Here is a 57,671-nt window from a genome sequence, read left to right as displayed (position 1 = left end):
GCTTGCTGGCCCGGGGGGGCCGGGAAATCCTCTCCGAGCTGTATGGGCGCCCCATTTAACTTCAAAATTGATCTTGACTTTCTTCGATAAATGTGTAAATTAATTATACGTAAAAGATGTTTGTTCATGAAGTTGGGGGAGTCCAGCAATGCAGGCGAAATGGGGGTTAGCCTGGCTGGCGACAGTCTTTTGGCTGTTGGCGGCAACGTGCGTTCCGGCCTTGGCGTCCGGAGATTATTCTTATAGATCTCTCCCTATCCTTCCCATCCAAGCCCAGAGCTCCCTGGAAACCCAGATGCTGGGCGAAAAACCTCAAACGCCCGCGACCTCTCATTATCCCGGCATCCAAACTGCTCCATCGCTTAAGCTCCATTCCGATGGTGACGCCAGCCTAAATCTGCCCCGCAAACTAGAGTTCAATATCTCCATCCGGTACAACCGGGAACCGTCTCCCACCGAACCGTCGCGGCTCAACAACACGCCGCTCTATATGAAATATGCCGTGGACTATCGGGTGCTGTCTAATTTGCGCGTGGGATTGAATAGTTATCTGTACCGTCCTTCCGAAGAAGGCTTTCCGTTTCAGCGCCCCTTGGCCAATCAGCTCCTGGGCGTCGGTCCTGAACTCAAATACGACCTGGGACGGTGGAGCTTCCTCTTAAAGAGCCAGGTGGAGGCCGGGAATCGAACCCAAGGTCAAGGTCAAGACAAAGACCTGCAAAACTGGTTCCGGGTCTGGTACGCCTTTTAGCAGCTTTCTGCACCCTCAGCTTCCCTCATAATACCGACTCTGCCTATTTAAAATGAAGTTTAAGACCCCGACAATAAATTTCTTCCCAATTGTTCCCCTGCCCTCGTGCGTTTTTCTGCACCCCTGATTTCAGCCCGTTTCCTGGAGCGCCGCCAACGGTTCCTGGCCCTGGTGGAGTTGCCCGGCCGCGAGCGCGTCTGGGTGCATGTGCCCAATTCCGGGGCTCTCACCGGCTGCGCCTACCCCGGCCAGGAGATTTTGCTGACCCGCGATGCCCGCCCAGGACGCAAGACCGACTACACCTGGCGCTTTGTCCGGGGCGCGGCGGGATGGATCTGCATCGATACCCTGGTCCCCAACCGGCTGGTGGCCGAGGCCCTGGCCGCAGGCTCCCTCCCGGGCTTGCCTGCCCCCGGCCAAGTCCGGGCCGAAGTGACCATCCCCCAGGGCAGCCGTCTGGATTTTGTTTTGGAGGTGGAAGGTAAGCTGCTGTTTCTGGAGATCAAAAGCGTCACCTGGGTGGAAGACGGGGTGGCCTTCTTTCCGGACGGCGTGACCAGCCGGGGGCGCCGCCACCTTTCGCACCTTCAGCAGTTGGCGGCCCAGGGCCACCAGGCCTGGAACGTCTTTGTGGTCCAGCGCGAGGACGCGAAAATCTTGCGGCCCGCCGCGGCCATTGATCCGGCCTATGCGAAGGCCTTGACTGCCGTGGCCAAAAGCGGCGTTAATATCATGGTGCTCCAAGAAAAAATTGAGCCCCCGGAAATTACCCTTGCGTCGCCCCTCCCCTTTGATTTAACATAAATTGCTTGAAACAAATTTCTCACAGAATACTCATGAGGCCTTAATCGAGACGATCTATGAATGCCGCGCTCAATAACAATATCCGGATCTTCACGGGCAATTCTTCCCCCGAATTAGCACACAAAATCTGTGACCACCTCTCCCTGCCCCTGGGGCAGGCCATGGTCAGCACCTTCAGCGACGGCGAGATTCGGGTGGAGATTGCCGATAATGTCCGTGGCCGGGATGTCTTCCTGATTCAGTCCACCTGCCCGCCCACCAACCACAACCTGATGGAGCTCCTGATCATGATTGACGCGGTGAAGCGGGCCTCGGCCCGGCGCATCACCGCAGTCATCCCCTACTTCGGCTACGCCCGCCAGGACCGCAAAGTAGCCCCCCGGGTGCCTATTACCGCCAAGCTGGTGGCCGATCTCCTGTCCACCGCCGGGGCCCAACGTATTCTCACTATGGACCTGCACGTGGGCCAGATCCAGGGCTTTTTCAATATCCCCGTGGACAACCTCTATGCCTCGCCCATCATGATTCCCTATATCCGCGAAAATTTTCAGAACGATCTGGCCATCGTCTCGCCGGACGCCGGCGGGGTGGCCCGGGCCCGGGCTTACGCCAAGCGCCTGGAAGCCACCTTGGGCCTCATCGACAAGCGCCGGGACGCCCCCGGCAAAGCTAAAGCCATGAATCTCATCGGGGAGGTTATGGGGAAGGACGTGGTGATTTTAGACGATATTATCGACACCGGCGGCACCTTGAGTGAAGCCTCCGGGGTTATCGTCAATAATGGCGCCCGCAACGTCAGCGCTTGCTGCACCCATGCCGTGCTCTCGGGGCCGGCCGTAGACCGGATCGCCAATTCGCCGATGCACCGACTGGTGGTCACCGACACCATTCCTCTGAGCCAGGCGGCCAGAAACTGCCCCAAAATCGTACAACTGTCGGTAGCGCCGCTGCTAGCCCAAACCATCGTCCGGATCCACCAGGAAGACTCCGTCAGCTCGCTGTTTGAAATTCAATTCTAAGCGGAATTTTTGGCAGCACAGGCTTTCCAGCCTGTGCCGGTGGCCTATGCAGTTTTGACGTAGGGTGCGTTCCACGCACCATTTCTGCCTCTAAAAAAATAAAGGGCGGCCCGCGAGCCGCCCCCCATCTACTCATCTCATTTTCGTTTAATCCTACATCACCACAATCTCTTCCAAACCGTCCCGCCAGCCATCCCAAAGATAATCGTCCAGGCGGCCCTGGGCGATAACCCTGAACGCATATTGAGCCTGGGCGGTGTAGAAATCGCACAGCGGCGCCGGCGCAGAAAGCTTCCCGTTGATGGCGTAGACCTCGGCGGGGCAGGGCGCACCGCAGAAGTGCCGCACCGCACAGCGGTTGCAGGGCGCAAAGCCCTCCGCCACCCGCGTGGTGACGTCCATGAAAGGCTTGGTCTTGAGCAACTCCGGCAGCGGCGTCTCCCAGAGGTTGCCGCCGTGGAACTCCGGCAGGCCCAGGAATTCGCTGCATGGGGCCACTTCGCCCTTGGCGCCCACCGCAAAGAAGCAGCGCCCGCCGCCGCAGGGGCTGATGTCGCACATGAGCCGCCGGGCTCCGGGGGCCACCAGCCCCAAGAGCAGGTTGGCGAAGTTGCCGATCACCAGCTTCTTCCCCGTCTCCTGGCCTAGCTCATAGGCCCGGTCCAGAGCCTTAAAAAAGTAGTGAGCCAATTCCGCCTGGTCCGGCATCAAATTCCGGCCCCCCAACTGGGTGCCCCGCACCGGGTTTAAAAGCGCATTGCCCACGCCCTTAGCATGGAAAAACTCCACCAACTCCGGCAGATCCCGCACGTTTTCCCGGGTCACCGTGGTGATGACGTTAAGGCCGGGGTAATCCACCAGCTCTTCCAACACCTTCACGGTCTCGGCGAAGACGCTGGCGCCGCCCCAGGTGTGCCGGGTGCGATCCGCCACTTCAGGCCGCGGCCCGTCCAGGCTCAGCCCGATACCGACGTTGTGGGCCACCAGGAAATCTTTGGCCTCTTTATCCAGCAGGGTGGCGTTGGTCTGCACCCCGAACCGGAAGTAGTCGCCGTAAGCCTCGATCCCGGCAAAGACCGCGTCTTTGGCCAAAAGCGGTTCGCTGCCGTGGAACACTAACTGGGGCCGCGCCCCCTCCGGCAGGGTGGACACGAAGAAATCCTTCAGCAGCTTGAGCGATTCCATCAGCCGCGCCGGGTCCATATGCTCCCCGCTTCTCCGGGCCTCCTGGGGCAGGTAGCAGTAGCCGCAGTTCATATTGCAGCGCTCGGTAGGGTTGAAATAGACCGCGGACGGCAAGAGCCCGAAGCGCACGTTGTTCAGGTCCTTGGCCAGGCTGGTTTCTTTTTCCAGAAAAACCTGGGGCAATTCGGTCCCCAACAGATACTCCAGGGCCTGGTCCCGGGGCGCCAGCACCCAGAAGGCGGTGTCCGCGTTGATCAGGGCCACGAAATCCTCATGGCCGATCTCCAAAACGTCGAAATGGGGCCCGGCCCCGGCATTCACCGGGACTCCCGCCGGACCCCACAGAGGTGAAACTTCCTGGGCCATACCTACTTAGCCTTTTTAGCGTCGGCCATCAGGTAATGGGACAGGCCCACCTGGTCCCCGTTGGGTGCGCAGGTATAACGGATGCTGATGGGTTTCACCTTACTACTCTCTGATTTTGCCATAATATATTGTCCTCCTTCCTCGTGTGGTTTGCCGGCCGGGCCGGATTGCTCGACGGCCGCCGGGGTGAAAGCTGGTTGGTGGCACAGGCGTCCCGCCTGTGCTCTGTTCTGTATGCGGTCCCAGGTGTCCGCCTTCCTCATTCCCCCCCTTTTCTAAAGGGGGGTTAGGGGGGATTAAATGGAACCCCGAGCCCAAAATAAAAAAAGAGTCCCATCCCTTCGGATGGAACTCCCTTTACCATCAGGAGTAGCCTCAATTTACTTATCCACCAGGCAGGTCTTCTGGCTCTCGGATCAGCCGGAGAACGTCAGCCTTCCCACCGGAAGTTATTATAAGTCTCCGACAGTGGCCGGCAATTGCCTTAACGTCTTCCGTCCCCGATTACAGCGGCGGGACCGCCCCGGATTCACACCGGGTTCCGGATTGCCTGGGAACTTCTTTTCTTGCAGATAAAATTAACCCGCGGCTTATTCTGTGTCAACTTATTTCCGGTAAATCTCCCTGCGGTGGCCCACCTTCACTACTAATATGACTCCACTCGATTTCTGAATTTCAAAAAAAATGCGGTGGTCTCCAGCGCGAAACCGGTAAAGGCTTTCGTATTCCACCAGTTTGGTCACCCCCTGAAAGCGCGGATTTTCCGTCAATGCCTCGAGGTGTGGCTGGAGTAACTTCTGAACCTGCAGGGGGAGAGTTTTAAATTGTCGCGCGGCCTTGGCTGAAAATTCCAGCCGATAAGATGACCCAGCCATTACAGGCCCAGTTCGGCCTTGAGCCTTTCCCAGGGAATCGGGCGTTCGGGGTCAGCTTTGGCTTCTGCCAAAGCGGCCCGGGCTTCTTCCAAGTCCAAGCGATCTTCCAGTTCTTCGAGAAATCTCATATCTTCCATGGGGACCAGGGCTGCCAATTCCTTGCCCCGGCGGGTAAGGATGATTCTCTCTTTGTCGACTGCGGCCTTGTCAATAATCTGGCCCAATTTTTCTCTGGCTTCCGCAGTAGAAAACTTTACCATGGCATTAGCCCTCTGCTTAATTTTTTAACACGGATTGATATAAGGGAAAAGTTTAATTTATCAGCCGATCGATCATTTGAGGCGGATTTGCCGTGCACCGCACTGCGCCCTCTTCCCCTAAATCACCTTGACAGCCCAGCCTCCTAAAGGTTATTTTTATTCTTTTAAGGGTTTTTCAAGGATAATCGGCCATGATCAAAGCAATTCGCGGCATGCGGGACATCCTGCCGCCGGACACCGTCCGGTGGCAGTGGGTTGAATCCGTAGCTCGCGAGGTCTTCGACCTCTACGGCTACCGCGAGATCCGTCTGCCGCTGCTGGAGCGCACCGAGCTTTTCTCCCGCTCCATCGGGGAAGAAACCGACATCGTGGCCAAGGAAATGTACACCTTCCCGGACCGCAAGGGCGATTCCCTGACGCTCCGTCCCGAAGCCACCGCCTCGGTGCTCCGGGCGGTGCTGGAAAATCGCCTGGAAAAGGACGCCGGGGTCAAGAAGCTTTATACCATGGGGCCGATGTTTCGCTACGAACGGCCTCAAAAAGGCCGCTTCCGCCAGTTTTACCAGATCAACTGCGAGGCCTACGGCGTGGACGCGCCTGAGCTGGACGTGGAAGTCATCCTGCTCCTGCTCCATATCCTCAAGCGCCTGCTCTTAGGCGAGATGCGCCTGCTCATCAATTCCCTGGGCTGCCCCGAATGCCAGGTCAAGTTCAAGGCGGCCCTGGGGCTGTTCTTGATCAACCGGGAAGGCCTCTGCGATGACTGCCTGCGCCGCCGCACCACTAACCCTTTGCGGGTGCTGGACTGCAAGAGCGTTCACTGCCAGGAGATTTTACACAACGCCCCGGTGATCAAAGATTATCTTTGCCCCGACTGCGCCGCCCACTTTGCCCGGGTGCAGGAGTTGCTGGACCGGTTCAACGTGGCCTATGAGGTCCAGCCCAGGCTGGTCCGGGGCCTGGACTACTACACCCGCACCGCCTTTGAAGTGGTGGCCTTAGGGTTGGGGGCCCAGGACGCGGTGGCCGGCGGCGGGCGCTACAACGGCCTGGCCAAGGAATTGGGCGGCCCCGACCTCCCCGCCATCGGCTTTGCCATCGGCCAGGACCGCCTCTTGGAAGTGCTGCCCCAGGATTTGGGCGCCGACCAACAAAATCGCGTCTTTGTCGCGGCCCTGGGAGAGCTCGCCCGGGATCGGGCCTTCACCCTGGTCGAAGAGTTGCGCCGGAAAAACCTGGCCGGGGAAATGGATTTCGATGGCCGGTCGCTGAAGGCCCAGATGACTCTGGCCGATCGCTTAAACGCAACTTACGTGGTCATCCTGGGAGACAAAGAACTGGAAACGGGCGCGGCCCAGGTCCGCCCCATGCGCAAAATTGCCGCCCAAGGCGGCGGCCGGTCCCCGGCCGAGCAGGAGCAAGTCCCCTTTGAGGGCCTGGTCGAATATTTGCTTAAAAAAATCAACTCCGACGCAAGTAATCTTTAAGTAATTCGGCGTGCACGGCACGCCCTATATGACCTTGAAGTCTGGGAAAAGAGGGAACCCAACGTGTTTGATTCGCTCGAAGGGCTAAAACGCACTCATTCCTGCAACGCGCTCACTGCCGCGGACAACGGCGTGGAAGTGGTGCTCATGGGCTGGGTGCAGCGTCGGCGGGACCACGGCGGCCTCATCTTCGTGGACTTGAGGGACCGGGAAGGACTGACCCAGGTGGTCTTTAGTCCTGAGGTCAATCCCGATACCCACATCAAGGCCGGGGTGCTCCGGGATGAGTACGTCATCGCAGTGCGGGGCCTGGTGAACCTCAGGCCCGCGGACATGATCAACCCCAATCTGCTTACCGGAGAGATCGAGGTCCTGGTTGAAGAGTTACGCATCTTAAACTCCTCCAAGACCCCACCCTTCGAGCTGGAAGACTACCGGGTCGACATCTCTGAGGCCCTGCGGCTGAAGTACCGCTACCTGGACCTCAGGCGCCCCAGCGTCATGAAGAACATCCTCTTCCGGCACCGGGCCGCTCAGGTCACCCGCCAGTTTCTCAACGGCCAGGGCTTCATCGAGGTGGAGACCCCGATCCTCACCAAAAGCACCCCGGAGGGAGCCCGGGATTACCTGGTGCCCAGCCGGGTGCAGCCGGGACAGTTCTTCGCCCTGCCCCAGTCGCCCCAGCTCTTCAAGCAGCTTCTGATGATGGCCGGGCTCGACCGCTATTATCAGTTGTGCCGGTGTTTCCGGGATGAAGACTTGCGGGCCGACCGCCAGCCCGAGTTCACCCAGATCGACGTGGAGATGGCCTTCATCACCGAAGCGGACATCATGCACGTGGTGGAAGGGCTCATGGTGGCCCTGTTCCGGGAACTCAAAGGCCTGGACCTGGCGCCGCCCTTTCCCCGCCTGACCTACCAGGAATGCCTGGACCGCTTTGGGCTGGATCGTCCGGACACGCGCTTTGGGCTGGAGCTCAAGGATATCACCGACTTGGTTATGGATTCGGAGTTCCGCCAGTTCCGGGAGGTGGTGGACCAGGGCGGCATCGTCAAGGCCTTAAACGGCCCGGGGCTAAGTAAACTTTCCCGCAAGGACCTGGACGGACTCATCGACCTCGCCGGCGTCTACGGGGCCCGGGGCCTGGCCTGGGTAAAAATCCAGAGTGATGGGGCCTGGCAGTCGCCTCTGTCTAAATTTTTCCCCGCAGGGGCCAGGGCGGCCATCAACGGGCGCCTGGAAGCCCAGGAGGGCGACCTGCTCCTCTTTGTGGCGGACGTCCCACTGGTGGCTTCAACCGCCATGGGTCAGGTGCGGCTCCATCTGGCGGAGAAAGAAAGTCTCATCCCCGAAGATACCTTCAACCTGGTGTGGGTCACCGACTTCCCCATGCTGGAGTACGACAACGAGGCGGGGCGCTTTTCGGCCATGCACCACCCCTTTACGGCCCCCAAGGAAGAAGACCTGGCCCTGCTTGAGACCGACCCGGGGCAGGTCCGCGCCCGGGCCTACGACCTGGTGCTCAACGGCACTGAGATCGGCGGCGGCAGCATCCGCATCAACCGCCGGGATATCCAGCAACAGGTCTTTCAGGCACTGAAAATCGGCGTTGATGAAGCCGAGGAAAAATTTGGCTTTCTTCTGGAGGCCCTGGAATACGGCGCGCCGCCCCACGGAGGCGTGGCCTTCGGCTTCGACCGCCTGGTGGCTATCCTCTGCGGCGCCAAATCCATCCGGGAAGTCATCGCCTTTCCCAAAACCCAGAAAGCCGCCTGCCTGGTGACCAAGGCCCCGTCCCCGGTGGCCCTGGAACAACTGCTGGAGCTAGGTCTGAGAGTAGAAAAATAGCCTGTAGGGGCGGGTTTCAAACCCGCCCCAGGTAAAATTGCAAAATTAAATTAATGGCATCAAGCTGACGGCTGATAGCCGAAAGCTGAAAGCTAATACAAACGGATGGCACATTATGTCTCGCTGGAACAAAGATCGCCGGTTATTGGACCATGAGCACACCACCTTTTGGCACCACAAATTGCAGGAGGTGGAAGAGCCCAACCTGATGCGGAACATCTTCCCGTATACCGAAGTAGCCCGCATCGACTTCGATTACAAATTCGTCGTGCCCGCGCCCCCGAAACAGATGTTGCTCACCGACACCACCTTCCGGGATGGGCAGCAGGCCCGGCCTCCCTACACGGTGCGCCAGATCGTCGATATCTTCGACCTGCTCCACCGCTTGTCGGGCCCCAAGGGCATCGTGCGCCAGAGCGAGTTTTTCCTCTACAGCGCCAAAGACAAAGAGGCCGTGCAGAAATGCCGGGAGCGGGGCTACGAGTTCCCCGAGATCACCGGCTGGATTCGGGCCAACGCCTCGGACCTGGCCCTGGTCCAGGAGATGGGTTTGATCGAGACCGGCATCCTCACCTCGGTGTCCGATTACCACATCTTCCTGAAGCTCAAATGGGACCGGAAAAAGGCCATGGAGGACTACCTGGCCATCGTCAAAGCCGCCCTGGATATGGGTATTAAGCCTCGGTGCCACATGGAAGATGTTACCCGGGCCGACATCTATGGTTTCTGCGTGCCCTTTGCCATCGAATTGATGAAACTCCGGCAAGAGTCCGGCATCGATATCAAGCTCCGCCTCTGCGACACCATGGGCTACGGCGTGCCTTACAGCGGCGCCGCTTTGCCCCGGAGCGTGTCCCGGCTGGTGCGGGCCATGATTGAAGACGCAGGGGTGCCGGGCCATCTCCTGGAGTGGCATGGCCACAACGACTTCCACAAAGTCCTGGTCAACAGCGTCACCGCCTGGCTCTACGGCTGCGGCGCGGTGAACGGCGCCCTGCTGGGGTTCGGCGAACGCACCGGCAACGCCCCCATCGAGGGCATGCTCATGGAGTATATCTCTCTGAGGGGCACCACCGACGGTATTGAAACCACCGTGATCTCGGAAATCGCCGAGTATTTCGAGCGGGAGCTGCATTATCCCATTCCGGCAAGTTATCCCTTTGTGGGGAAAAATTTCAACAACACCAGTGCCGGGATCCATGCCGACGGGCTCCTCAAAAACGAAGAAATCTACAATGCCTTCGACACCGGCAAGATCCTGAACCGTCCCATCCGGATCACCATTACCGACAAATCCGGTAAGGCCGGCATCGTCCACTGGCTCAACACCCGGCTCAAGCTGGAAGGAGAACGGGCGGTAGACAAGAACCACCCCGGAGTGGCCAAGATCTTTAAGAAGATCATGGAAATGTATGAATTCGGCCGCTGCACTTCCATCTCCGACGATGAGATGGAGAATATGGCCCGCCGCTACCTCTCCGAGCTTTTTGTCTCCGAGTTCGACGAACTCAAACAAAAGACTTACAAGCTGGCGGCCCACCTGGCGGCCGATCTGGCGGTGTCCGACGACATCCGGTCCATGGACCCGGCCCGCATGGAGCCCATCCTCCAGAAGGCCCTGGACAATTTCCCCTTCATTCAGTTCATGTACGTGGTCAACCTGGACGGTCGCAAGATTACCAAAAATATCACCCACATCGTCGACCGGGCCAAGTACGCCGAAATGAAGCTGGACGAGGATCTATCCAACCGCTCTTGGTTTATTGAACCCATCAAGACCGGCAAAAGCTTCGTCTCGGACTTCTATACTTCCCGGTTTACCGGCGCCCTGTGCATCACTGTGAGCGTGCCGGTGCGCAACGACAATGATGAAATCCAGGGCATCCTGGGCATGGACATCCGCTTCGAGGCCTTGGCCAAAATGGAGCAAGAAGGCGAGATTTAGAAACCGTTTTTGGTTTTTCGTTTTTGGTTTTTGGTATAAATAATTAGGGCGCCGTTGTTGGGCGCCCTTTGTCCCTCTGAAGATACTGCCTGACAGCCGCCATGCCACATTTGGTTTGTCAGAAAATTTATGACAAGAGATTCAGGAAATCTCTGATATTCGAGAGTTCGGGCATCCGGTATGTTAATCTGGGATGGGTGTCTAGAACCATTAATAGCATTTCCCTTTTAAGAAATTTGACTATAAGGTAAGGTTTCACCGCTTAATTCCGCGGTTACTTGCAAGTGAAACAGATAGCAACTTGCTGAAGTTAATAGTATTTTTAACCAAAAACGAAAAACCAAAAACCAAAAACGGTTTTTTCAGGGAGGACAGTGCATGTCTGATAAAGAACAGTTGGAACGCATTAAAGAAGCCAAGGCCAAGTATGATGAAAAGGTGGCCAAGGCGCTGCAGAAAATGCCGGAACGCAAAGCGGATTTTCTCAACACTTCGGGCATCCCCGTGGGTAGGGTTTATACTCCCCTGGATATGGCAGAGTTCGATTATCTGAAGCAATTGGGTCTGCCCGGCCAGTACCCTTACACCCGCGCAGTGCAGCCTACCGCTTATCGCGGCCGCTTCTGGACCATGCGCCAGTATGCCGGGTTTGCCACCGCCGAGGAAACCAACGAACGCTACCACTTCCTCTTGAAATCCGGTCAGACCGGGCTGTCGGTGGCCTTCGATCTCCCCACCCAGATCGGCTATGATTCCGATCACGCTCTGGCCCAGGGCGAAGTGGGCAAGGTCGGGGTTTGTATCGACTCCTTGTGGGACATGGAGCGCCTCTTCCAGGGCATCCCTCTGGACCAGGTGTCAACCTCCATGACCATCAATTCCCCTTGCGCCGTCATTATGGCCATGTACCTGGCCGTGGCGGAAAAGCAAGGTGTCCCTTTCAATAAACTGCGGGGCACCGTGCAAAACGATATCTTGAAGGAATACCCGGCCCGGGGCACCTATATCTTTGCCCCCCGGCCTTCCATGCGCCTCATCACCGATATCTTCGCCTACTGCACCCAGGAAGTGCCCCAGTGGAACACCATCAGCATCAGCGGTTACCACATCCGGGAGGCCGGCTCCACTGCGGTTCAGGAAATCGCCTTCACTCTGGCCAACGGCATCGCTTACGTCGAGGCCGCCATTGCCGCGGGCATGAAGGTGGATGAGTTCGGGCCCCGGCTCTCTTTCTTCTTCAACGCCCATTCCGACTTCCTGGAGGAGGTGGCCAAATACCGGGCCGCCCGCCGCTTGTGGGCCAAGATCATGAAGGAGCGCTTCAACGCCGCCGACCCCCGCTCCCTGATGCTCCGCTTCCATACCCAGACCGCCGGCTGCTCCCTCACCGCCCAGCAGCCCCTCAACAACATCATGCGGGTGGCCTTCCAGGCCATGAGCGCCGTGTTGGGCGGCACCCAGTCCCTGCACACCAACTCCTTTGACGAGGCCCTGGCCTTGCCCTCTGAGCTGGCGGTCCAGGTGGCCCTGCGCACCCAGCAGGTGGTGGCCTACGAGACCAACGTCTGCGATACTATCGATCCGCTGGCGGGCTCTTATTATCTGGAAAACCTCACTGATGCCGTGGAGGCCCGGGCCCAGGAATACATCGACCAGATCGACCGCATGGGCGGCGCGGTCGCGGCCATCGAAAAAGGCTTCATCCAGAGAGAGATTGCGGCCAGCGCCTATAAATTCCAGCGGGAGATCGAAAAGAGCGAGCGCATCGTCGTGGGCCTGAACCGCTTCCAAACCCACGAAGAAAAACAAACGGGCCTCCTCAAGGTCGACCCGGAAGTCGGCGCAAAACAGATAGCTCGCCTCCAGGAACTGAAAAACACCCGGGACAACGCCGCCGTCGCGACAGCCCTGGCCGAGCTCAAGACTGCGGCCCAAGGCACCGACGCACTCATGCCGCCCATCCTCAACGCGGTCAGGAACCTGGCCACCCTGGGCGAAGTCTGCGACACCTTGCGAGGCGTCTTCGGCGAATACGAAGCCCCGGCGCTGCTGTGAAAGAGCTTTCAGCGGTCAGCTTTCAGCTTTCAGCAAAGGCACGGAAGCGGTGAAGCGGGGAAGACTATCTATTTAATGAGAGCGTTAAAGAGATTCAGCTTTGTCCCCTCTCCCCCGGTGGGGGAGAGGGTTAGGGTGAGGGGGAAGTAATTTGATGGCACGGCGTCTCGCCTGGGCTCGAAAAATCTGGTTGTGAGGTTCAGGTTGGTAGGGCGGGCGTCCCCGCCCGCCCCTATAAAATGTGGGGCAGGCATTGCCCGCCGTATGGTGTGGGTAAACTCGTCATTCTGAGCGTAGCGAAGAATCTCTATCCACTGCGCCTTGCATAACTTGCATAAGGAGAAAGACAATGCCGGAAGAAAGAAAAATCAGGGTCTTGGCCGCCAAGCCCGGATTGGACGGACATGATCGCGGCATCAAGGTCATCTGTGCGGCCTTGCGGGATGCCGGCATGGAAGTAATATACACCGGCCTCAGGCAGACCCCGGAGCAGATCGTCGCAGCAGCCCTCCAGGAAGATGCGGACGTCATCGCCATGAGCGTGCTCTCCGGGGCCCACAATTACCTGTTCCCTAAGGTTTTGGACCTGGTGAAGGAAAAGGGCATCAGCGATGTCCTGGTCATGGGCGGCGGCATCATCCCCGATGAAGACATTCCGCCCTTGAAAACCGCCGGCATCGCTGCCATCTTCGGCCCCGGCACCGACACCGGCGATATCATCGGCTTCATCAAAGAACACGTCCGCCAGCGCTAAGCAGGACAAAAACTGAAGGGTGCGCCCGCCGCACCCTTATTATTGGTAGTCGCAGGCTTTAGCCTGCGCCGTTTGATTCGGTTTAAGCATAGAGGGCACAGGCATCCGGCCTGCGTTCATCAGTATTTTGTAGGGGCGGACCTGTGTGTCCGCCCTTTTTAGTGGTAAAGTTCTACTATCCTCCCCCATAATTTTCCCTCATCAGAAACGCTCTCTTCTTCTTGCCAGGACATTAAACTAGTTCCTTTGAATATGTTCACCATAATTGTAATTGTGGGCTTTTTATCAATTAACCAACAATTCTTGCCGCGATTCTCCTCGTATAACATCTGAAAGTTATTAACCTCTTATTGTTCTTTGATAGTTGTTCAAAGTTAGGCTGCGATCTTATACAAGTCAACGTTGCTTCGCTTGACTTGAACAGGAAGTTGGTTCAAGGGGAAGACAGGCGAGAAAGACAACTATTCAGAATTGTTATGGTTTTATGATGTGATTTATCCCCAGTCCTATAAACGGGAAAACCCGGAATGGCGGAAGCAGTTAAGGAATACAATTTGCAATGATATTTAATCAACCCCCCTGAGGTTCGATGAGCAAGGAGTTCGAGGGGCAATGGCAAGCTTTATGCACATATTCTATCCTGAGAAGGCATGGTGGACCGATTGAAAGAATCTTTGAACATTACGTTTCGATTCCTTGACATTCTTACCTTGTTTGCCGGAGTCCAAGACCAATCCATGGCCTTTGACTGTGACCTCCCCCGGCTGGCATTAACCAGCCTTTCCTGATTGGTGAGCTAGATGCTCAAACTTCTGGGCGTGCCCCTTTCTATATGGCCTCTCACTTTATTGACCGGTGACCTGGTCATGTTTGGCCTGTCAGTGCCTATCGGCTATTGCTTGAGCCGCAGGACCCTCGAGATCCCCTGGTTTTTCTTGGATGTATTTATAACTCCCTTAATCCTGATGGGGTTGACCTATGCCTTAGTGCTCTACGTGGCCAATCTGTATGATCATTACCTTGATTTTCGGCGGCTTGAAAATATCAGCACGATCATTTTGTCGTCTCTCATAGGCACCCTGTTAGTGGTGATCATGTTCACGTTGCCCCCACGTCATGTGCTTGGCCGTGGCTTTGTCGAATGGCAGGGGGTGATCTTCGTTTGGCTTTTGGTTTTGTGGCGCTTCTCCTTTTCGGCTATCGCTCTCCCAATGCGCCTGCAAAGAAAGGTTTTGATTATCGGCGCCGGCAAGGCTGGGCAAGAAATCCACACAATTATCAAGGGTCGCACGAATAGCGGTTTGGTAGTTGCGGGGTTTCTGGATGATAACCCGCAAAAAATAGGTCTCAGCATTGATGGCACCCCTGTCCTGGGAAACTGCAGCCAATTAGGCGAGGTGATTACCTCCCATAGGATTGGCATGCTGGTGATGGCCATAACTCATAGCAACCCTACAGGCTTGTTAAACAACCTGGTCCGTTTCTCACTTATGGGGGTCCAGTTAATTGACATGCCCAGCCTCTACGAGTTTTTGGCAGGGAAGATCCCCACCAGTCACATTTCGGATGTATGGCTTCTGATCCACAGCTTGAACAGTAATAAAGTCTACTATCGCCACTTCAAAAGGATCACGGACTTGGTCTTGGCCTCATTGGGATTGGCCCTGACCTGGCCCCTTTGGGTCCTCATTGCCCTGGCCGTGAAACTGGATAGCACTGGGCCGGTCTTTTTCGGCCAGGAACGCTTGGGAAAAGACGGCAAACCTTTCCGTATCTTAAAGTTCCGCACGATGGTCAATGATGCCGAGAAGTGTGGACCGCAGTTTGCTTGCCACCGCGACCCGCGCATTACCCGGGTGGGGCGTTTGTTGCGTCTGACCCGGTTGGATGAACTTCCTCAACTCTACAATATCTTGAAAGGCGATATGAGCTTTATCGGCCCCCGCCCCGAACGCGAAGTGTTTATCCGGGAATTCCAGCAGGCGGTCCCGGAGTTGCGGGAGGGACGCCGTGCTTCCGACCCTCACGCCTGCCAGGTGCTCTGCGGTTATAAAGAGCGAATCCCCTACTACAGTTATCGGCTCCTGGTAAAACCAGGCATAACTGGCTGGGCCCAGGTTATGCACTCTTATGCCGCAACCCTGGAAGAGACCAAAGAAAAGCTGCAATACGATCTCTACTATATTAAGAACATGAGCTTGTTATTGGATCTGGCGATCCTACTCAAGACTATCCGCATCGTGCTTTTTGGTTCGGGCCGATAAGGTCCCGATCGCAACTATACCAAGTGAGGTAATGACTATGGATTATAAAGAAGCCTATCGGGGAAAGACTATTTTGGTTACCGGCGGGGCCGGGGCCATCGGCAGCAATTTAACTCGGGCTTTGGGGGAGCTGGGCGCCAAATCGGTAGTGGTGGTGGATGACCTGTCATCTGCATCCCGCTGGAACGTGCCGGCCCTGCCGAACGTCTTGTTTGTGGAAGGCAGCATCCTGGACGAAGTTGAACTCAAGCGGGTTTTCTTTGAAGGGCCGGATGTGGTCTTTCACCTGGCCGCGTTGTTCGCCAACCAGAATTCCATCGACCATCCTGAAACCGACCTGCTGGTCAATGGCCTGGGCACTTTAAAACTCTTGCAATATGCCCATCTTGCCGGAGTCAAACGTTTTGTTTACGCCTCCTCCGGCTGTTCGATCTATGGGAGCAGCGCCCCTCTGCCCCTTACTGAAGAGTTTATGTCCCTGCATCTGAGCTCTCCTTATCAGATTACCAAGATGGTCGGAGAACTTTACTGCAACTTTTTCCAACACCATTACGGTGTGCCGGAAGTCAAGGCCAGGTTTTTTAACTCGTACGGCCCCGGCGAAGTACCTGGGCAATACCGCAACGTGATTCCCAACTTCATCTATCTGGCCATGCAGGGGCTGCCGCTGCCCATCACCGGGACCGGAGAAGAGACCCGGGACTTTACCTTTGTGGGCGATATCGTGGACGGGCTCCTGCGGGCCGGCTACTTTGACGCCGCGGTGGGCCAGGAATTCAATCTGGCCTCAGGCTATGAGACCCGCATAATCGACCTGGCCGAGATGATTAACAGCCAGGTGGGCAACAAAGCCGGCATCACTTTCACTGCCCGGCGCAAATGGGATACCAAGCCCCGGTTGTTAGCCTCAGTGGACCGGGCCAAGAGCCTGATCGGCTACCAACCCAATACCCCGTTTGATGCAGGCCTGAAGCACACCATTGCCTGGTTTCAAGACAATTGGGACCTGATTGCCGCGGCGGCCCGGTTTGGCCCCGGCATGTCCTCGGCAAACCGCCAAATTGTGTCCAAGGGCTAAAGGTCGCAAATATCGCCGTGAAAAAAATCCTCCTCATTTTCGGCACCCGGCCTGAGGCCATCAAGATGGCCCCGGTGTACTTGCGCTTAAAGGCCGCGGCCTCTTTTCAGGTTAAAGTCGCGGTGACGGCCCAACACCGGCACATGTTGGACCAGGTTTTGGATATCTTTGGGATTCAGCCGGACTTTGATCTGGATATCATGTCGCCCGACCAGGACCTGTTTGACATCACCAGCCGGGCCTTGATTGGCTTAAAAGAGGTCCTGCGCCGGGAACAACCGGACCTGGTGCTGGTCCACGGTGATACCACCACCACCTTTGTGGCGGCCCTGGCGGCCTTCTACCTGAAAATACCCGTGGGGCATGTGGAGGCTGGTCTCCGCACCAAGGATAAGCACCGGCCTTTTCCGGAAGAAATCAACCGGCAATTGGCGGGGGTTTTGACCGACTACCACTTTGCCCCCACCCCCTGGGCCCGTGACAACCTCCTGGCCGAAGGCGTAGCTCCGGAGCGCATCTGGGTCACCGGCAATACCGTCATCGATGCCCTCAAGATTATTGCCGGCCGGGTTGACCAACAAAAAGAGACTTGGGCAGGGTATTTTGCCCGGGAGTTTCAGTTGTCGCTCAATGGTAAACGCCTGATCCTGGTCACCGGCCATCGCCGGGAAAATTTTGGGCCCGGGTTCGAAAGCATTTGCTGGGCCTTGCGGGATGTGGTGGAGTCCTTTGCCGATGCCGTGGTGGTTTATCCGGTGCACCTCAATCCCAATGTGCAGCGCCCGGTAAAGCAGATCCTGGCCCCGGTCAGTGGGGCTGCCGGGGAAGGGCCGGGTGGCCGCCTCTTCCTGTTACCCCCCTTGGATTATGCCCCCTTCGTGTATCTGCTCAGTCAAAGCTATGTGGTCTTAACCGATTCCGGCGGCATCCAGGAAGAGGCTCCCGCCCTGGGGAAGCCGGTGCTGGTCATGAGAGACGTTACCGAGCGCCCCGAGGGGGTCTGGGCCAAAACAGTTAAACTGGTAGGCACGGATAGAGCCACGATTTTTCATGAAATTAAAGAACTTATGGAGGTCCCGGTCAGCTATCAAACCATGGCCCAGGCCCGCAACCCCTATGGCGACGGCCAGGCGGCCCAACGCATCGAAGAGATCATCGGGGGTCTGATTGGTTGAACGCGAGTCCTGCCGGAGATGAGGTGCGTTAGACTTCCCCCGCCCAGGGGCTGCGGAGAAACCAATCATACGTCTTTTGCAGGCCCTCTTTGAGGGGTGTTTGGGCCTGCCAGCCCAAGGCGGTAAGTCTACTGACGTCCAAAAGTTTCTGCGGGGTGCCATCAGGGTAGCTTAAGTCCTGCACAATCCGCCCTTGATAGCCGACGACCTCTCCCACCAGCCGGGCTAACTCCAGGATCTGCAGATCTTGCCCTACCCCGATATTAATAATTTCCCCCTCCTGATAGCGTTCCATCAAGAAAAGACAGGCGTCGGCCAGGTCATGCACGTAAAGAAATTCCCGCCGGGGAGCCCCGGTGCCCCAGACCTTCACTTCCGGCGCCCCGCCCACCTTGCCCTGGTGAAACTTTCGGATGAGCGCAGGAATGACATGGGAGTCCAGCAGGTCAAAATTGTCCCCGGGGCCATAGAGATTGGTGGGCATCACCGAGATAAAGCAGGTGCCGTACTGCCGGTTATAGGCCTGGCAGAGCTTGATGCCGGCGATTTTCGCCACCGCGTAGGGTTCATTGGTGGGTTCCAGCTTGCCGTCCAGGAGAGATTCTTCGTGCATGGGCTGGGGACAAAGCTTGGGGTAGATACAGGAACTGCCCAGGAACAAGAGCTTCTTGACCTCGTGCCGGTAGGCCTGGTGCACAAGGTTGGTCTCAATCATCAGGTTGTCGTAAATAAACTCCGCCGGAAAAGTGGAGTTGGCCCTGATCCCCCCCACCCGGGCGGCCGCCAAAAAAACATACTCCGGGCGTTCCTGGTCGAAAAACGCGGCCACTGCGGCCTGGTCCCGCAGGTCCAGTTCCTGTAAGCTGCGTCCCACCAGATTACGAAACCCGGCAGCCTGCAGGCGCTGCCAGATGGCGCCGCCCACCAGGCCCTGATGCCCGGCTACATAGATTTTGGCGTCCAATTCCATTATATTGTTCCTTGAATCCCCGGCTAGCGAGGAGCACTACCGCGGCCTAAAGGATCGAGGTGATTTTCCTGCCGCAGGCGCTCAATCACATCCTGACACTGACGCATATCCATCAGAGCTTGGAGATCGGCGTCCACCATGATGCGCACCAACTCTTGAAAACTGACCCGGGGCTGCCAGCCCAGGATTTTCTTGGCCTTGCCGGCATCTCCCCATAAGAAGTCCACTTCCGTGGGCCGGAAGTACTTGGGGTCGATCTCGACATAGTCCCGCCAGTCCAGGTTGACATGGGCGAAGGCTCCTTCCAAAAACTCCCGGACCGAATGGGCCTCGCCGGTGGCAATCACAAAATCTTCCGGGGTGTCCTGCTGCAGCATGAGCCACATGGCTTCTACGAAGTCCGGCGCATAACCCCAATCCCGCTTGGCGTCCAGGTTGCCCAGGTAAAGTTTTTTCTGCAAGCCAAACTTGATCCGGGCCACAGCCCGAGTGATCTTGCGGGTCACAAACGTCTCGCCTCGCCGGGGCGATTCATGGTTGAAGAGGATGCCGTTGGTGGCAAACAGGCCGTAAGCTTCCCGATAGTTCCGCACCATCCAGTAGCCATAAAGCTTGGCCGCGGCGTACGGGCTCCGGGGGCGCAAGGGCGTCGCTTCGTTCTGGGGCGCCGGGGAGTCGCCGAACAGTTCACTGGACGAGGCCTGGTAAAACCGCGTCTTGATGCCGCTGCGGCGAATAGCCTCCAGGAGCCGGGTGACCCCCAGGCCCGTCACATCCCCGGTGTATTCGGGCATGTCAAAGCTCACCCGCACGTGGCTCTGGGCGGCCAGGTGGTAGATCTCCTCAGGTTGCAGATTATAGATCAAATGGCTGAGTTGCCCGGAGTCGCTCAGATCCCCATAATGGAGAAAAAACCGGGCTCCCGTTTCATGCGGGTCCACATAGAGATGGTCAATGCGCCGGGTGTTAAAGGTGCTGGACCGCCGCACCAGGCCGTGCACTTCATAACCCTTGGACAAAAGCAACTCTGCCAGATAGCTGCCATCCTGCCCGGTTATCCCCGTCACCAGGGCCTTTTTTCCCTGCCCCATTATTTCAACCTCTTCTTCCTTAAATTTCTCGCCTCATCATAGTCCGCGGCATTATCCAACGCAATCTCTGCCCGCCGGTTTTCTTTTCAGGCTTTGTCGGGGTGCCAATAATCATCTTCCAGGCGCATGATATCGTCCTCTTCCAGGTAATCCCCCGTCTGCACCTCGACAATCTGCAAGGGCTCGATGGTGGGATTTTCCAGCCGATGCGGAGTCTTTTGAGGAATATACACACTCTGATTACTGGACACCAACCTGAGTTCCTGCCCTAGGGTGACCTGGGCCGTCCCGTCAACCACCACCCAGTGTTCCGCCCGGCGCTGATGCACCTGGAGACTGAGTTTTTTACCCGCATCCACCACGATCCGCTTAACTTTAAAACCTGGGCCTTCGTCGGTGACCGTATAGCGGCCCCAAGGACGCTCCACCGTGGTGTGGTGCACCGACTCCACCAGTTGCTGCCGGTGCAGCTCCGTCACCAGCTCTTTGACTTCCTGGGCCCGATCCCGGTGGCAGACCAGGGTGGCATCCGGGGTGTCCACCACGATGGTGTTGGTTAAGCCGATGGTGGCCACCAGCCGGTTTTGCGCCCAAAAAACGCACTGTTGGCTATCCTGGTCCAGGACCCGGCCTTCCCTGACGTTCCCGCGCTCATCTTTGGGGAAGAGTTCGTGCAGGGCTTCCCAGGTCCCCACATCGTTCCAGCCCATCTCCACTGGCACCACCACTACGTTGTCAGCTTTCTCCATAATGCCGTGATCAAAAGAGATGCTGGGGAGGCGCGGGTAGATTTCTTCCAGAGAGGCCAGGTTCTCCGGATTCCGTAACCGGACCAGTTCACGGTACAGGTCCGGCAAATACCGGGAATAGGCTTCTAAGACGACATCCGGGCGAAACAGAAAGATACCGCTATTCCAGAGGTATCTCCCATCGGCCAGAAACTCCTGAGCCTGAGCTAGAGGGGGCTTCTCGATAAAGCGGTCGACCCGGGAGGCCCGCCCCTGGTCATCTAACGGCGCCCCTTGCTTGATGTAGCCGTAGCCCGTCTCTGCACGGGTTGGGGGAATGCCGAACGTTACCAGGTAGCCGGCCTGAGCCCAGCCGGCTCCCAGATCCAAACCCTTAAGCAGGCTGGCCTGGTCCCGGATGAAATGATCGGCCGGGAACACGGCCATAACCCCGTCTTCAGCCTCATCCGCCAGGGAAACCGCGGCCAGCGCCACCGCGGCAGCGGTATTGCGGCCCTCGGGTTCAATCCAAATCCGCACCTCATCCCAGCCCTTACGCTGCAATTCCTGGTGAATGAGCCCGGCCTGGGAGGCATTGGTCACCACCGCCAGCCGCGCAGCCGGAATCCGCGGGATCAGGCGCTCAACGGTAGATTGCAGCATGGATTCGGAGCCCAACAGGCGCAGCACCTGCTTGGGATACTGCGACCGGCTCAAGGGCCAAAAGCGCGTCCCCCAGCCCCCGGCCAGGATCACTCCGTAGATGGGAATGTTTGAGGCATTCATGGTAGTTTCCTTTTTTGAAAAGGGCACATTAAAACATCATAGCTCACTAATTTTTTTTCAGAAACTCCTGATTGAGGGAAACCGCGATTTTAAAGAACAGAGAACCACTTTCTCCAGGCCCATGACCTGGCCGGCGGTGGTTAGCGCCGGCCAGGGGGCCAAGATGTGCCCTGCCTGCTGCCTGAATCTGCTACTTCCCTCCTGCCGGCAAACTTTCCAGCAGCTTTTGGGCTTCCTCCCGCTCCGGGAATTTACTTTTGCTGTCCACGGCCTTCTGCAGATTTTCCCGGGCCGCGGCTGCCTCGCCCAGCTTGGCTTCACACCAGGCCAAATGGTAGAGGATGGACGACTGGTTGGGGACCTTTTCTACGGCCTTTTCCAGGTAAGTCTTGGCCTCAACATAATTTCCCTGTTTACACAGAACCCAGCCCATGGTGTCCAAGAAGCTGGGTTCTTCGGGGTAGTCCTCCAGGTTTTGCGAAATCAGTTTTTGGGCCCGGGCCAAGTTGTCCGGCGTGGCATCGTGTTCGGCAATCAAAAAAGCCTGGTTGTTGCGGGCCAGAGGGGTAAAAAGGTTGCGGGCCAACAGACTGTTATAGAGATTAATCGCCTTATCATACTTCTTATCCTGCTCATAGACTGATCCCAACACCAGAGCGAAGATCGGGGAAGCCTTGGGGTCGGCTACCTTTGCTTCCAGTTGCTGCACGGCCTTAGCCGGGTCCGGCATCTGGTGGTACGCCAGGGCGAGCAGCTGCAGAGAGGTCACTTGCCGCGGATTCAAGGTCAGGGCTTCTTCCAGAGGAGCAATGGCAGCCTCGGGCTGTTTCTGGACCAGCAGCAGTTCACCCAACATCTGGTGAAGTTGCGGATTTTTAGGACTGCGCTCTATGGCTTGACGCACCATCGCCAAGGCCTTATCCAACTGCTTTTGATCCTGATAGATCCCAGCCATGAGCTGCAAGGCCGGGATAAAATTGGGGTCTTGCTGCAACGCTTTTTCGGCATACTTGAGGGCTTCGGGGATTTTCTTGGTCCTTAAACTCAGAATTGCCAGTTGAAAGTTGCCTTGGGGATTCTTGGGCTCCAAGGTTATGATTTTCTGAAAGGTTGCCTTGGCCTGGGCCTCATCACCTTTGAGAGTATAGACATTCCCCAAAGCTACGAGATTGGCAATATCTTTCTCATTGGCGCGCAGATACCCTTGGATAGTATTGATGGCCCCATCATAATCCTTGTCCTGGAGATACATGCCATACAGGAATTTCCTGGCATCCTGAAAATCCGGTTTGATCTGTAACGCCTTCTTGGCGTTTTCCTTAGCCTGTTCATTTTCCTTATTCACCAGGTGGGCCCGGGCTAGAAGCAGCCAGGTCCGGGCGTCTTGGGGCCGATCCTGGCTCAGGATACGGAAACTATTCACCGCGGTCAGGCCATCCTTTTTATTCAGGGCGATGATTCCCCGGATTTCGGTGGCGGTCATATCCTTGGGGTTATCTTTCAAGATTTCATTGGCCAGCGTTTCGGCCTCCTCGGTCTGCCCCTGGGAGAGCTTCAGGCGCGCCTGTTCACCCTTGGCTTTTAATCCCTTCGGTCCATTGGGGTCCTTTTGGATAATTTCTTTCAGGACGCTTTCAGCCTCCCCCGGCCTCCGCAGGGCAACATAAAATTCGGCCAGGGCAAAACGCCCCGCATAATTATCCGGATGCTCCTTGATGAAATCCTTGAGGGCCTTATCCGCCTCCTGGCGTCGCCCTTGGCTGAGCAGGAAGCGCGCCAGCAAGATGACCGGCTTTTCGCTCTCCGGTTCCAGGGTGATGGTCTGGCGGATCGCCTCCTCGGCTTTATCTTTTTGACCGGCCGCAGTATAGTGACGCACTAATTGATTATAAAGAGAGGCATTCTTGGGTTCCTGGGCGACGGCTTTCAGCAGAAACGTCTCTCCCACCGCGAAATCCTTTTCCTTATCGGCCAGACTGGCTCTGGCTACATAGAGGGCCATCGCTTTCTGATTGGCGTCAATCCCCTGCTCCAAGATAGCTGCGGCTTTGTCCGGCTTCTTATCCTGGACGAAGATGGCGGCCCCCATCAGGTAGGCAGAGATCTTAGTAGGGTCCAGCCGTCGCACTTCTGCTAAGGTATCCAAGGCCTTTTGCGGTTGCCCTTGCGTTGCGGCTAAGGAAGCGGACAAGAGTAAAGCTTCGGTATTTTTGGGTTCCTGCTTTAAAGCCATCTCCGCTTTTTGCTGGGCCTTGTCCGGTTGCTTGGCCAACATGAAAATATCCCCCAGAAGGATTTGGGCCTCCGTGAGGCTGGGGTCCAGTTCCGCCGCTTGATTCAAGGCCCCATAAGCCCCCCGGGGATTTTTCAATTTGAGTTCCGTTTTGCCCAACCACAAGAAGCCTTGGGCGAACTTGGGGTCAATCTGCAGGGCGTTCTGAAACTCCAGGCGGGCACTGATATAGTCTTCCTTCGCATATAATTCTTTTCCGGAAGCTAAGAACTGATCCCGCTTCTCCTCCATGCTGCTGCAAGCACAGATCGAGAGGGCCACCAGAAGGGCCGCCATCCAAGCCACGGCATTCCACAGAGAAAATTGTTTTTTCATCATAATGAATAAGACCTTTAAAGTTTTATTTTGCCTGAGCACAAAGCTAGGGATGCACTTGAGCCCCAAAGACCTCCTGTCTCAGAAAGGACGCACGGTCACTTTCCAGTGGGGCGAGCCAAGCTTACATTGCGGTGTGGCAATTCTCCAATTGGGTAAGGGAATTCTCCAGGGTAATCCCTTGAGCGGTGCGGCGGCCGCGGCCAGTTCTTCTCCCACAACATAATTTACACGGGAGAGTTTCCAGTCCTCTCGAATCGGTTCCCCCGCATAGGCCGCCAGGATGCTCGCCACATAATTCCGCGTCTCGGCAAAAGGCGGGCACCCCTGATATTTGACGACATTTCCAGGCCCGGCGTTGTAGGCGGCCAGAGCCAGGGGCACATCCTGATTAAATTGATTGAGGCACTGTTCCAAATATTTAACGCCCCCGGCAACGTTTTGCTCCACATCAAAGGGATCGGATACTCCCAGCAGAGCGGCGGTCCCCGGCATCAGCTGCATAAGTCCCATGGCGCCTTTAGGGGATACAGCTCCGGCGTTGAATCCGGATTCCTGGCGAATGACGGCCCACACCAGATCCTCATCGACGCCATACTGCCGAGCATATTTTACTACCACTTCTTCCAGATTTTTGCATTTTATCAGATTGGCAATCTGGACCGGCGCCCGGAAAGCCGATCCACCTCCCTTCTTGGCCGTTCCGGACAACCCCTCCCCGAAGCCGTTAAGCTCAGAACCCGGCTGCACCGGTTTGGCCTGGGGAAAGGGGTTGGGACTTTCACCCCTGGGAATTGTGGCGGGGCCTACCATAGCTTGCTCGACCTGCCCGACGCGGTCGCCGGCCAATCTATGAGTGGGTTCTCCGCTAGGACCAGAAAAGAGAACCACGCTCAACCATATTAAAGTAAGCACCAATATGATTTGCACGCCACGCCTTGCCATTAATCCAAGTTCATTGTACTTTATCTTAGAACATAATACCGCTTTCGTCACCCGTCCACTCCTTTGGCCGATTAACCTCTGAAGAAACTCCTAAAATTCCAGCCTCATGAAATCCAAGAGATGGCGAAAACTATCGAGATTGCCAAAAGTTCTTTCCTTTTATTCCCTTCTCCCCTTATAAGAGAGGGTCAGGGGAGAAGAAGAAAAAACTCTTGGCAACGCCTATAACCTCTGCCGTTGGGTTCTTGCAATTTTTGGGCCTTGCTTGCCGCAACACCGCACTCTGCATCAACGGCTCCGCACTCGCTTGATAAAACCATGTTTCACACCTTGGACCATGTTCAAGTAAATGCTAATCCGGCAACCTGCATGTACAAATTTTGAAACATCTGAGTTCGTCCTTTCTGGCACCCTCGCCTGGTGAAACCGGCATCGGAGTCCGTAAGGAAAACCTCCCTACAACCCGGGTACCCAAACCGCTCACCAAGCCCCTTCCCAAAAAATCAGTAACTTCCCAGCCTCCTATGATCAACAAAGACAGGAAGTCTCGCTAATCCGCCGGCAAGGCAGGCTAACTTTTAATCGCCAGCGATCCCAATAAATTTTTCTTAATCAATTTTTTTTAATAGTCCGATATGTATTGAGAATATGAATTGTTGATGACATGAGCAAAGCTTGGGGGGTTATATTAGTGCTTTTTATGCCCGGTAGATGCCCAAATATATCCTGGCTCAGAATTTTTATTATGTTCTTTACTGATTCATTTATTCGTCTTCCGGTGTCGGCGTCCTTAGGGACGCGGCTATTTACCGTTCTCTTCATTTCAAGCCTGCAGGACACGATATTCTAAATTAATGCTGTTTGATTTTATAATAATCTTAGGGTATTATTGACTTGCATCGAGCTCTCAAAAAAGGGTTGACAAAACTCCCGTAGATACTAAGGTGGTAAGAAATCTGATATCGTTTGGGACTGATTGCGCCTAAAAGCTTCTCTACAATTAGCGCGCCAAGGAGGGCATGCCGGCTTGGAAAGCACCGCCCACAGATTGAGGTGGTTGTGGTGGATAGTAATCCTCTGCTTTCTCGCGCCAATGCCAGCCCCGGCGGCAACTCCATTGGATCGGGTTAAGAATCAAGAAATCAACCAGCTTATACACCTAAAAGTGGGGCGCTCCAAGGTCTTGCGCACTCCCTTTGCCCTCACCCGCATCTCGGTGGCCGATCCGGACATCGCCGACCTCATCCTTATCTCTGACCGGGAAATCTACGTCAACGCCCTGGCCCCAGGGGTGACCACCATCAGCATGTGGGGTAAGTCCCGCTTCACATCCACCTCCGTGACGGTGGAGGCCGACCTGACCTTATTGAAGGAGAAGCTCCACCAGATCCTGCCCAAAGAGAAGATCGGGGTGGAAGCCGCCGGGGATTCCATTGTTATGTCCGGTGAGGTCTCCGGGCCGGTGGCCCAGAGCACCGCCTTGTCCCTGGCCCGGGCCTATGCCGGGGGTGAGAAAGGCGAGGGCAAAGGCAAAGAGACCAAGGTGGTGAACCTGATGCACGTGGGCGGGGTGCAGCAGGTAATGCTCGAGGTGCGGATAGCCGAGATCAACCGGACGGTGGCCCAACAAATCGGCATCAATTTCACCGCGGTGAGCCCCAGCGGCAACTTCGGTGTGAACCAGCTCAACAGTCTCTCGACCATTTCCGGGTTGGGGCGCACCATCAACCCGTCTATTGGCGGTGGCCCGTCGGGGGCCCCGGGCACGGTTTTCGATGCGTTATTATCCACAAATATACAGGCCATGGCCGGCTGGAAAGCGGGTGGCATCCTGTGGACCGCCTTCCTGAATCTCCTGAAGCAGAATAACCTGGGGCGGGTGCTGGCCGAACCTAACCTGGTGACCACCAGCGGCCAAAAGGCCTCCTTCCTCGCCGGCGGCCAGTATCCCTACCCGGTGCCGCAAGCCACTGGCGGCGGTACAACCATTACCATTCAGTTTCAACAGTACGGGGTCCAGTTGGAGTTTACCCCAACGGTCTTGGATGATAACAAGATTGCCATTAAGGTGCATCCCACCGTCAGCGAGCTGGATTATACCAATGCCGTGAGCACGGCTGGTTTCGTGGTGCCGGGGCTGCGCTCCCGGGAGATGAACACCCAGGTCGAGGTCCGTGATGGTCAGACCTTTTCCATCGCCGGACTGTTGTCGGACCAATCTCGAAATGTCATCAACAAGTTCCCCGTCCTGGGAGATATCCCCGTCCTGGGAGCCCTGTTCCGCTCCACCAACTACCAGAAGAACGAAACGGAGCTGGTGGCCTTGGTCACCTCTCACCTGGTAAAGCCCATACCGCCGGGAAAGGGTCAGTTGCCCACGGATAAGTGGATCGACCCCACGGACGTTGACGCCTACCTGCTGGGGCTGGATCAGGGCCGGGCCAAGCCGGCCTCCAAGCCGGCCCCCAAGCTGGCGCTGCCGCCGGGGTTTGGCAACCAGTCTATCGATTAGTTCCGGGCTTAAGGGAGAGTACCATGCACAACCATGACAAAAGGGCCCCCTACGTTGGGATCTTTTTGGCGTTGGGGATGCTCCTGTTGTGTCTGGCCGGGTGTTATCCGCCCAGCGCCGTAGAACAGGATTGGGGCAACTCGGTGCGCAACAACCTCGTCCAACAGGTGGTTAATCCCCAGGCCGGCTTGAATCCCACGCCGCCGGTAGGACTGTCTCCTCAGGCCGCCGTCAACGAAATGGAAAGCTACAATAAGAGCTTTGAGCCCGCCGAAAGGGAAAAGAAAGGCCTGGATTACTCGACAGGTACCGGCAAAATGGGGCAATGAACCCTATGTGCCGCACAGCTAAGGAGACCGCAGTTAGCATGAGGGTCAGCAACTATGATGGCCATGACGGGTAAGGGAGAAAGGCATTCTCGCGGCGCCGCGCCAGGGTCTGGCAGGCCCGATCCTAGGGGCGGGGGCCCCCGGCAAACCGGGGGCAGACGGTCTTGGCGATTTTTGCCTAGATCAATTTACGGGTATGCACTGACTGGCTTGGCGGTGCTTGCGCTCGGGATCGGCTGGTCCTTGGGGGCGGTTGGCTGCGGCCCGGTTCCCGGCTCCAGCTACACCGATGCCACCCCAGGCGCCTTTTATCCCAACGTTCGTCAATCTCCTGGGGAAGTCACTCGCCTCCTACGCAATGCCCACTATTATAAATTAATGGGGCGTCCCGAGCTGGCCCTCAAGGAATTGGAGCAGGCCCACCGGCAGAACCCGGAAAATCTCCAACTCGTCAATACCCTGGCCCAAAGTTACGAGGAGCAGGGACAATTCGATACCGCCCGGAAGCTCTACCAGGAGGCCCTCACCTTAAACGGCCCTCATCCCGCCTTGGCCAATAATTTGTGCTTCACCTATTACCTGGAAGGGCGTTACCAGGAGGCTGAGACCTGCTATCGCCAAACCCTGGCCCGTGATCCCAACAATGAAGCGGCGCGCAACAACCTGGGGCTCTTGTACTGTCGCTTAGGCCGCACCGATGAGGCCCGTCGGCTCTGGCAGGAAGTTGACGGCACTGCTGCCGCCGAATACAAAACTCGCCAGGCCTTGGCAGCCCTGGGTATGGCTGACCGCGCCGTATATGCCCAAAGGACCGCACCTGCTTCAGCCGAGGTGGCGGCCGTGTCCTCGCATACCCCGGCTGCGCTTCTAGCCCCCCAAAAGGTCGCCATGCAGGCGCCCGCCCAGCCGGTCCCGGACAACGACCAGCCTGGCAATGTGGCTCAGGAACAGGCGGCGCCTCTGAAAACCTCCCCGGTTCCTGCTTCCCGTGCCGCCATGGAGGTGCCTGATCGCGCCGTCGTTGCCCCAACCTCCCACCCTGCTCCACCCGTACAGGAGGCTTTACCCCCAACGCCGGCCGTGGCCGTCTCTCCGCGGCCCGCCTCTCCCTCCGGCGAGCTGGACACCCCCGCGGCGCCTCTGGCTCCGCAAAAGATGGCCATGCAGGCGGCCTCGGAACTTGTTAATCCTGCCCATGAGGCCAAACCCAAGTTGGCGCCTGAGCAAGCTGCGCCGGCCCAGGCCACCCCACGCTCTCGCCCGGCATACCTGACCTGCACCGAACTGATAGACACGGACATCGAAGTGCGTAATGGCACCCGCGCACCCCATTTGGCCCGGGAAGTCAGATCCCTGCTCAGCCAGGAAGCCTTCAGCGTGGTCAAAATCGGCAATCATGTGGATTTCGGCGCACAAAAGACCATCATTTATTATCGGCCCGTGGCGCAAAGAGTCGCCCAGGCCCTGCAAACCGATATTTTTCCCATGGCCGCCCTTGAACAATCTGACCAGCTCAGGGGCAAGGTAGCCATTAAAGTACTGCTGGGCCACGATCTCCTGGAAAATCAGGACTTGATGGCGCGCCTGGGCCAGGACAAGGTTCAACCCATGGCCGCCGAGGCAACGCCTCCCCCAACCGGTCAACGCCTGGCAGCGCCAGCAGCCGCGGAACGCCTAACCCCGGGCAACCAGAATGCCCTGCCCCAGGAAAAGACTGCGCCTTCCCAGCCTCCAGCTCCCGTGGCCCAGACTCCCCGACCGCGCTCCTTCGAACCTTTGACTGCCTCAGAACTGGAGTACACGGCCATCGAAGTACTGAACGGCACCCGCACCCCTCATCTGGCCCGCCGCACCCGGACACTGCTTGACCTGGAAGGATTCTCCGTAGCCAGAATAGGCAACTACATAAATTTCGGGGCAGAAAAGACCATCATTTATTATCGGCCCGAGGCCCAAAGAGTTGCTCGGGTCCTGGGTGAAACCCTTTTCCCGGGAGCGGGCCTGGAACCCAGTATGAAGCTTCATAAAGATATTGCGGTGAAAATCCTGCTGGGAGCCGATCTCCTGGAACGTCCGCAACTGATGGCGCGCCTGGCTACCGAGGCACAATGAAATCGACGCTGCACTCGCTCCGGCGGCTGGCTTGCGGGGCAATTCTGCTGGCCTTGCCACTTGCCGTGAGCCATTGCACCAAGAACTCGTCTCCTGCTGCGCGCGGCCTGGGCCAGGAAGATGTCGCCAAACTTCAGGACCTCCATGACCACTGGTCTCACAAGAAACCCACGCCCACGCTGCCGGAACAGTTGCCGAATGACCGCCTGGAGGCTCTGGGCGATTTGGCCCTGGAAAACCGGAACTTCGAAGATTCCCTGGTTAACTATCTTCAAGTCCTGAGAGATCACCCCGAACGCTATGACCTGCACTATAAAGTGGGGGTCATTTTCCTCATGTCCGGGAAGTTGGAGGCCGCCCAGAAGGAACTGGCCCTCGTCTTGGTGCACCGGCCAGAGATGCTCCAGGCCCACGAAGCCCTGGGATTGGTCTTTCTTCAGGGCAAACAGTATCCCATGGCCATTGATGAATTCCATTACGTTTTGGCCCAAGACCCCAGCCGGGCCAAGACCCATCATCTCCTGGGGGTCACCTTTCTCGAGGCCGGGCACATCGATCGGGCCATAAATGAGTTCCAAAAGGCCACAATTCTGGATCCTCGCCACCTATCCTCCTTCATCCTTTTATCCGAGGCCTACCTGAAGCGTAAAGATTATACCCGTGCCACGGCTACCCTTAAGAAGGCCCAAAGCTTGGCCCCGGATAACCAAAAAGTCAACCGTTTGCTGGGCCAGGCGCTATCGGGCCAGAAACAATACCCCCAGGCTCTGACGGCCTTTCTGAAGGCAGGGGATGAGGCCCAGGCCTATAACAATATCGGGGTCTATTATTTCATGGATGGGCGCTTTGAAGAGGCGGCCAAATGCTTCCAGCGAGCCATGGAGCTCAGGCCCACCTTCTACCAGGAAGCCAAAGCCAACCTGCAGCGGGCCCTGGAAAAACTGCAGGAATCCCGCCACGACGACGGCTGAGGCATCGGGGCCTCCGGGAAAATCCCGGTAAATGTTGGACACCTACCCTCGGGTGTCCAGTCCACGCCGAGCGCGCTATCCCACACCTGCACCCCCCGCAATTAGACCTGAGTCTTTAAAACTGATATATTAAGTTATGGAAAAGTTTCATTATATCCATAGAACCGGCAGCGGAAGATCATATCCCTTGGAAATTGGATGGACTTCTCAGGACATCAATGAAATCCCTATTGATAAAGATTTGACAGAAAATGCTTGCCGGGCTGGTTGTAAGTTATATGGAAGGAATGGGGGTTGCCCTCCCTTTTCTCCAGACTTCAACCTTTTAAGGAAAAAGTTCAAACTGGCTAATATAATTTATACCAAGCTTTTAATAGAAAATTATCCTCCAAAAGTATTGGCCGGGAATTACTATGTTAGATGGTCCTTTATCGAAGCATTACTAACGCCATTTACTAATAAATTTGCCAATATTATCAACGATAATAAGAAAAGTTTATTTTTATCTTCCGGATTTTGTAGAGGTTGTGGAAACCAACGATGCGCAGTAAAAAATGGGTGTAAATGTCGTTATCCTTTGCGCCGGACGTTTTCTTTAGAATCTACTGGCGTGATAGTTTCTGAGGTTGCAGAGAAGCTCTTAGGCTTTGAACTTTACTGGTGGGATAGGGCGGATAAAGATTATCATCCCCCGTATATGACTAAGATTATATCTATATTGAGCAATCAACCGATAAATAATTCCGATATATCGGCGCTATTAAAATGATCACGAAATGGTGCGATTTCCGGTCCTAATTTAACCATATAAACCCTTGGACAATCTGGGTCTGGACCTATCGCAAGATGCCCGTGATGCCTAACCCTCTGAGCGGGGCATCTCCCTTTACAAATATCGCTCTTTGAACATTCTGAACAAATTGAAATATTTTGATGGTCAATCGTTTGAAATTGCTTAAAAACCTCAGATGTGTTCCATATTAGGCTCAGCTTTTTACTTTTAATGTTCCCCGCTACAAATTCCGGAAAGTGTTTAAAACCCGGACAAGGGAGCACATCCCCGCTTGGCGTTATACTACAAGTCGATTTTCCAGCCTTGCAGGCGGATTGTTTAACTGTCTCATCGATGAAACCCAAGAAATCTAGGGGACATCCTGCGCGGATTTTCAGCCCATCCCCATATTTATTCGTTAATTGAGCAACAATTTTTAAAAAGCCCCATAGTTTATCACTTGGAAGTCTGAGCCTTCCTTTATTAATCTCTCCTCTCCCCTGGGGAACAAATCTGAGAAGGGCAACCTCATCAATACCTATTTTACTTGCGAGCTCTAATACATCTTCAAATGAGCTTACATTCGGCTGCATGGGCACAAAATGGGCTCCGACCCAAAACCCTAATTTTTTCGCATAAATAATACTTTTGCAAAGAGCGTTGAAGCTACCCGGCTTTCTTGTTATTAGATCATGGACCTCGCTTGTGGCACCCTGTAGGTTGAAAATAATCTTATCTAACCCTTGGCTACGCAGCTTCTTCAAAAGTGCCACACTTAAAGGTCTGCATCTCCCCTTATATGAAACCCCACAGCTATATAGCCTGGTTTCAAGATCTTTACTCTTGGCAATGGCTACGATATCCAGAAGATTTTTGTGTAAGGTGGGCTCCCCTCCGGAAATTTCGAGGATTTTTCCCCCGAGAGCATGAAAATCGGAGATAATCGACTGAATTTCCTTTAAAGCAAGTTCATCGACTTTTTCTTCGGAGCCAGGAGAAGCCGTGGAACAATGCAGACAATTCATAATGCAGCGGTTAGTTATTTCCAAACATAATTCATTCAAGTCTGCCATTTTAGCCTCCCTTGAAGAATCATCCGATTATCATTTTTTTTAAAAAGATTATTAATATTGTAACTAAAATCCCGCCATAAATCTTTATTGCTGTTTCAAGCGTCCTAACTCTATGCTCTATTTGATGGATTGGGATTCCAGCCCCTAAAAGTGGCATCATCTCTCTTGGATCAATATGTTGTTGTTGCCAATGATCACGTCCTTTAGTGTAAGCCTCTACTTCATTATTTGTAGTATACGTGATAAAAAGAATAAAGGTTGGATCTTTATATCGTAATAATACATCAGCAGTTCCCGCATTGTAAACTGAAAATTTTAGTCTTCCTTCAAATCCTGGGTCGACATGGAATCCTGAAATGTTTATTAGACCTGAAAGCTTATATTTATACCTTATCGAAATAAATCCCATACAATCTGTTGGAATTTTTATGTATTCTTCTGTAATCAATATTGCAAAATCGCCTGGAGAAATTTTTATATGGTTTTCTTTCTCATTGAGTTTTGTCAATTCTTTCTTGCTGCTAATAAAAGCTTCTTCTCCAAGAGAAAGCTCTATCGAAGAACCTTGAAATCTATCTTTTCTATTAGCAAGGAACCATTCCTTTGAGTTTTCTTCGGGTGGTAAGATATCAGCTATACGAGATTTGAAATCCCCAGTTGACCAAAAAGTTTTAATTTGCTCGTTCATTTTATTAATAACTTATAATGGAAGCTATAACGATCAGTATTTACTTTAATTGTTGAAAAACTATTTTTGTCTTTAAACTTTTTCAATAATATCGATAGCTATTGAAAAGCAAAATGTAAGGATAAGAAGGAAAACGCCTGTCCATACTATCAATTTAAAGACTTGCTGCTGAAACAAGCTTACATTATCAAGCCATAATCCAAATAATCCCAGAATTAAAAGCAAGGATGCTAATAAATATCCTGTCATTTTTGTATCTAATTGTATATTAAATATAGGCATTACATAAATAATAACAACAAAACACACAATTAAAATTGTCGGAAATATGAATCCAGAATTTCTATTTATTCTTTCGCCCATATTACCACATGACCATTGTATTGGTATTTCTTATTTTTAACTTATAACAACTAATAATGTATAAAAAATTAAATAACTACTCACATAACGTTTTCGCTCTAAATCAAAAACCAGCAATCTTTTTTTCATAATCTATATTTGCTCGCTCCACGGCCCTCTCGGCAGGGGCTAAACGCCTACGCTCCAACTGAGGCCGAATTTCTTCCAAGCATTGCTCAATGACCAACTGGCCAGAGAGCGGTTCTAAATATTTTCCCTCTATTTTTGCAACTATCGTATGGGCCAAACATGCAACCCTGAGTTTTGCCAGTGGGCGGGTAATACCGTTTACCTCTATCTTATCAACGACTTCCCTAATCTTCTGAAGGCTCATCCCGTTATCTCTAAGCTTTTTTACCACTAATATACAGATAATATCTTGAAGTGTATATCGCCGTCTTTGCCTGATTTTCCGTCCGGGAAAAGCTCCTGGCTTTACCAACCCCTGCTGATCCCACCATCGAAGCCTCCGCGCAGAAACCTTTGTTAATTCTGCAACATAACTTGTAGTAAACTCCCTATTTTTATTAGATATTCTTGTCATTTCCAATGTTTAAAATTAACATAAATTATATAATTATGATATTAATCATAGGCACAATAATATATATTTGTCAACCAAAATAGGTGGCTATACAGAAATATCTTTTAAAATATTGAGACGAAATAACGGCCTGCCGCCAAACCCATTGAGGACCAGCCCCTGGAATGACGCCGACAGCTTCGTGCTTCTGGTACAAGTAGAGCAGCCCATTCGCATCCTGGCCTGCCTGGACCAGAGTTACATTAGCCAGGACTCCCTGGAAATGATCAACCAGATGGTCAGGCCACCCTGCACGGGGCGCAGCTGGAGATCGGCCTGTCTCAGGAAGGCGCCATGAAGAAATACGTGTACCGGCGGCTCATCGAGATCGGCGATTACTATGAAGACTGCCAGTCAAGGTGACAACCCGCTTGACCGGGATCGCCGATTTTCAAAACTTCATCGACAAAGAATTGCAGGCCGACCTCCTGACCCTGTTCATGGACAAGAAATCCCTCCTGGACCGCTTCTTTCCCCGGGATTGGGCCGGGTGCTTTGTGAACAAATGCCAGGCTTCGGTTTTAGTGATGCGTTAATCCACACTTGAGGCTATAATCCGGATACTGATCACTTTTCTGGACGCTGATTAACATGGGAGGTGATATTCATGAAAATCCTGGTCGCAGTGGATAAAAGTGAGGAGTCGCAGCAGGCCCTGCGCTATTGCTGTCATCTCTTGGAGCATTTCGAGGCCGACGTGGACGCCCTCTATGTCAAACCCGACCTCATAGAATCCGTGGCGGAAACCTCTTATGCCCCCTTCACTACCCGAAAGGATGTGGAAAAGTCCATCGCAGCCGACGAGGACAAAACCGTGGAGGAAACTTTCCAGGCCTGCGAGATCTGCCTGGGAGGCAAAGTTCCCTGTGCGCCCCTGGTGGCCGTGGGCGACCCCGCCGACGAAATCCTCAACACCGCCAATGAAGGCATGTATGACCTGATCGTGCTGGGCTCCCAAGGCCGCTCCTCCATCCGGGGCTTTTTGTTGGGCACGGTGCATGCCAAGATTCTTCACCATGCCCTGCAACCGGTGCTCCTCATGCGCAATTTCCGGCCCATCCAGAAAATTCTGGTGGCCTACCGGGGGTCCCAGTGTGACCAGGGAGCCCTGGAATTCATTGCCCCCCTCTTTGCCAAGACCAAGCCGGATATCACCATCTTGCATGTCCAGGAAACCGAGTTGGGTGAAACCCCCGAATTCGCTGAGTCCTGTTTGCTCACCGGGGAAGACACGTTAAAGAAATACGGTTTCACTCCCACGAAGAAATTGGCCCAGGGCGACTTTGTGGATGAAATCCTCAAGGCCGTGGCCGTGGAACGCTATGACCTGCTGGTGCTGGGAGCTTACGGGCACAAACGGCCCAAGTATTTGAAACTGATCAGCGACGAAGCCCTTAACCTGGTGCGCCTCTCCACCCGTCCCGTACTGGTCTATCGGGATAAAAGCGACATGTAAGGCCGTCCACTTGGGAACGTGTCGTGGAGTATAATTTGGTTTCTTCTAGAAGGGCGGACCTGGTTGTCCGCCCTGAACTCGTTTCCAAGCTTTGCTGGGGAACCCCAATTTTAACGATTTTTTTTACAGGTTCCCTTGCCCTTAAGCCCCTCTTTCCCCTGGCTGAAGACGTATTGTTCCTTGACAATCATGTGAACCCATGATAATAATTTGTTTTAACTTCTCAATATTACAGGACTTTCATGCCCTTAGCGAACAAAGCCGCACGTGATCTCGGCACCATCAAACCTTATATCGACTCCTGCGTGGCCCTGGCTCAAGAAAGATTACACCGCTATTCCTCTATAGCCGAAATTGCCACCCGGGAAAAAGACATCAACCATTATCCCCGCCTGGAAAGACTTGCAGAACCCCGGCAGATCCTCGTGCTTGATGAGCATGACGGCCGCTCGGAGCGCCTGTCTCGGGCCCGGGCTGCGGTGATCCAAGGCGAAATTCTCTTCGAACACGCCGCCGCAGGCGAAGGCACCCGCCTGATGTTGGGCTCCAAATACTTCCTCGACCTCTCCCAGGATCTTACCATTGAGAGCATCGCCAACCTCATGAGCCAGGAAGCCGGCCAGATTATTACGCCGGAGCAAGTGGCCGCTCAGTTAACCTGCTCCCTTAACGAACTTCTGCCCGTCTCGCTGGGGGCCCGCCATATGCTCCAGCTCGCCTTCGACCTGGAAAACCTGGCCCGGCAAGAGGGGGAAAATCCTAGGGAGGTCCTACAGCGCCAGCATCTGTTGATCATCGTTTCCCAGGAAATGTTGGCCCACGTCGAAAAAGATTTTTACCTGTGGCATTTTTTCGGCTTTAATCCCGCCCAGGTCTTTTTCATGGTGCAAGAGAGTTTTCACGGACTCAACCTCAATGGGGGAAAATTTTTCTACGATGTCAATTCTCCCCGCCGCCTCCACAACCACGGCCAGATGGTGGTGCAGGAGACCATGGAACACCAGCTTTTCTCTCTGGTGGGGGGCCATCCTTGGGACAGGCTGATTCATTCTCAACAGGAAGTGTCCGACTGGCTGCACGGTTTTGCCGATAAGATATCGTATAATATCGAGGACCTGGATTATTTGACGGGATCTCTGGATTTCCCCGGCCTGGGGTTGGCCCTGGAACTGGGCGAACAAGGATTCAACATGGTCATGGAAGTGATGGCCAATAATCCCCTCAAACCCCAAAAAGGCGGGATGCTGGCCTGGGATCCGGAACTCGAGCGCAATGTCATGATCGAAAGCTTTCAGTTGGGTGACATCGAAAATCAGGACATCAAATTCTTGAACCGCAATTTCAATCACTATCCCAAGCCGTGGGTGTGCTGGGGCCGTATCCGGGACCAAGGCCTGCCCATGCCCATTTCCGTCAAAGGCGGCTTCCTTTATTTCATACCGGTCCAGGGCGATATCAATTTTCTGGTGCAGACCGCCTTCTTTCGCCGCCAGGAGATGCGCCCCATCCGTAATTTAAAAAGTCCCGCGGCCCTGCCCTTGGCTGTTAATCGCATGTATGCCCAAGACTGTCAGCCCGGGTTTAAAGAATTTGCCCAACAATGCCGCCAGGGGGATTTATGAGCCCACCTCGCAAGATGTTTGTCAACGCCGCTGACCCGGAGGTGTTCCGAGTCGCCATCGTCGAAGAAGGCCAAATGGAAGAGCTGGCCCTGGAGTCTTCTTCCCGGGAACCTACCAAAGCCAACATTTATAAGGGCGTGGTGGCTAATATCGAACCCAGCCTCCAGGCCGCGTTTGTCAACTACGGAGGGGAGCGCCACGGTTTTTTGCCCCTGTCCGAAGTACACCCCGACTGCTACCAGGAAAAACCCCAGAGTAAAGCCAAAACCAAGATTCAGCGGGTGCTGCGCAAAGGCCAGGAGCTCATCGTCCAGGTCTACAAAGAGGAGTCCGCCACCAAGGGCGCCTACCTCAGCACCTACATCTCCCTTCCTGGGCGCCGCCTGGTGCTCTTGCCGAATCAGAGCCACCTGGGGGTTTCCCGCAAGATCGAAAAAGAAGAGGAGCGCCAGCGCCTCAAAGAATTAGCCCACAAATTGGGGCTGCCCCCGGAGATGGGCCTGATCATCCGCACGGCCGGCGAAACCAGCAAAAACCTGGACCTGGCCAAGGATTTGAAATATCTCCTGAAGCTCTGGGAGACCCTCAACCAGACGGCGGCCACCCAGGCTGCCCCCTGCCTGCTGCACCGGGACCTGGACCTCATCACCCGGACCGTCAGGGATTATTTTTCCCCGGATATCACCACCATCATGGTGGACAACAAAGATGTCTATCAGACGCTGCGGACCTTCATCATGGAGATGGCTCCCCGGCACGTGCACGCCCTGAAACTCTACAAAGACAATATCCCCATTTTTACCCGGTACCAGTTGGAAGACCAGATCGACCGCATCTACTCGGAGCGCGTGCCCTTGAAATCCGGCGGCTCCATCGTTATCAATCCCACCGAGGCCCTGGTCTCCATCGATGTCAACTCCGGGCGCTGCACCAGCGGCAAGGAACTGGAAGATACGGCCTTGAAGACCAACCTGGAGGCCGCCGATGAAGTGGCCCGGCAGCTCCGCCTCCGGGACCTGGGGGGCCTGGTAGTTATTGATTTCATTGATTTGAAGGATAAGAAGCATCAGAAAGAAGTGGAGCAGGCCCTGAAGCAAAGCCTAAAAAAAGACAAGGCCCGGGTCACCGTGGGGCACCTGTCCAAGTTTGGTCTGCTGGAACTCTCCCGCCAGCGCCTGCGGCCCACCGCCGAGGTCAGCGCCTACCTCGAGTGTCCCACCTGCCATGGCCAGGGCCATATTAAGCGGGTGGATACTCTGGGCTTAAGCCTCCTGCGGCAAATCTCCACCCAGGTGGCCCAAAACCCCATCCAGGAGGTCCGGGGGGCGGTGCCCCTGGAAGTGGGTACTTTTCTCCTGAATAACAAACGTAAAGAAATCCTCGACTTAGAAGAGCATTTCAATCTCAAGATTACGCTCACCCCGAAAGTAGGCCTGGGGCCCGAAGATATCCAGTTGGAATACCTCAAGCGTGAAGCGCCCGAGGCCAAACCGGTTCCTGAGAGCAAGCCGGTGGCCGCAGCCAAAGCGGCTCCTGAAACCAAACCGGTTGACGAGGCCAAGGCGGCTCCCGCAGCTAGAGCCCGAAGGACTTCTTCATCCCGGCGGCGTGGCCCTCGCCGGTCCGCGGCCTCCAAAAAGGCCGCGGCTGAAGCCCCGGAGACTGCTCAGGCTGCGCTGGGAACCGCCGAGACCACTGAGACCCCGGCGCCTCAGGAGCCTCAGCCTCAAGAGACCCTGGTGCCCCACCCCGAGCCTCACGAGACCGAGTCATCTTAAAGGAGCAGGTGCATGCGCAGTAATTTGATGAAACAGGGGCTGGAAAAATACCCCCACCGGTCCCTCCTCAAGGCCATGGGGTTAACCGACCGGGAAATTGATCAGCCCATTATCGGCGTTGCCAATTCCTATAACGAGTTCATCCCCGGACACATTCACCTGGACAAGATTACCCAGGCGGCCAAGGCCGGGGTGCGTCTGAATGGCGGCACCCCCCTGGAGTTCGGGGTCATCGGCGTCTGCGACGGCCTGGCCATGCACCACGCCGGCATGAAATATTCCCTGCCCTCCCGGGAGATCATCGCCGATTCCATCGAGATCATGGCCACAGCCCACCCGGTGGATGGCCTCATCCTGGTGGCCAACTGCGACAAGATCATCCCCGGCATGCTCATGGCGGCCCTTAGGCTCAATATCCCTGCCATCCTGATTTCCGGCGGGCCCATGCTGGCCGGACGCTTTAAGGGTCAGGCGGTAGACCTGATCACGGTCTTTGAGGGCGTCGGCGCGGTCAAAGCCGGTAAGATCTGTGAAGACGACCTCAAGGAACTCGCCGAGTGCGCCTGCCCTGGCTGCGGCTCCTGTGCCGGCATGTTCACCGCCAACTCCATGAACTGTCTAAGCGAGGCCTTGGGGCTGGCCCTGCCCGGCAACGGCACCATCCCCGCAGTGCATGCGGCCCGCATTCGCCTGGCCAAAGAAGCCGGCATGAAGATCATGGACATGGTCAACCGGCAGCTCTTGCCACGGGACATCGCCACCCAGGAGGCCTTTATTAACGCTATGGCAGTGGACATGGCTCTGGGCTGCTCCACCAACACCGTGCTCCACGTCCCGGCCATCGCCCGGGAGGCCGGCATCGACCTGTCTCTGGACCTATTCAACAAAATCTCCAGCCGCACCCCGCACCTCTGCTCTATGAGCCCCGGTGGCAACCACCACCTGGAGGATCTGGACCGGGCCGGCGGGGTTCCGGCGGTGATGAAGGTCCTCATGGACGGTAGCCTGGCCTCCGGCGCGCCCTTAACCGTGACTGGCCGGACGGTCGCCGAAAATCTGGCGGCGGTCACGGTGCTCGACCCTGAAGTCATCCGGCCTTTGGGCAAGCCCTACCACGCCCAGGGCGGCATCGCCATCCTAACAGGTAATCTGGCCCCGGATGGCGGAGTGGTGAAACAGTCTGCGGTGGATGAAAAGATGTTGGTGAACGAAGGCAGCGCCCGGGTCTTTGAGGCCGAAGAAGAGGCCACCCGGGCTATCCTGGATGGCAAGATCAAACCCGGAGACATCGTGGTTATCCGCTATGAGGGTCCCAAAGGCGGCCCCGGTATGCGGGAGATGCTCACCCCCACTTCGTCCATCGCCGGTATGGGCCTGGATAAAGAAGTGGCGCTCTTAACCGACGGCCGTTTCAGCGGCGGCACCCGGGGCGCGGCCATCGGCCATATCTCGCCCGAAGCCGCGGAGGGCGGCCCCATCGCCCTGGTCAAAGAAGGCGATAGGATCAAGATCGATATCCCCGGGAAGACCCTGACCCTGTTGGTGGACGACGCCGAACTGGCCCGCCGCCGGGAAAATTGGCAGCCCCCGGAACCCAAGATCAAGCACGGTTACCTTTCCCGCTACAGCCGCCTGGTAAGCTCCGGCAGTCAGGGCGCGGTGTGTAAATGAGTTTTTTTCTGGTTCCCAAGTTGAACTTGGGAACCAGAAAAAAACTGGGCCTTTGTTGACATAACCTTATAGCCGACCTAACTTAACAAATTTACTTGTCGACAGAGCTCCGGGTCATCCCGGTTCAAAGCGCGCATAACCCGGCCAGGAGTCCAAGTTAGGAAAGGTTCTTTGTTTATAAGATTATTAATAAATTTAAAGCATTACCTTAATTATGAACATAAGTTGGTGCCTTATTACGGTTGTTAATTTTTCTATCTTTTAGGAGAAAAGCTATATGCGCCTGAAGATTGATCGGGAAACCTTGTTGAAGGGAGTGGGACGAACCCTGGGAGTGGTGGACCGCCGGGGCACCATGCCTATCCTGGCTAATTTTCTCCTGCAGACCGATGAAAATCGGGTGGTCATTTCCGCCACTGATCTGGAGGTCAGCTTTCGGGGTTTCTATCCCGCGGAAGTGATCGAGCACGGCGCCCTTACCGTCCAGGCCCACTATTTCTTTAACCTGATTAAAGAGCTCCCCGGAGAGATGTTGGACCTTACCGGCACGGAAAATTCCAACCTGAAGATCACTGAAGGTGACGCCCGCTACCAGCTTCACGGCCTGCCCGCGGACCAGTTCCCTCCGGTCCCTGAGATCACCGATCAGGAGTTGGTCAAGGTGGAGAGCCACATGGTCAAGGACATGATCGAAAAGACCATCTTTTCAGTAAGCGCCGACGACCTGCAGTACCATCTCTCCAGCATCTTCTGGGAGCGGGTGGGATTTCCCAAAGGCGGGGTGGAGGTGGAACCGGCCTTGGAGGAAGGCGCCGAACCTGACCTGGATTACTGGCTGCGCCTCATCTCTACCGATGGCCACCGCCTCACTCTCATCGAACGGCCCCTGGCGGAATCCGGGCAGTTTGCCATCGAGAAAGGCATCCTCATCCCCCGGAAAGGCATGGCGGAAGTGATCCGTTTCCTGGCTGAAGAAGAGCATGTCGCCTTGGGACTGGGCAAGCAGAGCCTGGCGTTAAAGGCCGACGACCGCTACCTCTTCATTCGCCTCTTGCTGGACAAAAAATTTCCCGACTATCGCCGTATCATCCCGGAGTCCTTCGGCTATCGCTTCGCCATCAACCGCCGGCTCCTGTTGGACACCATCCGGCGCATTGCGCTTCTGTCCACCGAACGCTTCAAAGGCGTCATCCTGAAAATCAGGCCGGATCACCTGGAAGTCACCTTCAACAACCCGGAGGTAGGGGAAGGCCGGGAGGTGGTGGGCGTGCTCATGGAGCAGGGCGACCCCGACCAGCTCCCCATGGAGATCGGCTTCAACGCCCGCTATTTCCTGGAGCCCTTGAACGCCATGGCCAGCGATATGGTGATCCTTGAAGTCAACGAAAAGGACCGCCCCTGCCGCCTGGTGGACCAGACGGATCCCCACTACTTCAGCATCATTATGCCCATGAGTTTGTAGAAAAAGGCGGTTTTCGACTGGCGGGTAATGCCCCCGCCTACTTAATAAAGGACCAGGAAAGGAACCCCAAGATGCCTGAAATGATCGCTTATTGCGGGCTGGTATGTTCACACTGCCCCACATTTATCGCCACCCAAAACAATGATGACGAAGCCCGGGAACAGGCTGCAGCCCTCTATGCTGCAGGGTTTGGGTTGCGTTTGCGGAAGGAAGAAATTAACTGTGACGGTTGCCTGAGTGCAGAGGGCAGGAAACTCGGGTTTTGCCAACTATGCGAGATCAGGCAATGCTGCCTCGGCAAAGGTTTGGAAAACTGCGCCTTTTGTGAATCGCCGTGTGAAAATCTTCTAAAGTTGCACGAGGTTTCGCCGGAGGCTAAGGCCTCCTTTGAGGCCTTGAAAACCAAGTAGGGTGCGTCTCACGCACCAACGGCGGCTGGCTTTGCTCAGGAGGACCTTTTGGAAGACAACAAGGCTCTAAAGCGTTTCGGAGAACTGGTCGGTTACACCGATACCGACCTGAAACATTTCCAGGCCGACGACCCCCGGATACGGCAGATGGAACGGCTGGGCCGGGCCGCGGCCCGCTATTCCATCGCCGCCGAAGTGGTCCAGGCCCGCCACTGCAACTCCGGCTACAAGCAAGGCGATAAATTTATTCTGGATGTAGATGGCAATTTCATCACCAAATTTTGCCCTCCACGACTCTGCGTTTACCTCATTTCCCAAATGGTGGTGCCAGTGGCCCTGATCAACGAGCGCTTGAGCGAAGGCCTGGACCCCAACCAGTTTCATTTCATGCATCAGGTCCGATGCCTGGATGTGGGCGTCGAATGCGGCGGTTACGGTGAAGTGCGGTTCGAAATTAAAGTTGTGCCGCGTATCAAAAAGTAGTTTGTTATTCCAATAGTAGCGTAACAATACAATCTATAGACTGAAACCAAAAACTGGAAACTGTTCTTATGGCCCGCATCGGCATTCTTACCTGTTCTAATTGTACCCAAGATACTAACTGTGCTTCCGTAGTATGTCTGGGTGATATGCGGAAACGCCGAGGTTTCTTCGAGTCCTACCCTAAAGATAAACCGTTGGATCTCATCGGCATCATTAATTGCGCCGGTTGTCCAACACTTGCCGCACCCGAGAAAATCCTGAAAAGAGTCCGAGCCTTGACCGAGTTCCATATAGATGCGCTGCACCTGTCATTCTGTATGGTGGCGTTATGCCCCTTTATCAAACCTTATACGACATTGATAAAACGTGAATTTCCTGATATAAATATAGTGATGGGGACCCATCGGCCGGCGGATCGCGACCATTTTGTCCAGGGCGTCAAAGAATTGCTCTGCCAAACCTTAACGCCCCCCCAAACCATGAACGATCTGATTCGCGGCACCCTGAAAATCCCCGGGAAGTGATTCTTGACCCAGAAAAGGAGTAACGATTTGGCTGGTCCTGAAGACGAGTATGAAGGTAACGCTGAGAGTAATCTCACACCCGACTCGGAATACGGCGCCGGAAAGATTCAGGTCCTCAAGGGCCTGGACCCCGTACGGGAACGGCCGTCCATGTATATCGGCAATACCGGTCCTGAAGGCCTCCACCACCTGGTCTACGAGGTGGTGGACAACTCCATCGACGAGGCCATGGGCGGGCATTGCGACGAAATCAAGGTCATCGTCCATTCGGACAACAGCGTCACCGTAGAAGACAACGGCCGGGGCATTCCCGTGGACTTACACGAAGGCGAAAATCTGCCTGCCGTGGAAGTGGTTATGACCCGCCTGCACGCCGGCGGCAAATTCGATTCCGGCGCCTACAAAGTCTCCGGAGGCCTCCACGGCGTCGGGGTTTCGGTGGTCAACGCCCTCTCCGAATACCTTGAGGTCGAGATCCGCCGGGACGGCCAGGTTTATCACCAGCGCTACGAACGGGGCAAAACCGCCACGCCGCTCACCGTCACCGGCAAGACCAAGCGCCGGGGCACCAAGGTGACCTTCCTCCCTGATTCCCAAATTTTTACCGAGACCAATTTCAATTACGAGATCTTAGCCCAGCGCCTCCGGGAGCTTTCCTTCCTCAACGGCGGGGTGCGCATTAATCTGCTGGACGAGCTCTCGGGCCGCAAAAACGAATTTCACTACGAAGGCGGCATCGTCTCCTTCGTCCAGTATCTCAACCGCAACAAGACCCCCATCCATCCGGACCCGATTTATTTGACCGGGTCCAAGGGCGGCATCCAGATGGAGATCGCCTGCCAATACAACGACACGTACAACGAGCAGATCTTCTCCTTTGCCAACAACATCAACACCCGGGAAGGCGGCTCGCACCTTTCTGGCTTCAAAGCCGGGCTCACCCGGGCCATCAATCAGTACATGGGCGCAAGCGACCTGCCCAAGAATCTCAAGAACGGCCACCTCCAGGGTGAGGACATCCGGGAGGGGCTCATCGCGGTGATCAGCGTCAAGCTACCCCACCCCCAGTTCGAGGGCCAGACCAAGACCAAGCTGGGCAACAGCGAAGTCAAAGGCCTGGTGGAAAATATGCTCTACGAGCACCTGTTGACGTTCATGGGGGAAAATCCTGCGCTGGCCAGGCAAATCCTTACCAAGCTCCTGGAGGCTGCCCGGGCCCGGGAAGCGGCCCGCCGCGCCCGGGACCTGGTGCGCAAGAAAGGCGCTTTGGGAGACATGACCCTGCCGGGCAAGCTGGCCGACTGCCAGGAACGGGACCCGTCCCGCCGGGAGATTTACCTGGTGGAGGGCGACTCCGCCGGCGGCTCCGCCAAACAGGCCCGGGACCGGCGCTTCCAGGCCATCCTGCCCTTGAAGGGCAAGATCATCAACGTCGAGAAGGCCCGCTTCGAGAAAATGCTGGAGAACACGGAGGTTCGCACCCTGATCTCTTCCCTGGGCTCCGACCTCTCCCAGGAAGTCGTCAACATGGATGACCTGCGCTACCATAAGGTCATCATCATGACGGACGCTGACGTGGACGGGGCTCACATCCGCACGCTCCTCCTCACCTTTTTCTACCGGCAGATGGCCCCCCTGGTGGAGGGTGGCTACCTCTACATCGCCCAGCCCCCCCTGTACCGCCTGACCCGGGGCAATGAAAAAACCTATCTCAAAGATGACAGCGAGTTCAAAACCTACCTGCTCCAGCGGGGCATCGAAAAGAAGCGCCTGCGCCTGGGCCCCCAGCGCACCCTGGAAGGGGCCCCCCTGTCCCAGGCCTTGGAAAAGGTTATTGCCTTTCAGGAATACTTGAACCGTTTCGAAAAACGCGGTCTGGCCAAAAAAGTGGTGCGCCTGCTCCTGGACCATGGTGTGGTCTCCAAAGAGAGCCTGCGCCAGGAAGAAGGGCTGCAAGCAGTGCTGCAGGCCCTGAACGCCACGAAAAAGTTAACGGCACGCCTGGAATTCGATGAGGAGCACACCTGCTGGGCGCTGCTCGTGACGACCCACGGGCGCGACGCTGTGGAAATCCGCCTTGACTGGGAGCTATTGGGGAGCAGCGACTTTCAAGCCCTGGTGCGCCTGGACTCCCAGGACATGGCCGACTTCAAGGCCCCGCCCCACCACCTGGAGAGTAAGGACAAGACCTGGGATTTTGTTGACCTGGATCTGTTGTTAGCCTTCGTCCTGGAGGAAGGGCAAAAAGGCATAACGATCCAGCGCTTCAAAGGCCTGGGCGAGATGAATCCCGAGCAGCTCTGGGAAACCACCATGGACCCCGAGACCCGGACTCTTTTGAAAGTCAATATAGCCGACGCTGGCGAGGCGGACTATATATTCAACGTCCTCATGGGCGATAAAGTTGAACCCCGGCGGGAATTTATTCAGAACAACGTACTTGAATTGAACGAACTGGATATTTAACATCTTGAGTGATCAGGAGCGAGACAACGGCTTGCATCCATACAACCACCTTTTCAAGGAGGTACCACCATGCAACGCAAAGCCAGCTTCAAGATTTACGTCACCCGCCGGGAATTGCTTTCCGTGGGCGATGTCCCTGACCACACCCTGATGCTCACCGAAATGGAGGGTGAGCCCCTTAATTACACCCCCGGCGTGGCCGGCGAGTTTGTTTCCCGGCGCAGCGTCGGTTTTCATGACCGCATCAAAGGCGACGGCCCCATGAGCGGCTATGCCACCACTATCTACCAGAACGGTGCAGTTTACTCCCGCTTCCACGGAGACAAACAGGGTGCCATGACCAAGGGGAAATGGGAGGTCTACAAAGGCATCGGCAAGTTGAGCACCCTCAAAGGGAGCGGCACTTTTGTTGTCAAGCCCTCTGACAAGCATGGCGAATTTGTCCTGGAGATGGAGGGGAGTTACGAATTATAGTTGATTAGCCTGCTGATCGGCTCTGGTTTACCCCTTCTTTCGGGGGCGGGCGGTGTTTGCACCGCCCCCTTTTTTCAGGGCCTATGGGGAGTCGATTATAGCGCCTGCCAAACGTTCTTTCCTTTTCCTCCTCTCCCCTGTGGGTGAGGGTGAAGGGTGAGCAGGAAAAAATTTTTGGCAACGAGCATAACTCCTCAGGCTCTTCAGGGTCTAAAATGATAGGAGGCGAGGCAGTATGTCGGATAAGCAATGCGCCAAGTGCGGTACCGCGGTGGACGCCGGCGAGGTTAAGGAATTTCGCGGGGAGGAAATCTGCGAGGACTGTTACATGGACGCCTTAACCCCCACCGTGGTCTGCGACCCCTGGGCGGTGCACACGGCCAAGAGCCTCAAGGACGTCCCCGGTGGGCATGATTTGACCCCAACGCAACAGAAGCTTTTTAACCTGGTGAAGGAACGGGGCGAGGTGCCTATGGCCGAAGCCGCCACCCATCTGGGCCTGAATGAAGAGGGGTTGCGGCGGGAGTTCGCCCCTCTGCGCCACATGGAAAAGCTCCGGGCCTGCAAGAAGGACGATATCATCCTCCTCACCCTGTTTTGACCGCCGAGCCCACCGATCTGGATTACGCCGTGCTCCGGCGGGTGGCCCGGGGAGACCAGGCTGCCCTGGCGGAGCTCATTCGCCGCCATCAGAGCCGTCTCTACCAGGTCGCCTACCGTCTGCTGAAAGATCCCCTGGAGGCTGAAGACGCCCTCCAGGAGGTCTTTCTCAAGGTTTATGAGCATGCCCACCGCTTTGAGCCCAAGGCCACGGTGAGCGCCTGGCTGCACCGCATCACCGCCAACCACTGCCTCAATCTCTTGCGCCAGCGCCACCCCCAGGAGTCCCTCGACCGAGATGATGCACCCCTGGTGGCCGATGCCGGGGCCAACCCCCTGCAAGCCTTGGAGGAGCAGGATTTAAGCCGCCAGTTGGAGCAGCTCTTAAACGCCCTGCCCGAAAACCAGCGCCGGGCCCTGGTCCTGAAACGCTTTGCGGGGATGTCCTACCAGGAAATCGCCGAGGAAATGGGCCTCAGTCCCCAGGCGGTGGATGGCTTGCTTAAACGGGCGAGGCAGTTCTTGAAAAAGGCGTTGCAGGATTATTTATAAGCTGGCGGGGTTGGCTGAGAGCAATCCGCATTCAAATGGTGGCACAGGCGTCTCGCCTGTGCAGGCGCAGCCTATAAAGCTTGCGGCTTCGTACGAAAAGCATTCAAGTAATTGGTAGCCGCAGGCTTTAGCCTGCGTTTTGCACTTATAAGCTCAACATAGCATCAGACATTGCAAGTCCTTCCTATTCCTCGTTGATGCGCAGCACAGGCTTGATCGTGTCGCCCTGTCTGGCATCGGCCATGGCCCGGTTGATCTCGCTGAAATCATAGAACTTGACCAGGCGGTCAAAGGGAAACAGCCCGGCCCGATACAGCTCGATGAGTTTAGGGATAAAATACTGCGGCACCGCATCCCCCTGGATTATGCTTAAGATTTTCCGTCCCTCGGACAAGGAAGTTGAGCCGTTCGGCCTGGCAATAAGCGCCACGGTGCCCCGAGCCTTCAAAACCTCAACGGCGAGGTGGTACATGTTTGAGGCGCCGGTTATTTCCAGGACGTAATCAACGCCACCACCGGTATATTCCCTGATGCAAGAGGCGACATCCTCATTCCGGCTGTTGATTACGTGGGTGGCGCCCAACTCCAAAGCGAGCTTGAGCCGCGCCGCATTCATGTCGACCCCTATGATCGGGTCCGCGCCAACAAGGCGCGCCGCCATGACTGCCGCCAAACCTACCGCTCCCGTGCCGAAGATGGCAATACTTGCCCCTTTAGGGACATTCAAAGAATTCATCACCGTCCCGGCTCCGGTCTGGAGGCCGCAGCCGAGCGGAGCCAGGAGGTCAAGAGGCAGGTCTTTTTGAACTTTGACGAGGTTGCGTTCAGTCGCCAGGACGTGGGTGGCAAAAGATGATTGGCCGAAGAAGTGCCCCTTAACGCCGCTGCGCTCCAAGGCATTGCTGCCGTCCAGGCGCGCCAAACCGAAGTTCGCCTCCCAGAAGTGCTCGCAATTCACCGGGTGTCCGTCTCGGCATGCTCGGCATTGGCCGCAAGACTGATAGGAGAGTACGACATGATCGCCGGGCTTGACACCCGTTATCTTCTTGCCGACCTCTGTCACGGTGCCCGCGCCCTCATGGCCCAACACCGCGGGAGGTCCGCGCCAATCATCGCATAAATCTATGTCGGTATGGCAAATGCCCGTCGCTTTGAGACGCACCAGGACTTCATCTTCCCGCGGCCCTTCCATTTCGAGCGCTTCGATCTGTAATGAGCCGGGTTCACGGATAACGGCTGCCCGAATTTCATGGATTTTCACTTCGAAACCTTCTTATACCAATTCGCATTCAAAATGGTGGCACAGGCGTCTCGCCTGTGCAGGGGCAGGCTACAACCTGTGACTACTTGAAATAGCTTTTTGAACGCATGTGGTACTACTTCCCGGTAAGCTCCTTGATCTCTTTTTTGGCGTGCTCCATTTCCTTGACCTGTTCGGCGTCCAGGCGCAAAAGCATCGTCTGGAATTCCCCTACGTGGGTCTTTTCCTCCCGGGCGATATCCAGCAGGACCTTTTTAATGTCCTTGTCGGTTGCCAGAGCCGCCATCTGATCGTAAAGATTAATGGCATCAAGCTCAGCAATGATGGCTGCGCGGAGAATTTCCTTGTCAAGATCATTTTTGGCGACTTTGCTAAAATCCACCGGTATCTGTGATAACATGAACTCCCTCCTTTGACCCCAGGACTGGGCGGTCGTCACTGGTGCGTTTAGGGGAAAAATAATCATGGCCGCTAGCGGCGTCAAGGAAAGAGGCCCTGATAATATACGCAATCACTTAAGGATTGAACATAAGCCCCCTCTGCGTTCTCTGCGCCTCTGCGGTGAAAAAAATTAACCGCAGAGACGCTGAAGGAAAAGCCTGTCACCTTTCTCATCATTGCTGGATGCCCACGCAGTCTTGAGTTTATGCTGTCACTATGCCCTGCCGAGATAAAAGTGGCACACTGCTGGCCAACCTGAGGAAAATGGGCAGGCGAAAGCCGCCCCCCCTGTGCCGCGTCCCGGGACAGGGATGCCGGGCCAGCATTAATTTGTTGATATTAATGGCTAATTTTTGCGAAAGCCGGATTTTAACCCTGGGACAGGCGCGGCACACCCCTGACACTGCGTCGGCCGGAACGCGCCAGCACGCGGGTTTAGGCCGGTTATAGGGCGAGGGCACCTCGCAATGGCCCGGCACATATGCGACTTTTTCTGCCCAACTGGTCCCGCGTCCGGCCATTTCCGGCGATTATTGGGGTTGTTTTGAGGGACTAAAGGCCGTTTAAAAGCCATTTTTTTCTCTCATCATGAACAATTCTTAGCGGAATGGCTTATAGTGGGATGGTCGCCCCCGGCCCCCAGCGTTATTGCCTGTCAAGAAAAATTATGGCTGCCGCGCCGGATTTTATCAGGTATGGTGTTTTAATTACTAAAGGATAAATTTCCTCAGGAACACGATACGCCATGGAATGCCAAGAAGTACGAGAACAATTATCCGCCTGGCTGGACGCGGAGTTGGACGAAACCACCGAAGCCCTCCTTTCGGCCCATGTTTCGAGGTGCGCAGCCTGCCGGCGAGAGTGGCGCCAGTTGACGGCCTTGGAGACGGCTCTGGGCGAGCTTTCGGCGCCGGTGCCTCCGGGCCTGGCCGAGAAAGTCCTGGCTCAGATGCAGCCCCGCCGCCGCCGGCAGTGGTGGCAGTCCGTGGCCTTGGCCGCCTGCCTGGTTCTGGGCGTCGCCTTGGGCGGCGGCATGGCCCGGAGCTTTTATGATCCGGCGGCGTCCAGCGGGACGGCGTCGGAAGTGGCCAGCCTGGAGGTCTTCCAAGATTATCCCCAGGGCTCTTTGGGCACCATCGTGGCTTCTTATCAACCTGACGACGGCAACGGCATCCTCCCGTGAAACGAGACTGGCTCATATATCTGGTGATTTTTTCTGTGGCGCTGAACTTGGGCACCATCGGCACCTTCGCCTACCTGCGCCACCAGGATCAGCAGCAGAATGTTTTGGCTCAGTCGACCCCGCCGCTGCCCCTGCGCGCGCTGTGGAGTGAGCTCAACCTGGATAGCTCCCAGCGTCAGGCCCTGCACGGCCTGTTTCCCGAGCATCGTCGCAAGGTGGGTGAAATCAAGCAGGAGTTGGCCCAAAAGCGCCAGGAACTCTTTAACCTGATCCAGAACGAAGCCACTCCCATGAGCGCCATTCAGGCCAAAGTGAAGGAAATCAGCAATCTGCAAGGCAGCCTGGAAGAAGAAATGGTGCGGTTTATGTTGGCCTTCCGGAAAACCCTGAATCCTCAACAGCGGACCGCGTTCTTAAGCAAGGTGCAGACCCATTTATGCGGCCCGGAAGGTGCCTGTGGGCCCATGGGTCCCGGCTTCGGGCGCCATCGAGGTCCCGGTATGAGGCAGGGCATGGGCCGTGGCATGGGGCCGGGTCCGCCTCCCCAGGGAGGTCCGCCCCCCGGGGAAGGCCCAAAGTAAATAACGGTGTGATGCCAACCCGGAATCACGCAAAGGAGAGCTAAGATGAAAAAAAATAAGTGGTTGACAATCGGTATAGTCCTGGCTTTGGCCATGGTCATGCTCTGGGCGGTGCCCGGTATGGCGCAAATGCGCGGCAAAGGCCAACAGGGGCAGGGTGGCCAGGGCTGGGGCTGCGGGCAAGGCCAGGGCCAAGGCATGGGATATGGCGCGGGCTCCGGCACGTGCCCCATTAACCAAGGCTACCAGAATACCCAGGGAAACTGGAACAATAACCCCCAGGCCAACATGGGGCGCCGGGGTAATCGGGGTGGCGGCCGTAACTATCAGCCCAACACCCAGCCCAGCCCTCCGCCCGTTACCCAATAAACCCAAACCTGACGCTGTAACTGCAACACCGCCTTCTCTCCCATCCCCCCGGAGAAGGCGGTGTTTTTAAATTGCTTCCCCAGGCTTAAACCCCTATCCCCTGGCGGCGCAATAAAAAAGGGATGGCGCTAGGCTAACCCGCGCCATCCCCTTATATGTTGTGTCCAGCTAAGTTAGCCGCAGGAGTCGCAGCCAGAGGAGCAGGAGGAAGGAGTGCTGCAGGAGCACCCGCCCTGTTGCTGGGTGGGGGCATCGCTGATGCCCACGATTTTGATCATGAACTGCAGCGTCTGCCCTGCCAGAGGATGGTTGAAGTCCACCGTGAATTTATCGGGCTCAATGCTCAATACCGTGCCGGACACGGGGCCGTGGGGGCTGGAAAACCGCAGCTGCTGGCCCACTTCAACCGGATTGCCCTCCAACATCGTAGCGGGGAACTCACGTTTGAGATCCTCCTTGGGATCGCCATACGCCTGGTCCGGGCTCAGAACCACTTTCTTTTCTTCCTCCAGGGCCATGTCCATGACCGCATCATTAAAGCCCTGGATGATCCCCCCGCCGCCCACCTGAAACTCCAGGGGGTTGCGGCCTTCACTGCTGTCAAATACCGAACCGTCTTCCAGAGTGCCGGTGTAGTGCAATTGGACGAAATCGCCATTCTTAACTTTGCTCATAACTTCTCCTAATGGTCTGGGGCAGAGATAAATTTTCCCTGCCGCGTTATTGACTTGATGGTAAATGAAGCGGCCCCTGCTTTCAAGGCGGCTTGCCTCACCGGCGGGTCAACCGCTTGACCTGGCCTCGTACTCGCATGGAACGGTAACCTCCAAAAATCCTGTCCATGGTCGGCAGAGGCGCTGCCGGAAAAAATAAAGGGAACGACCACAAGCGTCCCCGCTTAGAAAGGCTTAAAGGGTCTGCTACACAAGGTTACTTCTTAAATTTTATAAAATATTTCCGTCTTGTCAAATAATTGCTGAGGTAGTGTCAATAGCACGTACGGATGACGGGGTCATTTAACGCATGGCTGCCAAGGCCTGCTGAATCTGTTGGGAACTCATTGCTGAGTTGCACTGGGCCAAGATCCCTTGAGCTTCACCCAGGCATTCCTTAGCCAGCTCCTGCCTGCCGTTTTGGTGGTGTAGGAGTCCCAGATTGAGCCAGGCATGACCTTGCACAAACCCCTTGGCCCCCACCTCCTTGCCGACCTGGATGACCTGGGTCAAGCAAGCTTGCGCCTTGCGTTTAACAAAAGGTAACTCTTTCAGAATAAACCCCAAGTTTTTGACGGTGGCCCAAAGCCCGAGGCGCCGGGCACTGGTCGCCATCTGGAAATAAATCTCGGCCAAACTGACTTCCAAGAGATAGCGAGTGAATAATCTTCCTTGATCCGTGAGTACCTCAAGCATTGCTTTGATTATTTTCAGTCCCTGGGAAAATCGGCCTGTGGCGATCAGCACCACCCCGTGTAATGCCTGGGCATGGGTTAGGACGTAGTCCATGCCAAGATGCCGGCAGAATGGGATGATCTCCCGGAGGATCTCATCCGCTTCCTGGAATTGATCGGTTTGGACGGCGTAAGTGGCGAGGACCATCTTAGGCCACACATTAAATATCGGATCATTGGAAAGCTCAACCGCCTTTTGGCCCCATTCCACCGCCTGGGGAAAATCCCCGGCCGTGTAATGGGCGTAGCTCGTGCATATGCAGCCCACAACGGTGCTGCGCAGATCTGAGTGGCTTTCGCCGAATTCCCGAAGAATTCTGCCGATCTCAAGGTTTTTTTGGCTATCCCCCTGAAACAGGCGGATCATTCCCAAGCCACCGAGGGAGGAAAAATAGGCCATGGGTTCCAAATCGCTATCCTTGGTCAGAACCTCCTCGCCATAGTGAATGCCCTGGTCCAGCAATTTCAGTTCGCAGCAGCACCAGGTGAGATTGGCGTAAGCCAGGCCAATGGCGGTATTACTCCCGGTCTCCTGGCCCAATTCCAAGGCCTTGATACCGTACTTGTATGATTCTTTCACCTTACCGGCACAGAACAGGGTAATACAGAGCCAGCCATAAAAGATTCCCAGAAGCGCCTTATCAGAGAGGGACTCGGCCATTTCCTGGTGTTCAAGGAATAGTTTGGTGAAACCTTTGAAATCCGCACGGTAATAAAATATCTGGGCCCACTCGTTGAGAAAGTCGATAAGCAGCCATTTTTCTTCCTCAGAGTCACCCAGGATTTTTCCTAGAATCTGGAAGGCTCTTTGGTAATATTGATGGGACTCTTGAACTGCATATTTCTTCAGGCTTTTCCTGCCTGACTCTCTTAAATAATGCACAGCTTTTTGGGAGAGTTCACTATGCCGGAAATGGAAAGCCAGAGTTTCATAGAATTCCGGAAGCCTATCGCCCATCACCTGCTCGATCCGTAAGCCGATGCGCCGATGCATGGCCTGCCGATCTTTTTTGAGCAGGCTGTTATAAACCACATCCTGGATCAAAGCGTGCTTAAAAACATATTTTGGTTCTAATTGAGAAGTTCTCCGTAGCAAGTCGAGAGCTTCCAATCTTTCTAAAAGTTCATCGAGGCTATCGGCATGTCGGGTAATGTTCTTGAGAGCCTCATAAGGGACCGTTCTGCCAATGACCGAAGCTTCCTGGAGCAGATGTTTGGCCGCTTCGTCCAACCGGTCAATTCTACCCGAAATGATCGCGTGGATGGTCGAAGGAATATCGGCTTTGTCCAGGCTTCCGGTAAGTCGCCAAGCGCCGTCATCGAAATGCATAATTCCGGATTCGATCAAGGAATTGACCATTTCTTCCAGATAAAAAGGATTGGTCCCCACCTTCTCCTGGACAAAGCGCTGTAGGTCTTCCGGGACGGCAGCGGTTTGCAGTATGGAGGCCAGCATTGCTTCAATCTCAGCCGTAGTGAGGTCCTGGAGTTGGATTTCCCGATACGACTCCCCCATCTTACTGATCTCCTCTTCATTGAAAATCTTGAAGGGAGGCCGATACGTACAAAGGAAAACTGCGGGCGCAGATTCTCTGACCAGGAGGCGAAGAAAATTTAGAAAGGTGGAGTCCGCCCACTGCAGGTCTTCAAAACAGACGACCAGCGGGGCCTGTTTAGCCTGAGCCTGCAAGGTAGAAACGATCGCCCGATGGAGGCGGGACTTCCAAAATTCGGGGCTCATTCCTACCACTTCGGGATAATCGAGGGACAGGAGGCCGCCGATGTATGGCGCCACATCTTCCTGCAAACCGAGTTCTTGCAGGCGGGCTTCAAGTTTGGCCGCCACCCGGCCGGGAGTGTCGCCTTTTTCTATGGCCAACTCGCGCTTTATCAGATTGATGAGGGGATAATAAGAAATGTTCTGGGTATAGGCATAGGCATGCCCTTCCAGCCACCTGATTTTCTTTAAGTCCAGAGTAGCCTGGAATTCCTCAAGGAGCCGGCTCTTTCCGGTTCCCGCCTCACCACAAATGGCGATCACGGAGCCCTGGCCCTCCCGGAGCTTGGCCATCGCCTGGGCCAGGACCGCCATTTCCTTTTGGCGCCCGATCAGGGCCGACCGGTGTCCGGCTAGATGCCGCGTTTTGCTGGGCAATTCTTTGGGCGACAGGAGCCTGTAGGCCTGGACCGGCTTGGTCTTGCCTTTCACCTGGACCAGTTCCAGGGGATCGAAAGAGAAAAAGCCTTCCGCCTGATTATAGGTGGTGTGGCCGACCAAGGTTTCGCCTGATTTGGCCAGGGTGCATAAACGGGAGGCGACGTTGACGGTATCCCCGGCAATCTGGTGCGTCGACTTCATGAAGTCAAATTTGCCCGTTACCGCAAGACCGGTATTGATGCCGATATGCACCGCCAGGGGCTGTCCGATGGTTTCCTGGACTTGCGGGCTGATGCCTCGCACCACTTCGTGAATCTCGCTGGCGGTTTTGACCGCCCGCACCGGATCGTCTTCGTGGGCCAGGGGCGCCCCAAAGAGAGCCATCACTTGATCCCCGGCGAACTTCTCGATGTGACCTGTGTACTTGATTACCACCTTGGCAATCTCGCCGATTATAAGAGCAACCAGGTCTTTGACTTCCTCGGGGTCCAGGCGTTCCGACAAGGTGGTATAGCCCGAGATGTCGGCGAAGAGCACCGTAATATATTTGCGTTCGCTGGTGATCTTCTCTCTTTTCCTCGCCGCCTTTTTGCCGGTCTCAAGGGCAAGCCCGCATTCAGCACAGAATCTGTCACTCGGGCGGAGAGGGCTCCCACAGCCGGAACAATTCAGGCGCAGTTTAGCCCCGCAGGTCCGGCAAAATTTCTGGGTCTCCTCAATGGGGCTCTGGCAGTCCGGGCAATTCATGACTGTGCTTTATATTGCGGCGTGCGGGTAAACGAAGGCGGCAAGCCGCACCTTACCCTGCTGATTGGGGAGCTATCCACGCGAGGCCTCACTTCTCGACCCCCTGGATGGAAAGGAAGAAGCACTACTCTAAAATTTAATATCATTACCGTAAAATGTCAATGACAGACCATTGTATCGGTAGCTAATTCGCTAAGGGGGCTCCAATATTTCGTAATAAATTCCTTTTCCATAAAAGACAATCAATATTATCTGTAAATTATCTTTATGATTATAATGTTTAATTGCGATAGGAAAGAAATTGTGTTATGATGTAGACCCTAAGTAAGGCTGACTGGTAAGAGGCCACTACGACCAAAAAATTGGTTAGGAGTAAAGCTGTCCTTCCTGGCCGGGGCTCATGACCACGGTGGCGTTCCCGCTGCCGCGACAGGGGCAACCTTCCTGGCCAGTGAGCCGGCGCGGGAGCAACCTGTAAGAAACCTTTCCGTCTGCGGACACTCACATCGGACCTGGGTCAGCAAGCCGAGGGGCTTGCACAACCTGATTAACCCGGTCCGGATACCGGTCCCATCACCTTTTGGGAGGTCGGTATGGGGAGCAAGAGCAGGTGGTGCATCCTGGTGGCGGGCCTGGGATGGTTATTGGTGGGAACCGGACAAGGGTTTGGTTCGGGGTTTGCCCTTTATGAGGCCGGCGCCCGCAGTAGCTCACTGGCAGGTGCCGTGGTCGCCCGAGCCGATGACCTTTCCGCTATTTTCTACAACCCTGCGGGCCTTGTCCAACTTCCGAAAATTCAGATAATGTGCGGTTTCACCACCTTCATCCCCCGGGTTGAAATCGTCACTCATCTTGGCCCCGTGGCCACGCCCAACCTGATGCAAAGCCGCGTGTCTTTCGCACCGCATTTTTTTGCTTCCTACCAGGTTGGCGAACGGGTGTGGTTGGGGTTGGGTCTGAACTCCCCCTTCGGCCTGGGGATCCAATATAACGCCAACTGGCCCGGAAGCGCTAACCTCATCAAGGCAACCATCCAAACCCTGAACCTCAATCCAACCATAGCAGTGAAAGTGACTGATTACCTTGCCGTGGGTGCGGGCCTGGACATTATGTATTTTTCTTTGAATCTGAAACGAGTCCTCCCACTACCCCTCCTGGGTCCCCAAGCTCTTGACTTGCAGGGAGGCAGTTGGGGTCTCGGATTTAATCTCGGCCTGCTGCTCAAACCGCTGGATTATCTCTCTGTCGGCGTCTCTTATCGCAGCCAGGTGAGGCAGCAAGTAAACGGCAAGGCGCGTTTCCGTCCCTTAAACACCTTCGACGGTGACGCCAGCGGCAGCATCATCCTGCCAGACATGGTTTTTGCCGGAATTATGGTTCAGCCTCTGAAACAATTATCGGTGGAAGGCGGAATCATCTGGACTCACTGGGATTTGTTTAAACGGTTAGACATCAAATTTAGCAATGCTCTCGGCACGTTATCCGAACCGAAAGAATGGCATAATACCTGGCGGGGCCAATTGGGCGTGGAATATAAGGCCCTTACGTGG

General features: G+C 55.4%; 50 protein-coding genes and 1 riboswitch (2 of these 51 only partly in view). Of the genes, 35 read left to right on the top strand and 15 right to left on the bottom strand.

From position 1 onward, the window contains the following. From hemC to WC600_04745, 4 genes are all read left to right on the top strand, one after another. Positions 1–59 carry the end of a hydroxymethylbilane synthase gene (hemC, locus tag WC600_04760; protein ID MFA4902039.1) on the top strand. The gene continues 877 nt to the left of window position 1, outside the view, so 59 of the gene's 936 nt are visible here — the last part of the coding sequence; its start codon lies off the left edge, out of view; the stop codon is at positions 57–59. An 89-nt stretch (positions 60–148) separates the two neighbouring features. Continuing rightward, a complete protein-coding gene (locus WC600_04755) occupies positions 149–751 on the top strand; it encodes a hypothetical protein (protein ID MFA4902038.1) in 603 nt (200 codons plus the stop codon). Positions 752–856: 105 nt separating this feature from the next. Beyond that, positions 857–1,555 carry a DNA/RNA nuclease SfsA gene (sfsA, locus tag WC600_04750; protein MFA4902037.1) on the top strand — a complete coding sequence of 233 codons (699 nt, stop codon included), beginning with the start codon at positions 857–859 and terminating at the stop codon, positions 1,553–1,555. A 56-nt stretch (positions 1,556–1,611) separates the two neighbouring features. Next, positions 1,612–2,574 (top strand): ribose-phosphate pyrophosphokinase, encoded by a 963-nt coding sequence (locus WC600_04745; GenBank protein ID MFA4902036.1) that lies wholly within the window; start codon positions 1,612–1,614, stop codon positions 2,572–2,574. Between the two features lie 153 nt (positions 2,575–2,727). Here the strand turns inward: WC600_04745 and cbpB are convergent, their stop codons facing one another. Both cbpB and WC600_04735 read right to left on the bottom strand, forming a co-directional pair. After that, the gene (cbpB, locus tag WC600_04740; GenBank protein ID MFA4902035.1) at positions 2,728–4,125 is read right to left on the bottom strand and encodes a peptide-modifying radical SAM enzyme CbpB; all 1,398 of its coding nucleotides are present in this window, start codon (positions 4,123–4,125) and stop codon (positions 2,728–2,730) included. Between the two features lie 376 nt (positions 4,126–4,501). After that, a riboswitch (cobalamin riboswitch) is annotated at positions 4,502–4,694 on the bottom strand. A 305-nt stretch (positions 4,695–4,999) separates the two neighbouring features. After that, positions 5,000–5,260 (bottom strand): type II toxin-antitoxin system Phd/YefM family antitoxin, encoded by a 261-nt coding sequence (locus tag WC600_04735; GenBank protein MFA4902034.1) that lies wholly within the window; start codon positions 5,258–5,260, stop codon positions 5,000–5,002. Between the two features lie 191 nt (positions 5,261–5,451). Between WC600_04735 and hisS the strand changes: the two genes are divergently transcribed. The 8 genes from hisS to wecB all read left to right on the top strand — a co-directional run bounded on the left by hisS (position 5,452) and on the right by wecB (position 17,866). Continuing rightward, a complete protein-coding gene (hisS, locus tag WC600_04730; GenBank protein ID MFA4902033.1) occupies positions 5,452–6,747 on the top strand; it encodes a histidine--tRNA ligase in 1,296 nt (431 codons plus the stop codon). A gap of 63 nt (positions 6,748–6,810) precedes the next feature. Continuing rightward, positions 6,811–8,595: an aspartate--tRNA ligase gene (gene aspS, locus WC600_04725; protein MFA4902032.1), complete on the top strand. Its 1,785-nt coding sequence runs from the start codon at positions 6,811–6,813 to the stop codon at positions 8,593–8,595. A gap of 115 nt (positions 8,596–8,710) precedes the next feature. Further along, a complete protein-coding gene (locus WC600_04720) occupies positions 8,711–10,540 on the top strand; it encodes a cache domain-containing protein (GenBank protein ID MFA4902031.1) in 1,830 nt (609 codons plus the stop codon). A gap of 378 nt (positions 10,541–10,918) precedes the next feature. Further along, positions 10,919–12,595 carry a methylmalonyl-CoA mutase family protein gene (locus tag WC600_04715; protein ID MFA4902030.1) on the top strand — a complete coding sequence of 559 codons (1,677 nt, stop codon included), beginning with the start codon at positions 10,919–10,921 and terminating at the stop codon, positions 12,593–12,595. Between the two features lie 349 nt (positions 12,596–12,944). After that, the gene (locus tag WC600_04710; GenBank protein ID MFA4902029.1) at positions 12,945–13,349 is read left to right on the top strand and encodes a cobalamin B12-binding domain-containing protein; all 405 of its coding nucleotides are present in this window, start codon (positions 12,945–12,947) and stop codon (positions 13,347–13,349) included. Positions 13,350–14,215: 866 nt separating this feature from the next. Further along, positions 14,216–15,613 carry a sugar transferase gene (locus WC600_04705; protein MFA4902028.1) on the top strand — a complete coding sequence of 466 codons (1,398 nt, stop codon included), beginning with the start codon at positions 14,216–14,218 and terminating at the stop codon, positions 15,611–15,613. A 37-nt stretch (positions 15,614–15,650) separates the two neighbouring features. Beyond that, positions 15,651–16,691, top strand: a complete 1,041-nt coding sequence (locus WC600_04700; protein ID MFA4902027.1) for an NAD-dependent epimerase/dehydratase family protein — start codon at positions 15,651–15,653, stop codon at positions 16,689–16,691. A gap of 17 nt (positions 16,692–16,708) precedes the next feature. Continuing rightward, positions 16,709–17,866 (top strand): UDP-N-acetylglucosamine 2-epimerase (non-hydrolyzing), encoded by a 1,158-nt coding sequence (wecB, locus tag WC600_04695; GenBank protein ID MFA4902026.1) that lies wholly within the window; start codon positions 16,709–16,711, stop codon positions 17,864–17,866. Positions 17,867–17,894: 28 nt separating this feature from the next. Here wecB and WC600_04690 read toward each other — a convergent pair whose 3' ends face one another. From WC600_04690 to WC600_04670, 5 genes are all read right to left on the bottom strand, one after another. Further along, positions 17,895–18,836 carry a GDP-L-fucose synthase gene (locus WC600_04690; protein ID MFA4902025.1) on the bottom strand — a complete coding sequence of 314 codons (942 nt, stop codon included), beginning with the start codon at positions 18,834–18,836 and terminating at the stop codon, positions 17,895–17,897. Between the two features lie 23 nt (positions 18,837–18,859). Then, entirely contained in the window at positions 18,860–19,927 is a 1,068-nt protein-coding gene (gene gmd / locus WC600_04685) for a GDP-mannose 4,6-dehydratase (GenBank protein MFA4902024.1), read from the bottom strand. An 86-nt stretch (positions 19,928–20,013) separates the two neighbouring features. Then, positions 20,014–21,441 (bottom strand): mannose-1-phosphate guanylyltransferase/mannose-6-phosphate isomerase, encoded by a 1,428-nt coding sequence (locus tag WC600_04680; protein MFA4902023.1) that lies wholly within the window; start codon positions 21,439–21,441, stop codon positions 20,014–20,016. Between the two features lie 190 nt (positions 21,442–21,631). After that, positions 21,632–24,052, bottom strand: coding sequence for a tetratricopeptide repeat protein (locus WC600_04675; GenBank protein MFA4902022.1), 2,421 nt, complete (start codon positions 24,050–24,052; stop codon positions 21,632–21,634). 78 nt (positions 24,053–24,130) lie between these two features. Next, positions 24,131–24,898, bottom strand: a complete 768-nt coding sequence (locus WC600_04670; GenBank protein MFA4902021.1) for a lytic transglycosylase domain-containing protein — start codon at positions 24,896–24,898, stop codon at positions 24,131–24,133. A gap of 1,213 nt (positions 24,899–26,111) precedes the next feature. On the opposite strand from WC600_04670, the gene WC600_04665 reads away from it, so the two are divergent. The 5 genes from WC600_04665 (at position 26,112) to WC600_04645 (ending at position 31,687) form a co-directional block, all read left to right on the top strand. Next, on the top strand, positions 26,112–27,506 hold the full coding sequence (locus WC600_04665; protein MFA4902020.1) for a type II and III secretion system protein family protein: 1,395 nt from the start codon (positions 26,112–26,114) through the stop codon (positions 27,504–27,506). Positions 27,507–27,529: 23 nt separating this feature from the next. Continuing rightward, positions 27,530–27,835, top strand: a complete 306-nt coding sequence (locus WC600_04660; GenBank protein ID MFA4902019.1) for a hypothetical protein — start codon at positions 27,530–27,532, stop codon at positions 27,833–27,835. A 174-nt stretch (positions 27,836–28,009) separates the two neighbouring features. Further along, the gene (locus WC600_04655; GenBank protein MFA4902018.1) at positions 28,010–29,947 is read left to right on the top strand and encodes a LytR C-terminal domain-containing protein; all 1,938 of its coding nucleotides are present in this window, start codon (positions 28,010–28,012) and stop codon (positions 29,945–29,947) included. Further along, on the top strand, positions 29,944–30,918 hold the full coding sequence (locus WC600_04650) for a tetratricopeptide repeat protein (protein ID MFA4902017.1): 975 nt from the start codon (positions 29,944–29,946) through the stop codon (positions 30,916–30,918). The genes WC600_04655 and WC600_04650 overlap by 4 nt, the downstream gene beginning before the upstream one ends. 187 nt (positions 30,919–31,105) lie before the next feature. Beyond that, positions 31,106–31,687 (top strand): DUF2284 domain-containing protein, encoded by a 582-nt coding sequence (locus WC600_04645; GenBank protein ID MFA4902016.1) that lies wholly within the window; start codon positions 31,106–31,108, stop codon positions 31,685–31,687. On the opposite strand, the gene WC600_04640 is transcribed toward WC600_04645, so the two are convergent. From WC600_04640 to WC600_04625, 4 genes are all read right to left on the bottom strand, one after another. Then, positions 31,645–32,763 carry a radical SAM protein gene (locus WC600_04640; GenBank protein ID MFA4902015.1) on the bottom strand — a complete coding sequence of 373 codons (1,119 nt, stop codon included), beginning with the start codon at positions 32,761–32,763 and terminating at the stop codon, positions 31,645–31,647. The genes WC600_04645 and WC600_04640 overlap by 43 nt on opposite strands. Before the next feature lie 19 nt (positions 32,764–32,782). Further along, positions 32,783–33,451: a hypothetical protein gene (locus WC600_04635; protein ID MFA4902014.1), complete on the bottom strand. Its 669-nt coding sequence runs from the start codon at positions 33,449–33,451 to the stop codon at positions 32,783–32,785. Between the two features lie 72 nt (positions 33,452–33,523). Continuing rightward, entirely contained in the window at positions 33,524–33,814 is a 291-nt protein-coding gene (locus WC600_04630; GenBank protein MFA4902013.1) for a hypothetical protein, read from the bottom strand. 103 nt (positions 33,815–33,917) lie between these two features. After that, positions 33,918–34,397 (bottom strand): MerR family transcriptional regulator, encoded by a 480-nt coding sequence (locus WC600_04625; GenBank protein ID MFA4902012.1) that lies wholly within the window; start codon positions 34,395–34,397, stop codon positions 33,918–33,920. Between the two features lie 112 nt (positions 34,398–34,509). Here WC600_04625 and WC600_04620 point away from each other — a divergent pair, with 112 nt between their 5' ends. From WC600_04620 to WC600_04555, 14 genes are all read left to right on the top strand, one after another. Continuing rightward, positions 34,510–34,734 carry a hypothetical protein gene (locus WC600_04620; protein ID MFA4902011.1) on the top strand — a complete coding sequence of 75 codons (225 nt, stop codon included), beginning with the start codon at positions 34,510–34,512 and terminating at the stop codon, positions 34,732–34,734. A 61-nt stretch (positions 34,735–34,795) separates the two neighbouring features. Beyond that, positions 34,796–34,972: a hypothetical protein gene (locus WC600_04615; protein ID MFA4902010.1), complete on the top strand. Its 177-nt coding sequence runs from the start codon at positions 34,796–34,798 to the stop codon at positions 34,970–34,972. Positions 34,973–35,043: 71 nt separating this feature from the next. Next, on the top strand, positions 35,044–35,892 hold the full coding sequence (locus tag WC600_04610; GenBank protein MFA4902009.1) for a universal stress protein: 849 nt from the start codon (positions 35,044–35,046) through the stop codon (positions 35,890–35,892). 242 nt (positions 35,893–36,134) lie between these two features. Further along, positions 36,135–37,514: a hypothetical protein gene (locus WC600_04605; protein MFA4902008.1), complete on the top strand. Its 1,380-nt coding sequence runs from the start codon at positions 36,135–36,137 to the stop codon at positions 37,512–37,514. After that, positions 37,511–39,292, top strand: coding sequence for an Rne/Rng family ribonuclease (locus tag WC600_04600; GenBank protein MFA4902007.1), 1,782 nt, complete (start codon positions 37,511–37,513; stop codon positions 39,290–39,292). The genes WC600_04605 and WC600_04600 overlap by 4 nt, the downstream gene beginning before the upstream one ends. Before the next feature lie 12 nt (positions 39,293–39,304). Next, positions 39,305–40,963 carry a dihydroxy-acid dehydratase gene (gene ilvD, locus WC600_04595; protein MFA4902006.1) on the top strand — a complete coding sequence of 553 codons (1,659 nt, stop codon included), beginning with the start codon at positions 39,305–39,307 and terminating at the stop codon, positions 40,961–40,963. A gap of 277 nt (positions 40,964–41,240) precedes the next feature. After that, positions 41,241–42,425: a DNA polymerase III subunit beta gene (locus WC600_04590; GenBank protein MFA4902005.1), complete on the top strand. Its 1,185-nt coding sequence runs from the start codon at positions 41,241–41,243 to the stop codon at positions 42,423–42,425. A gap of 71 nt (positions 42,426–42,496) precedes the next feature. Beyond that, positions 42,497–42,835, top strand: a complete 339-nt coding sequence (locus WC600_04585; GenBank protein ID MFA4902004.1) for a DUF3795 domain-containing protein — start codon at positions 42,497–42,499, stop codon at positions 42,833–42,835. Between the two features lie 48 nt (positions 42,836–42,883). Further along, positions 42,884–43,318 (top strand): hypothetical protein, encoded by a 435-nt coding sequence (locus tag WC600_04580; protein MFA4902003.1) that lies wholly within the window; start codon positions 42,884–42,886, stop codon positions 43,316–43,318. A 68-nt stretch (positions 43,319–43,386) separates the two neighbouring features. Beyond that, entirely contained in the window at positions 43,387–43,842 is a 456-nt protein-coding gene (locus WC600_04575) for a CGGC domain-containing protein (GenBank protein ID MFA4902002.1), read from the top strand. A 27-nt stretch (positions 43,843–43,869) separates the two neighbouring features. Further along, positions 43,870–46,308 carry a DNA topoisomerase (ATP-hydrolyzing) subunit B gene (gyrB, locus tag WC600_04570; protein MFA4902001.1) on the top strand — a complete coding sequence of 813 codons (2,439 nt, stop codon included), beginning with the start codon at positions 43,870–43,872 and terminating at the stop codon, positions 46,306–46,308. 69 nt (positions 46,309–46,377) lie between these two features. Then, a complete protein-coding gene (locus WC600_04565; protein MFA4902000.1) occupies positions 46,378–46,782 on the top strand; it encodes a hypothetical protein in 405 nt (134 codons plus the stop codon). A gap of 235 nt (positions 46,783–47,017) precedes the next feature. Continuing rightward, positions 47,018–47,383 (top strand): hypothetical protein, encoded by a 366-nt coding sequence (locus WC600_04560; protein MFA4901999.1) that lies wholly within the window; start codon positions 47,018–47,020, stop codon positions 47,381–47,383. Further along, positions 47,380–47,934 (top strand): sigma-70 family RNA polymerase sigma factor, encoded by a 555-nt coding sequence (locus WC600_04555; protein ID MFA4901998.1) that lies wholly within the window; start codon positions 47,380–47,382, stop codon positions 47,932–47,934. Before WC600_04560 ends, WC600_04555 begins: the two co-directional genes overlap by 4 nt. 184 nt (positions 47,935–48,118) lie before the next feature. Here WC600_04555 and WC600_04550 read toward each other — a convergent pair whose 3' ends face one another. Next, positions 48,119–49,195 carry an NAD(P)-dependent alcohol dehydrogenase gene (locus tag WC600_04550; protein ID MFA4901997.1) on the bottom strand — a complete coding sequence of 359 codons (1,077 nt, stop codon included), beginning with the start codon at positions 49,193–49,195 and terminating at the stop codon, positions 48,119–48,121. Positions 49,196–49,310: 115 nt separating this feature from the next. Continuing rightward, on the bottom strand, positions 49,311–49,595 hold the full coding sequence (locus WC600_04545) for a ferritin family protein (protein ID MFA4901996.1): 285 nt from the start codon (positions 49,593–49,595) through the stop codon (positions 49,311–49,313). A gap of 786 nt (positions 49,596–50,381) precedes the next feature. On the opposite strand from WC600_04545, the gene WC600_04540 reads away from it, so the two are divergent. Genes WC600_04540 through WC600_04530 form a run of 3 tightly spaced genes read left to right on the top strand, consistent with a single transcriptional unit; the run spans position 50,382 to position 51,769 of the window. Then, positions 50,382–50,819, top strand: a complete 438-nt coding sequence (locus tag WC600_04540) for a zf-HC2 domain-containing protein (GenBank protein MFA4901995.1) — start codon at positions 50,382–50,384, stop codon at positions 50,817–50,819. After that, entirely contained in the window at positions 50,816–51,400 is a 585-nt protein-coding gene (locus WC600_04535; protein ID MFA4901994.1) for a periplasmic heavy metal sensor, read from the top strand. Before WC600_04540 ends, WC600_04535 begins: the two co-directional genes overlap by 4 nt. A 45-nt stretch (positions 51,401–51,445) precedes the next feature. Next, positions 51,446–51,769, top strand: coding sequence for a hypothetical protein (locus tag WC600_04530; protein ID MFA4901993.1), 324 nt, complete (start codon positions 51,446–51,448; stop codon positions 51,767–51,769). A gap of 173 nt (positions 51,770–51,942) precedes the next feature. Here WC600_04530 and WC600_04525 read toward each other — a convergent pair whose 3' ends face one another. Both WC600_04525 and WC600_04520 read right to left on the bottom strand, forming a co-directional pair. Continuing rightward, positions 51,943–52,443 (bottom strand): peptidylprolyl isomerase, encoded by a 501-nt coding sequence (locus tag WC600_04525; protein MFA4901992.1) that lies wholly within the window; start codon positions 52,441–52,443, stop codon positions 51,943–51,945. Between the two features lie 342 nt (positions 52,444–52,785). Then, positions 52,786–56,121, bottom strand: a complete 3,336-nt coding sequence (locus WC600_04520) for an AAA family ATPase (GenBank protein MFA4901991.1) — start codon at positions 56,119–56,121, stop codon at positions 52,786–52,788. Positions 56,122–56,714: 593 nt separating this feature from the next. Here WC600_04520 and WC600_04515 point away from each other — a divergent pair. Then, a protein-coding gene (locus WC600_04515) for an outer membrane protein transport protein (protein ID MFA4901990.1) crosses the window boundary here: on the top strand, positions 56,715–57,671 show its 5' portion. It continues 267 nt past the right edge of the window; the window shows 957 of its 1,224 coding nt (coding positions 1–957); it begins with the start codon at positions 56,715–56,717; its stop codon lies beyond the right edge, outside the window.

This window comes from Desulfobaccales bacterium (genome assembly GCA_041648175.1).
In the GTDB taxonomy this organism is placed as follows: domain Bacteria; phylum Desulfobacterota; class Desulfobaccia; order Desulfobaccales; family 0-14-0-80-60-11; genus 0-14-0-80-60-11.
The sequence above is the reverse complement of the archived record's forward strand: the minus strand, read 5'-3'. Positions and strand labels throughout refer to the sequence as shown.

Coding starts and splice junctions, on each gene's coding strand:
- WC600_04755 (MFA4902038.1), top strand. CDS start 149: ATGCAGGCGAAATGGGGGTTAGCCTGGCTGGCGACAGTCTTTTGGCTG.
- WC600_04745 (MFA4902036.1), top strand. CDS start 1,612: ATGAATGCCGCGCTCAATAACAATATCCGGATCTTCACGGGCAATTCT.
- cbpB (MFA4902035.1), bottom strand. CDS start 4,125: ATGGCCCAGGAAGTTTCACCTCTGTGGGGTCCGGCGGGAGTCCCGGTG.
- WC600_04735 (MFA4902034.1), bottom strand. CDS start 5,260: ATGGTAAAGTTTTCTACTGCGGAAGCCAGAGAAAAATTGGGCCAGATT.
- hisS (MFA4902033.1), top strand. CDS start 5,452: ATGATCAAAGCAATTCGCGGCATGCGGGACATCCTGCCGCCGGACACC.
- WC600_04720 (MFA4902031.1), top strand. CDS start 8,711: ATGTCTCGCTGGAACAAAGATCGCCGGTTATTGGACCATGAGCACACC.
- WC600_04715 (MFA4902030.1), top strand. CDS start 10,919: ATGTCTGATAAAGAACAGTTGGAACGCATTAAAGAAGCCAAGGCCAAG.
- WC600_04710 (MFA4902029.1), top strand. CDS start 12,945: ATGCCGGAAGAAAGAAAAATCAGGGTCTTGGCCGCCAAGCCCGGATTG.
- WC600_04705 (MFA4902028.1), top strand. CDS start 14,216: ATGTTTGGCCTGTCAGTGCCTATCGGCTATTGCTTGAGCCGCAGGACC.
- WC600_04700 (MFA4902027.1), top strand. CDS start 15,651: ATGGATTATAAAGAAGCCTATCGGGGAAAGACTATTTTGGTTACCGGC.
- WC600_04690 (MFA4902025.1), bottom strand. CDS start 18,836: ATGGAATTGGACGCCAAAATCTATGTAGCCGGGCATCAGGGCCTGGTG.
- gmd (MFA4902024.1), bottom strand. CDS start 19,927: ATGGGGCAGGGAAAAAAGGCCCTGGTGACGGGGATAACCGGGCAGGAT.
- WC600_04680 (MFA4902023.1), bottom strand. CDS start 21,441: ATGAATGCCTCAAACATTCCCATCTACGGAGTGATCCTGGCCGGGGGC.
- WC600_04675 (MFA4902022.1), bottom strand. CDS start 24,052: ATGATGAAAAAACAATTTTCTCTGTGGAATGCCGTGGCTTGGATGGCG.
- WC600_04660 (MFA4902019.1), top strand. CDS start 27,530: ATGCACAACCATGACAAAAGGGCCCCCTACGTTGGGATCTTTTTGGCG.
- WC600_04650 (MFA4902017.1), top strand. CDS start 29,944: ATGAAATCGACGCTGCACTCGCTCCGGCGGCTGGCTTGCGGGGCAATT.
- WC600_04640 (MFA4902015.1), bottom strand. CDS start 32,763: ATGGCAGACTTGAATGAATTATGTTTGGAAATAACTAACCGCTGCATT.
- WC600_04635 (MFA4902014.1), bottom strand. CDS start 33,451: ATGAACGAGCAAATTAAAACTTTTTGGTCAACTGGGGATTTCAAATCT.
- WC600_04630 (MFA4902013.1), bottom strand. CDS start 33,814: ATGGGCGAAAGAATAAATAGAAATTCTGGATTCATATTTCCGACAATT.
- WC600_04625 (MFA4902012.1), bottom strand. CDS start 34,397: ATGACAAGAATATCTAATAAAAATAGGGAGTTTACTACAAGTTATGTT.
- WC600_04610 (MFA4902009.1), top strand. CDS start 35,044: ATGAAAATCCTGGTCGCAGTGGATAAAAGTGAGGAGTCGCAGCAGGCC.
- WC600_04605 (MFA4902008.1), top strand. CDS start 36,135: ATGCCCTTAGCGAACAAAGCCGCACGTGATCTCGGCACCATCAAACCT.
- WC600_04600 (MFA4902007.1), top strand. CDS start 37,511: ATGAGCCCACCTCGCAAGATGTTTGTCAACGCCGCTGACCCGGAGGTG.
- ilvD (MFA4902006.1), top strand. CDS start 39,305: ATGCGCAGTAATTTGATGAAACAGGGGCTGGAAAAATACCCCCACCGG.
- WC600_04590 (MFA4902005.1), top strand. CDS start 41,241: ATGCGCCTGAAGATTGATCGGGAAACCTTGTTGAAGGGAGTGGGACGA.
- WC600_04585 (MFA4902004.1), top strand. CDS start 42,497: ATGCCTGAAATGATCGCTTATTGCGGGCTGGTATGTTCACACTGCCCC.
- WC600_04575 (MFA4902002.1), top strand. CDS start 43,387: ATGGCCCGCATCGGCATTCTTACCTGTTCTAATTGTACCCAAGATACT.
- WC600_04565 (MFA4902000.1), top strand. CDS start 46,378: ATGCAACGCAAAGCCAGCTTCAAGATTTACGTCACCCGCCGGGAATTG.
- WC600_04560 (MFA4901999.1), top strand. CDS start 47,018: ATGTCGGATAAGCAATGCGCCAAGTGCGGTACCGCGGTGGACGCCGGC.
- WC600_04545 (MFA4901996.1), bottom strand. CDS start 49,595: ATGTTATCACAGATACCGGTGGATTTTAGCAAAGTCGCCAAAAATGAT.
- WC600_04540 (MFA4901995.1), top strand. CDS start 50,382: ATGGAATGCCAAGAAGTACGAGAACAATTATCCGCCTGGCTGGACGCG.
- WC600_04530 (MFA4901993.1), top strand. CDS start 51,446: ATGAAAAAAAATAAGTGGTTGACAATCGGTATAGTCCTGGCTTTGGCC.
- WC600_04525 (MFA4901992.1), bottom strand. CDS start 52,443: ATGAGCAAAGTTAAGAATGGCGATTTCGTCCAATTGCACTACACCGGC.
- WC600_04520 (MFA4901991.1), bottom strand. CDS start 56,121: ATGAATTGCCCGGACTGCCAGAGCCCCATTGAGGAGACCCAGAAATTT.